Annotated in this window: 49 protein-coding genes and 1 other RNA gene (1 of these 50 running past the window's edge); 31 read left to right on the forward strand and 19 right to left on the reverse strand. The window is 39.9% G+C overall.

The window, feature by feature from the left end; genetic code table 11:
* Positions 1–101 precede the first annotated feature (101 nt).
* The 4 genes from rnr to HMPREF1321_RS09220 form a co-directional block, all read right to left on the reverse strand.
* Positions 102–2333, reverse strand: a complete 2232-nt coding sequence (gene rnr, locus HMPREF1321_RS09205; RefSeq protein ID WP_009422347.1) for a ribonuclease R — start codon at positions 2331–2333, stop codon at positions 102–104.
* A 531-nt stretch (positions 2334–2864) separates the two neighbouring features.
* Positions 2865–3059 (reverse strand): 30S ribosomal protein S21, encoded by a 195-nt coding sequence (rpsU, locus tag HMPREF1321_RS09210; protein WP_002674401.1) that lies wholly within the window; start codon positions 3057–3059, stop codon positions 2865–2867.
* A 101-nt stretch (positions 3060–3160) separates the two neighbouring features.
* Positions 3161–3733, reverse strand: a complete 573-nt coding sequence (locus HMPREF1321_RS09215; RefSeq protein ID WP_009422393.1) for a TatD family hydrolase — start codon at positions 3731–3733, stop codon at positions 3161–3163.
* Between the two features lie 29 nt (positions 3734–3762).
* The gene (locus HMPREF1321_RS09220) at positions 3763–4242 is read right to left on the reverse strand and encodes a CAP domain-containing protein (protein WP_009422346.1); all 480 of its coding nucleotides are present in this window, start codon (positions 4240–4242) and stop codon (positions 3763–3765) included.
* Positions 4243–4402: 160 nt separating this feature from the next.
* Between HMPREF1321_RS09220 and ffs the strand changes: the two genes are divergently transcribed.
* An RNA gene (gene ffs, locus HMPREF1321_RS11260) (signal recognition particle sRNA small type) lies at positions 4403–4501 on the forward strand.
* Positions 4502–4528: 27 nt separating this feature from the next.
* Here the strand turns inward: ffs and HMPREF1321_RS09225 are convergent.
* Together HMPREF1321_RS09225 and HMPREF1321_RS09230 are read right to left on the reverse strand one after the other, a co-directional pair.
* Entirely contained in the window at positions 4529–5254 is a 726-nt protein-coding gene (locus HMPREF1321_RS09225; protein WP_009422451.1) for a molecular chaperone DjiA, read from the reverse strand.
* A gap of 95 nt (positions 5255–5349) precedes the next feature.
* Positions 5350–6210: a hypothetical protein gene (locus tag HMPREF1321_RS09230; protein WP_009422429.1), complete on the reverse strand. Its 861-nt coding sequence runs from the start codon at positions 6208–6210 to the stop codon at positions 5350–5352.
* A gap of 562 nt (positions 6211–6772) precedes the next feature.
* On the opposite strand from HMPREF1321_RS09230, the gene HMPREF1321_RS09235 reads away from it, so the two are divergent.
* From HMPREF1321_RS09235 to recA, 17 genes are all read left to right on the forward strand, one after another.
* On the forward strand, positions 6773–8062 hold the full coding sequence (locus tag HMPREF1321_RS09235; protein WP_034575984.1) for a M23 family metallopeptidase: 1290 nt from the start codon (positions 6773–6775) through the stop codon (positions 8060–8062).
* 47 nt (positions 8063–8109) lie between these two features.
* On the forward strand, positions 8110–8559 hold the full coding sequence (locus tag HMPREF1321_RS09240; RefSeq protein WP_009422349.1) for a hypothetical protein: 450 nt from the start codon (positions 8110–8112) through the stop codon (positions 8557–8559).
* A gap of 258 nt (positions 8560–8817) precedes the next feature.
* Complete coding sequence (gene pgi, locus HMPREF1321_RS09245; RefSeq protein ID WP_009422384.1) at positions 8818–10437, forward strand: glucose-6-phosphate isomerase; 1620 nt, start codon at positions 8818–8820, stop codon at positions 10435–10437.
* Positions 10438–10508: 71 nt separating this feature from the next.
* On the forward strand, positions 10509–11315 hold the full coding sequence (gene map, locus HMPREF1321_RS09250) for a type I methionyl aminopeptidase (RefSeq protein WP_009422450.1): 807 nt from the start codon (positions 10509–10511) through the stop codon (positions 11313–11315).
* Between the two features lie 245 nt (positions 11316–11560).
* A complete protein-coding gene (locus HMPREF1321_RS09255; RefSeq protein WP_009422423.1) occupies positions 11561–11833 on the forward strand; it encodes a hypothetical protein in 273 nt (90 codons plus the stop codon).
* Positions 11796–12113 carry a type II toxin-antitoxin system RelE/ParE family toxin gene (locus HMPREF1321_RS09260; RefSeq protein ID WP_034575985.1) on the forward strand — a complete coding sequence of 106 codons (318 nt, stop codon included), beginning with the start codon at positions 11796–11798 and terminating at the stop codon, positions 12111–12113. Before HMPREF1321_RS09255 ends, HMPREF1321_RS09260 begins: the two co-directional genes overlap by 38 nt.
* A gap of 29 nt (positions 12114–12142) precedes the next feature.
* Entirely contained in the window at positions 12143–13897 is a 1755-nt protein-coding gene (gene aspS, locus HMPREF1321_RS09265) for an aspartate--tRNA ligase (protein ID WP_009422446.1), read from the forward strand.
* A 105-nt stretch (positions 13898–14002) separates the two neighbouring features.
* The gene (locus HMPREF1321_RS09270) at positions 14003–15376 is read left to right on the forward strand and encodes a WD40/YVTN/BNR-like repeat-containing protein (protein WP_232205454.1); all 1374 of its coding nucleotides are present in this window, start codon (positions 14003–14005) and stop codon (positions 15374–15376) included.
* Positions 15377–15537: 161 nt separating this feature from the next.
* Positions 15538–16134 (forward strand): outer membrane beta-barrel protein, encoded by a 597-nt coding sequence (locus HMPREF1321_RS09275; protein ID WP_009422400.1) that lies wholly within the window; start codon positions 15538–15540, stop codon positions 16132–16134.
* A gap of 1040 nt (positions 16135–17174) precedes the next feature.
* Positions 17175–17768 (forward strand): outer membrane beta-barrel protein, encoded by a 594-nt coding sequence (locus HMPREF1321_RS09280; protein WP_009422379.1) that lies wholly within the window; start codon positions 17175–17177, stop codon positions 17766–17768.
* 126 nt (positions 17769–17894) lie between these two features.
* Positions 17895–20021, forward strand: coding sequence for a prolyl oligopeptidase family serine peptidase (locus HMPREF1321_RS09285; RefSeq protein ID WP_009422401.1), 2127 nt, complete (start codon positions 17895–17897; stop codon positions 20019–20021).
* Between the two features lie 276 nt (positions 20022–20297).
* Positions 20298–21674 carry a gliding motility lipoprotein GldK gene (gldK, locus tag HMPREF1321_RS09290; RefSeq protein WP_002674370.1) on the forward strand — a complete coding sequence of 459 codons (1377 nt, stop codon included), beginning with the start codon at positions 20298–20300 and terminating at the stop codon, positions 21672–21674.
* Between the two features lie 58 nt (positions 21675–21732).
* Positions 21733–22398: a gliding motility protein GldL gene (gene gldL / locus HMPREF1321_RS09295; protein ID WP_002674368.1), complete on the forward strand. Its 666-nt coding sequence runs from the start codon at positions 21733–21735 to the stop codon at positions 22396–22398.
* A gap of 36 nt (positions 22399–22434) precedes the next feature.
* Entirely contained in the window at positions 22435–24015 is a 1581-nt protein-coding gene (gene gldM / locus HMPREF1321_RS09300; RefSeq protein WP_009422366.1) for a gliding motility protein GldM, read from the forward strand.
* A gap of 14 nt (positions 24016–24029) precedes the next feature.
* Positions 24030–24929, forward strand: a complete 900-nt coding sequence (gene gldN / locus HMPREF1321_RS09305) for a gliding motility protein GldN (RefSeq protein WP_009422380.1) — start codon at positions 24030–24032, stop codon at positions 24927–24929.
* Between the two features lie 105 nt (positions 24930–25034).
* The gene (locus tag HMPREF1321_RS09310; protein WP_009422344.1) at positions 25035–25361 is read left to right on the forward strand and encodes a nucleotide pyrophosphohydrolase; all 327 of its coding nucleotides are present in this window, start codon (positions 25035–25037) and stop codon (positions 25359–25361) included.
* Positions 25362–25429: 68 nt separating this feature from the next.
* Positions 25430–26599 carry a recombinase RecA gene (recA, locus tag HMPREF1321_RS09315; protein ID WP_009410503.1) on the forward strand — a complete coding sequence of 390 codons (1170 nt, stop codon included), beginning with the start codon at positions 25430–25432 and terminating at the stop codon, positions 26597–26599.
* 62 nt (positions 26600–26661) lie between these two features.
* On the opposite strand, the gene HMPREF1321_RS09320 is transcribed toward recA, so the two are convergent.
* The 5 genes from HMPREF1321_RS09320 to HMPREF1321_RS09340 form a co-directional block, all read right to left on the reverse strand.
* Positions 26662–27327 carry an META domain-containing protein gene (locus HMPREF1321_RS09320; protein ID WP_034575987.1) on the reverse strand — a complete coding sequence of 222 codons (666 nt, stop codon included), beginning with the start codon at positions 27325–27327 and terminating at the stop codon, positions 26662–26664.
* 66 nt (positions 27328–27393) lie between these two features.
* Positions 27394–27888: a TlpA family protein disulfide reductase gene (locus tag HMPREF1321_RS09325; protein WP_009418499.1), complete on the reverse strand. Its 495-nt coding sequence runs from the start codon at positions 27886–27888 to the stop codon at positions 27394–27396.
* Positions 27889–27996: 108 nt separating this feature from the next.
* The gene (gene cysD, locus HMPREF1321_RS09330) at positions 27997–28896 is read right to left on the reverse strand and encodes a sulfate adenylyltransferase subunit CysD (RefSeq protein WP_002674358.1); all 900 of its coding nucleotides are present in this window, start codon (positions 28894–28896) and stop codon (positions 27997–27999) included.
* Between the two features lie 742 nt (positions 28897–29638).
* Positions 29639–31957, reverse strand: coding sequence for an outer membrane beta-barrel protein (locus HMPREF1321_RS09335; RefSeq protein WP_009422437.1), 2319 nt, complete (start codon positions 31955–31957; stop codon positions 29639–29641).
* A gap of 322 nt (positions 31958–32279) precedes the next feature.
* Entirely contained in the window at positions 32280–33230 is a 951-nt protein-coding gene (locus HMPREF1321_RS09340) for a PhoH family protein (protein WP_009422388.1), read from the reverse strand.
* A gap of 702 nt (positions 33231–33932) precedes the next feature.
* On the opposite strand from HMPREF1321_RS09340, the gene HMPREF1321_RS09345 reads away from it, so the two are divergent.
* The 10 genes from HMPREF1321_RS09345 (at position 33933) to HMPREF1321_RS09390 (ending at position 41693) form a co-directional block, all read left to right on the forward strand.
* Entirely contained in the window at positions 33933–35063 is a 1131-nt protein-coding gene (locus tag HMPREF1321_RS09345) for a DUF4434 domain-containing protein (protein ID WP_009422403.1), read from the forward strand.
* 21 nt (positions 35064–35084) lie between these two features.
* On the forward strand, positions 35085–35507 hold the full coding sequence (gene rpiB / locus HMPREF1321_RS09350; protein WP_009422432.1) for a ribose 5-phosphate isomerase B: 423 nt from the start codon (positions 35085–35087) through the stop codon (positions 35505–35507).
* A gap of 210 nt (positions 35508–35717) precedes the next feature.
* Positions 35718–35972: a hypothetical protein gene (locus HMPREF1321_RS09355; RefSeq protein ID WP_034576002.1), complete on the forward strand. Its 255-nt coding sequence runs from the start codon at positions 35718–35720 to the stop codon at positions 35970–35972.
* Positions 35959–36267, forward strand: a complete 309-nt coding sequence (locus HMPREF1321_RS09360; protein ID WP_034542772.1) for a type II toxin-antitoxin system YafQ family toxin — start codon at positions 35959–35961, stop codon at positions 36265–36267. The genes HMPREF1321_RS09355 and HMPREF1321_RS09360 overlap by 14 nt, the downstream gene beginning before the upstream one ends.
* An 85-nt stretch (positions 36268–36352) precedes the next feature.
* Complete coding sequence (locus tag HMPREF1321_RS09365; RefSeq protein WP_009422362.1) at positions 36353–37093, forward strand: ThiF family adenylyltransferase; 741 nt, start codon at positions 36353–36355, stop codon at positions 37091–37093.
* 264 nt (positions 37094–37357) lie between these two features.
* Positions 37358–37651 carry a hypothetical protein gene (locus HMPREF1321_RS09370; protein WP_002674144.1) on the forward strand — a complete coding sequence of 98 codons (294 nt, stop codon included), beginning with the start codon at positions 37358–37360 and terminating at the stop codon, positions 37649–37651.
* Positions 37652–37653: 2 nt separating this feature from the next.
* On the forward strand, positions 37654–37944 hold the full coding sequence (locus HMPREF1321_RS09375) for a cell division protein ZapA (RefSeq protein ID WP_009410520.1): 291 nt from the start codon (positions 37654–37656) through the stop codon (positions 37942–37944).
* Positions 37945–38177: 233 nt separating this feature from the next.
* Complete coding sequence (rny, locus tag HMPREF1321_RS09380) at positions 38178–39746, forward strand: ribonuclease Y (protein WP_009422343.1); 1569 nt, start codon at positions 38178–38180, stop codon at positions 39744–39746.
* Between the two features lie 6 nt (positions 39747–39752).
* On the forward strand, positions 39753–40283 hold the full coding sequence (locus tag HMPREF1321_RS09385) for a mechanosensitive ion channel domain-containing protein (RefSeq protein ID WP_009422354.1): 531 nt from the start codon (positions 39753–39755) through the stop codon (positions 40281–40283).
* Positions 40284–40322: 39 nt separating this feature from the next.
* On the forward strand, positions 40323–41693 hold the full coding sequence (locus HMPREF1321_RS09390; protein ID WP_009422373.1) for an SLC13 family permease: 1371 nt from the start codon (positions 40323–40325) through the stop codon (positions 41691–41693).
* Between the two features lie 98 nt (positions 41694–41791).
* On the opposite strand, the gene HMPREF1321_RS09395 is transcribed toward HMPREF1321_RS09390, so the two are convergent.
* Together HMPREF1321_RS09395 and HMPREF1321_RS09400 are read right to left on the reverse strand one after the other, a co-directional pair.
* Positions 41792–43327 (reverse strand): RagB/SusD family nutrient uptake outer membrane protein, encoded by a 1536-nt coding sequence (locus tag HMPREF1321_RS09395; RefSeq protein WP_009422391.1) that lies wholly within the window; start codon positions 43325–43327, stop codon positions 41792–41794.
* Between the two features lie 12 nt (positions 43328–43339).
* Positions 43340–46396 carry a SusC/RagA family TonB-linked outer membrane protein gene (locus tag HMPREF1321_RS09400; protein WP_009422352.1) on the reverse strand — a complete coding sequence of 1019 codons (3057 nt, stop codon included), beginning with the start codon at positions 46394–46396 and terminating at the stop codon, positions 43340–43342.
* Positions 46397–46591: 195 nt separating this feature from the next.
* On the opposite strand from HMPREF1321_RS09400, the gene HMPREF1321_RS09405 reads away from it, so the two are divergent.
* Together HMPREF1321_RS09405 and HMPREF1321_RS09410 are read left to right on the forward strand one after the other, a co-directional pair.
* Positions 46592–48547: a multiheme c-type cytochrome gene (locus HMPREF1321_RS09405; protein ID WP_009422411.1), complete on the forward strand. Its 1956-nt coding sequence runs from the start codon at positions 46592–46594 to the stop codon at positions 48545–48547.
* Between the two features lie 136 nt (positions 48548–48683).
* On the forward strand, positions 48684–49043 hold the full coding sequence (locus HMPREF1321_RS09410) for a DUF488 domain-containing protein (RefSeq protein WP_009422358.1): 360 nt from the start codon (positions 48684–48686) through the stop codon (positions 49041–49043).
* Positions 49044–49729: 686 nt separating this feature from the next.
* Here HMPREF1321_RS09410 and HMPREF1321_RS09415 read toward each other — a convergent pair.
* The 6 genes from HMPREF1321_RS09415 to HMPREF1321_RS09440 all read right to left on the reverse strand — a co-directional run bounded on the left by HMPREF1321_RS09415 (position 49730) and on the right by HMPREF1321_RS09440 (position 57144).
* Positions 49730–50347, reverse strand: coding sequence for a 4'-phosphopantetheinyl transferase family protein (locus tag HMPREF1321_RS09415; RefSeq protein WP_009422383.1), 618 nt, complete (start codon positions 50345–50347; stop codon positions 49730–49732).
* 341 nt (positions 50348–50688) lie between these two features.
* Positions 50689–51666, reverse strand: coding sequence for a pyruvate dehydrogenase complex E1 component subunit beta (locus HMPREF1321_RS09420; protein ID WP_009422447.1), 978 nt, complete (start codon positions 51664–51666; stop codon positions 50689–50691).
* A 148-nt stretch (positions 51667–51814) separates the two neighbouring features.
* Entirely contained in the window at positions 51815–52618 is an 804-nt protein-coding gene (locus HMPREF1321_RS09425; RefSeq protein WP_009422375.1) for a class I SAM-dependent methyltransferase, read from the reverse strand.
* A gap of 59 nt (positions 52619–52677) precedes the next feature.
* Positions 52678–53925, reverse strand: coding sequence for a hypothetical protein (locus HMPREF1321_RS09430; protein ID WP_009422436.1), 1248 nt, complete (start codon positions 53923–53925; stop codon positions 52678–52680).
* Positions 53926–53936: 11 nt separating this feature from the next.
* Positions 53937–54608 (reverse strand): DUF6796 family protein, encoded by a 672-nt coding sequence (locus tag HMPREF1321_RS09435; protein ID WP_009422367.1) that lies wholly within the window; start codon positions 54606–54608, stop codon positions 53937–53939.
* Between the two features lie 211 nt (positions 54609–54819).
* On the reverse strand, positions 54820–57144 hold the full coding sequence (locus HMPREF1321_RS09440) for a TonB-dependent receptor (protein ID WP_009422361.1): 2325 nt from the start codon (positions 57142–57144) through the stop codon (positions 54820–54822).
* Positions 57145–57447: 303 nt separating this feature from the next.
* Between HMPREF1321_RS09440 and HMPREF1321_RS09445 the strand changes: the two genes are divergently transcribed.
* Positions 57448–57671: the start of a helix-turn-helix domain-containing protein gene (locus HMPREF1321_RS09445; RefSeq protein ID WP_009422418.1), read on the forward strand. The gene runs 742 nt beyond the window's last position; 224 of the gene's 966 nt are visible here — the first part of the coding sequence; its start codon is at positions 57448–57450; its stop codon lies off the right edge, out of view.

Consider the following 57671-nt stretch of genomic DNA (forward strand, 5'->3'; position numbering starts at 1 on the left):
ATTTACTCATATAATCTTTTATGTAGAAAAAAAAACTTTACCAAAGTGTGAAACTTTGGCAAAGTATGAGATGCAAAAACTGCTTGTCGTGCTACGACTCATTATTCACTTATCAGTTCAAAATCTAATTGCTTTTTCATCAGGTCGGTGTTTTTCACACGTATCATTACTTCATCGCCAAGCTGGTAGGTTTTACCAGTGGCTTGTCCTACCAAAGCGTATTGTTGTTCGTCGAAAGTGTAATAATCGTCTTTGATGTCGCGAGCGCGTACCAATCCTTCGCATTTGTTCACGGTAATTTCTACATAAATACCCCATTCGGTTACACCCGAAATCACTCCTGCAAACTGCTGGTTTTTATGCGCTTCCATATATTTCACCTGCATATATTTGATAGAATCACGCTCGGCTGAAGCTGCTAAACTTTCCATTTGTGAGGAGTGTTTGCATTTGGTTTCATATTCGGCTTCGGGTTGTGAAGGGGCGTTATCTAAATAGAGTTGCAAAAGGCGGTGTACCATCACATCGGGATAACGGCGTATAGGAGAGGTAAAATGGGTATAATAATCAAACGCTAAACCGTAGTGTCCTATGTTTTTGGTAGTATAAGTAGCCTTTGCCATCGAACGTATTGCCAAGGTATCAACTAAGTTTTGTTCTTTCTTGCCCTTTACTTCTTCTAAGAGATTATTAAGCGAATCGGTAGTGGTTTGGCGGTTTTTCAAATCTAAACTATAGCCAAATCGGTTAATAACCGTGTTGAACTGTTGTAGTTTCTCGGCATCGGGTTCATCGTGTACGCGGTATACGAAGGTCTTTTTCATTTTGGCTACATACTCAGCTACCTTTCTGTTAGCCAAGAGCATAAACTCTTCAATCAGTTTGTTGGCTTCCTTGCTTTCTTTGAAATATACGCCTGTAGGGTTGCCGTTCTCATCGAGGTCGAATTTCACTTCTACCTTATCAAAAGTAATGGCTCCTAAACGCATACGCTTACCGCGCAATTTTTCGGCTAAAGTATTAAGTGTGAGAATAGCCTCTACTACCTCAGCAGGTACGGCACGCTCTTTATCGGTAATGGAAGTTTCGGCAGGAATGGTGTACCCCTCACCTACTTTGGCTTGTTCTATTACTGATTGTGCTTCTTCGTAAGCAAACCTAAATGACGAATGTGTTACAGTACGTCCTATCCAAATATCTACCACTTCAGCTTTCTTATTCATCTCAAACACTGCTGAAAAGGTGTATTTATCTTCATCGGGGCGGAGTGAACAAGCGAAGTTACAGAGGATTTCGGGCAACATTGGCACTACCCTATCTACCAAATACACAGAAGTAGCACGGTTGTAAGCCTCTTCATCTAATATAGTACCTTCTTTCACGTAGTGTGATACATCGGCAATGTGTACGCCAATTTCGTAATTACCATTTTCTAATACTTTGAATGACAGTGCATCATCGAAGTCTTTTGCATCACGAGGGTCGATAGTGAAAGTGAGGGTTTCACGCATATCACGACGGCGGGCAATCTCCTCATCAGTAATAGAAAGGTCTAAGTTTTTAGCAAAGGCTTCTACTTCTTCTGGATAAGTATAAGGCAAACCGTATTCGGCTAAGATAGAGTGCATTTCAGTAGTTTGCTCTCCTGGTTTACCGAGTATCTGTTCCACTACCCCCATAGGCGAATCGCTTTTGTCTTTCCAATCTTCTATGCGTACAATCACACGGTCGCCGTCCTGAGCGCCATTGAGTTTGTCTTTCAACACAAAGAAATCAGTATACATACGAGCATCGGTAGGGACGACAAAGGCAAAGTTCTTATGCATTTGCACAGTACCTACAAAGCGCACTTTGTTGCGTTCTAATACCTTACTAATTTCTCCTTCCATCTTATTGCGATTTCTAAAACGAGGAAATACATACACTTCCACCAAATCGCCGTGGAGGGCTTTGTTTAGAAAATTCTGTGCTACAAAAATGTCGTTGTCTAAACCATCAACTATTACATAACCATTGCCACGCGCACTCACATCGAGCGTACCTACATAGTAGTGTTGCATAGGGATAGCTTGATACTTCCCACGGTCGATTTCTACAATGCGTTTTTTCTCTTTCAGTTGTACGAGTTGTTTCACCAGCATATCACGACGTGGTGCATCGGTAATGTGGAGTTTAGCAGCAATTTGCTTGTAGTTAAAGCTCTCTTCGGGGTGTTCTTGTAACACCGAAAAAATCGCTTTGATAAGCTCTTGCTTGTTGCGTTTAGCTAAGCTCTTATTCTTTTTAGGTTTTCCTGATTTTCCTTGCTTTTGAGTTTTATTTGTTTTTTTCATATTGCAAAAGTAAATATTTTTGAGTTATTAACAATCACCAAATTATAAATTGAAAAAGATTTCTTTCTAAAAAAAGAAGGGTTATTATTATGATGACGTTCATAAGAGGGATAAAATTAGGCTGAAAAACTTGCTTTTTTCAGTTTAAGAATATTATGATTAGTTATCAACAATAAAAAGTGATTTACGGTTTTTTAAATGAATATTTTAAGCAAAATTGTTGATAACTCTTTTTGATATTATGCACAACTTTTTGTTGAGAACTTTTCATTGGGCAGATTGTTCATAACTGATAAAAAGTAGTGGATATTTTATAAGAAATAAATTTGCTTTTTTCATCTTCATTTTTGTATACACAGAAAACATAAAAGAGCAAATATTTTAGTGTTTTTTCTTCCTCAAGTTATGCACAATTTAAGAATGGACAATGAACAATACCGATAAGGATAATGAACAACACTTAAATAAAAAAAATAGGAACGAATATTATCCGTTCCTACTTTAAAAAAAATTGAATATCTCCACAATGAACTATACTTCTTCTTGATCTTTCAAGTGCTGAATGTATTGTGCTTTTTGGATTTCGGCTCTTCTGCGTACAGAAGGTTTAGTGAAATGTTGTCTTTCACGTAGTTCACGTACTACACCTGTACGGTCGAATTTGCGTTTATAACGTTTTAAAGCTTTATCGATGCTTTCTCCGTCTTTTAAAGGAATTATTAACATAAAGATACACCCCCTTTCAATTTTCAGGGCGCAAAGATATGAAGTAATTAGCAAACGAGCAAATTTTTTAAGTAGAAAATTTTAGATTTAAGTTTTAGACCTTAGATAAGTCTGGCTTGTTTAACTTGTTTGATAACTAATGGTTGAATACTGTCATCACTTTCAAAAAACCGGTATTCAGGGGAGATTTTCTTAAAGACTTCTTGCAATTGATGAGAATAGAGTAGGGGAGTGCCAAAAGAAATAGCAATGCCGTGAGCGATGAGCTCTTGTGCTACTTTTAGGTTTTTTCTGAAGCCGTGCAATATCCATAACTGTTGTGAATGGGTGCGCTTGCGAAGTTGTATTACTTCGGCATAAGCTTTCACACAGTGAATGATAAGTGGGAGCTGTAAACTTTCGGCTAATTCTATGTGTCTTAAAAAGATTTCTTGTTGTAAGGATAGGGGAGAGGTAACGTTCTTATCGAGTCCACATTCACCTATAGCCCAACAATTGAAGTGCTGGGCTAAGGGTATGAGTGCATTCCACTGCGCCTCAAAATCGTTTAAAAACCAAGGGTGAATACCTACTGAGAAAGGTTCGCTAGTATCGGCGGTAAGTGGATACTGATTGCGAATTACCAAAGTATCGGAAGTTGAGTGCTGGGTATGCGAATGAACATCGAGATACATTGTTTTAAGAGTTAGGAAGCAGTTAGAAATTAAGGATAAGGAGCAGCGAAGAGTTGCGTCCAATACTTACCGCTACGAGCAACACCTACTTCAGTAACTTGGGCATTCATAATATTAGCGCAGTGTAAAGGACTTTCGAGCCAACTTTTCATCGCTTCTTCTTCATTTTGTTGTCCCATAGCTACATTTTCAGCCCACGTAGCCCATTTATAACCAGCGTTAGTAAGTCTTCTACCAGGATCTTGTCCGTTTTTACTATAGTGAGTTAATTCGTTGCGTTTAAGCATATCGTCACTATGGGCTTTGGCTACTTTTTCTATTGTTTTATTCCACTTTACAGGAGGTACGGGTTTAAAATAATTACTACCACAATTGCAGCCTTTTTGTCGTTGCTGATTGATAAGGGTGAGCATCTTGTTAGAGCTCGAACCTGTGGCCTCACTATCTTGTGATTTACTACATTGTAGCGATAGGAGCGCTAAGAATAAAAAGAATAGTTTTTTCATCATTGATATTTAATATTTTTCTTTGTTTTTTAACTGTTTTAACCAGATTTTGAAAGGTTGTTATACAACACTTTTGGTGCAAAAGTAATAAAAATATAGCTACTAAGCAAGAAAAAAAATAGAAAAAATTTGCTATGTAATAAAAAAGTTGTACTTTTGTCGCCGGCAAGTCCTACACGACCAGCTCCTGAAAAATCCTCCAGGGTGGGAACACAGCAAAGGTATTCGGTTGTAGCGGTGCGATGTAGGTAGCTTGCCACTTTTTTGTTTATAGGGGTAAGCTATTTGGTTAGTTCATTCCTCTTTGGCGTGCGATTTGTTCATAGGCTTGTTGTACTTGTTTGAACTTTTCTTCGGCGCCTTTTTTTATGGCTTCATCTTCAGTAATCACTCTATCGGGGTGATATTTTTTTGCCATATTTCTGTAAGCTTGTTTTACTTCGGCATCGGTAGCTTGGGGGCTTATACCTAAAATAGCATAAGCATTTTCATTGGGAGTTTGGGTATAGCTATTACTGCTATAAGTGTTAGCAAACATTGCTTTGATGCTTATAAAATCACTTTTTTCTATCTGGAAGTAATAGGCTATTTGCTCTATTTGTTGTACTTCGTCTTGGCTTACTACTCCGTCGGCTTGAGCAATACCAAAGAGAAAATAGAGGATTTGCAGGCGTGTTTCGTAGGTAGTACGCGCTCGTACGTACATTGCTACTCGGGGAGCTTCTATCTGGCGTCCTTTTATTAGTTCATTAAAACTGCGAAACACGGCATTGGCGCGTTCTTTACCATAAAGGCGTACGAACTGCAAGCGCACGAAATCTAATTCGGCTTGGGTAACACGTCCGTTGGCTTTAATAACTAGGCTACAAAGTGAGAGGAGATTCAGCTCGAATGTAGCGGGTGATATGTTTTGCTGAAATGGGTTGCGAAAGGGCTGCTCGGTGGGTAGCTGTTGGGTGAGTTGTCTAAAAAGCCAAAAGAAAAAAAGAAATATAAGAATAGAGAATAAGCTCATACGATATAAATTTTAATAATGCTGATAATGCCAATAATACCAGAAATGCCAATAATGCCAATAATGCCAATAATTAGATATGAAGTTAATTTACACTAATAATATGTGATTTCTCTTTCTATGATATATACTAATTTGCCTTCGGAAAAGCATTTCTTCTCTATCCAATTACCTTTTTCATCGTATTGATAAGAAAAGGTATAGTTTATTTTCTTTGCTTTATTATGGGTCTTCTTTTCGAAGATTAAGAGCATTTCAGTAGGAAAAGGCTCTTTTTTATAGGTATACACTGTTTCGAGGCTTTTATTCTTTTCGTTGGATTTGGTTATTTGGTGGGTAACGAATCCGTTTTTATTATACTTTGTCTTCTTGGTGTATTTTACTGATTTATCGGGATTGTAGACTTTGGTTTCGAGTTGGTTATCCCTCTTGTCGTACTTATATGAAGAGTAGTTTTTGATACTTTCATCGGTGTTGTAATAAGTAGCATAGGTAGGGTAACTACGTTTGTTTGTATCACTTGAAAGTACTAAGTATTCCTTACCTGTTTTAGGGAAGTAGACAGTTTTCTGCATTTTTTTCTCTTTATCGTCATAAGTAAGGGTGTACTCACGCAATAGAGTATCGGTTTCGTCGTATACTTTTAAGTTTGTTTCTCGGTTATTATCGTCGTAAGTTACTTCTGTTTTAAGGTTGAACACATTTCGGTCGGCAAACATAATTTGTTGGACAACATATCCTTGCTCATTGGCTAAGAGAAACAGATTTTCATCGTAATAGAATTTCTTTACAGCTGTTTTTTGAATGCGGTGTTTTTTGTTTTCTTTTACTTGATAAGGGATAACGCGCACGGATTTTACGTTGCCTTTTAAAAAGAGTTCTTTGAGCAAAAATATGTTCTGCCCAAAGGTATTAGTAGCTGTTAGTAGGGCAATGAGAGTATAAATATATTTCATAATAATTTGTTTTATGGGGGCAAAGATAGGAGGTAATTAGCAAATGAGCAAATTTGGAAAATGAGAAAATGAGAAAATGAGGTAATTAGCAAATGAGAAAATGAAAAAGAAAAATTTACTATTGTATAGGTAGCTTGGACGAACCTTAAACGAACCTTGAACGAATGTTGGACGATAGATGGCACTTTTTTGGGAGGAGGCATTTTGTGAAATGGAGTATTGATGGAAAAATGTACTACTTATATGGCTTGTAGGGCAGAAAAATGTACTGAGTAGGGGAGAGGGCGTTTGGGTATGGCTGGAATTTAAGAAAAAGATAAGGCGAAAGGTAGCGGTAAAGGTGTTGAAAAAGAGGACATAGAAGCAGTTTGGGAGAGTTGAGGTATACAGCTTAATACATTAATTATGAATAAATTAAAGGAGGTATATGCAGTTTTTTTAGTTTTTTTATTTGCGTAGTTCATTTTTTATTTGCACCTTTGTAAGATTTTTTGATACACTTGCGCCTTAAATGGCTTGGTGTTTGTGAACTAAAAAATGTAAAAACAGAAACAGAAAACTTATGATGAAGAAAGTCCTTTATTTTTCATTTTTTGCACTTCAGCTTTCGGTATTCACGTCTTGTAATGATACCCCTAATGCTGAGAAGGCAACAGCTTCGGCTACTGTTGAGGCACCTAAACCTCCGGTGTATGAATTTGGTTTCAACTTGAACGATTACACGATAGTGAAAGATACGATTAAGCAGGGTGATACCTTTGGTAAACTATTAGAAGAGAACAATATAGGAGCGGTGGATATTCATAATATCACCCAAAAAACCAAAGGAGAGTTTAACCCTAAGAATATACGTACGGGTAAGGTTTACGCTTTTTTGTACGATAAAAAAGACCCCTCGAAACCCCATAGCTTTATCTATCAGCCGAACGTTACGGATTACGTAGTGGTGCGTCTTGGAGACTCGGTTCACGCTTACAAAGCGCAACGCAAAGTAACGATTGTGGAAAAGGCATTGGCAGGAAATATCAACAGCAATCTTACAGTTGATGCGCTTGCGGCGGGTATCAGTGCGAATGCTACTTACCAAATGGGACAGATTTTTGATTACACCATCGACTTTTTCCGCTTGCAAAAGGGTGATAATTTTAAGATTATTTATGAGGAACGTTATGTGGACGACACTATTTTTGCGGGAGTTGAGAAAGTGAAAGCGGCTTATTTTGAGTGGCAAGGGAAACCTTATTACGCTTTTAACTTCACTACCGATTCGGCAAAAGGTACAAATGGTTATTACGACGAAAAAGGGAATATGATGAAGCGAATGTTTTTGAAATCGCCTTTGGATATCTTCCGCATTACGTCTAAATTTGGAATGCGTTTTCACCCTGTGCTTCACCGTATGAAGGGACATTTTGGTACCGACTATGCAGCACCTACGGGTACGCCTATACGGGTGACAGCATCAGGAACGGTGATTGAGGCGGGCTATAGTTCGGGTAATGGTAACTACGTGAAGGTGCGCCACAACAATATGTATACAACACAGTACTTGCATATGTCGAGAATACTAGCACGCAGAGGACAACACGTATCGCAAGGACAGGTGATTGGACTTGTGGGAAGTACCGGCTTGGCAACAGGTCCTCACGTGTGCTATCGATTCTGGAAGAATGGAAGACAAGTAGACCCACTCAGAGAGAAGTTACCAGAATCGGTGCCTATTGATGCGCGACTTAAAGCTAAATATTTGAAGGAGATAGCGCCACTAAAAGAACAGCTTGATGCGCTAAAAGCGACTCCTATTGAAATGGAAGAGGAGGTAACGAATGTACAAAAGCAAACGGTGTCGTAACAATGGTTAATGATTAGTGATTAATGGTTAATTAAACAGAAATACAAATGAAAAAGTTTATTTTTTATCTATTGGCTCTTGTGGGCTTTACTGCCTCAGCACAAGTGTATGAATTTAAGGTAGTAACCGCTATTGAATCGGTGGTACCTTCGGGAGCAGGACGTTCGCGACTTATCTCAGCTAATGAAACACGCAATTATAAAGAATTTACTACTACGCGCTCAGAAGAAGGAGACGAACGCAACAAAAGCGACCGTGATGAGATTCGCGTAAAGGGCTTTGATGAGACCAAACTCCTCAACTTCTTTAATCTCGGGGGAATTCGTTTTCAGAACATCGCTGCCAACGATGCTCTTATCACTTCTAAGTTGAACACAATGAGTGAAGAAGGCTGGGAACTTGCTTTTGTTACTAGTGGAGTAGAGAGCAATGCAGGAAGCAATGATTCTACAGGTATTTTTATCACCCGTTTTGTGTTTAAAAGACAGAAAAAGTAAGTTTCATTAAGTAATTTGTCAATTAGCAAATTAGCTAAAGGTGAAGCGTCATTATTTTGTAGTTTTGCACTCTGAAAAGACAGATGTTAGTTGCTATTACATAGATTATAATTAAACAAATAGAGAATTCAACTGATTATTAAGATAATTAACTTTGCCAAAGTTTCAAACTTTGGCAAAGTGAAAGGTGCAAAATTTACAGACTAATTTGTGATTGACTATAAAAAGAATAACAACATTAAACATATATAAATAAAAATGTTAAAAAATAGTAATCCAACACAAACCAATGCTTGGAAAGCATTGCAAAAACATTTTACTGAAGTAAAAGACCGCCATACGCTTTCTCTATTCGAGAAAGACCCTGCTCGCGGTGAAAAATTCACTATCAAATGGCACGACTTTTACGTAGATTATTCTAAAAACCGCATAGACGAAGAAACCCTTAAACTCCTCGTGCAACTCGCTAACGAATGTCACCTTAAAGATGCTATCGAAAAGTACTTCGGTGGCGACCTTATCAACAACACCGAAAAACGCGCGGTTTTGCACACTGCCCTTCGCGCGCCCGAAAACAGCGTGATAAACGTAGATGGCAAAAACGTAATGCCCGAAGTAGTAGCTGTAAAACACAAAATCAAACAGTTCAGCGAAGAGGTCATCAGTGGCAAACGCAAAGGTTATACTGGTAAAGCCTTTACCGATGTGGTGAACATTGGTATTGGTGGCTCTGACCTAGGTCCGGCAATGGTAACAGAGGCGCTTAAATTCTATAAGAATCACCTCAACGTACATTTCATCAGCAATGTAGATGGCGACCACGTGCTCGAAACTATCAAACACCTCAACCCCGAAACTACCTTGATAGTGATTGTATCTAAAACATTCACAACACTCGAAACCCTTTCGAATGCGCTTACTGTAAAAGAATGGTTCCTAAAATCGGGTAGCGAAAAAGATATTGCTAAACACTTTGTAGCAGTGTCTACTAACTTGCAAGAAATCGATAAATTCGGTATAGACCCTGATAATGTATTCCCTATGTGGGACTGGGTAGGCGGACGCTTCTCGTTGTGGAGTGCCGTAGGCTTGAGCATTGCCCTATCAGTAGGTTATGATAATTTTGATAAGTTGCTCAAAGGAGCGCACGCTATGGACGAGCATTTCCGCACAGCTCCTTTTGAGAAGAACATTCCGGTAGTCTTGGCATTGCTCAGCGTGTGGTACAACAACTTCTACGGAGCCGAAAGTCAAGCGATCATCCCTTATACTCAGTATTTGCACCGCTTGGCGGCTTACCTACAACAAGGTATAATGGAAAGTAACGGTAAACAAACCGATCGTGATGGCAACCCTATCCCTTATCAAACTGGGGTAATCATCTGGGGTGAACCGGGAACCAACTCTCAACACGCGTTCTTCCAGCTCATCCACCAAGGTACTAAATTGATACCTACTGATTTCATTGGCTTTAAACACTCATTGCACGGCAATACCGACCACCACAACAAGTTAATGGCTAACTTCTTTGCACAAACCGAAGCCCTTTTAAAAGGTAAAACCGAAGCCGAAGTGCGCAAAGAAATGGGTGACAAGGTAAACGAAGCCTTAGTGCCTTTCAAAGTGTTTACAGGAAACCGCCCTACAACCTCTATCCTCATTGATAAACTTACCCCTGAAAGTTTGGGTAGCCTTATCGCTATGTATGAGCATAAGATATTTGTAGAAGGTGTGATCTGGAACATCTACAGTTACGACCAATGGGGCGTAGAACTCGGCAAACAGTTGGCAAGCAAAATCCTTAAAGACATCGCCGCTACCGAACTCTCTGCACACGACAGTTCCACTACCAATTTATTAAAACAATTCAAAAAATAGGTTTCAGGTATCAGGTTTCAGGTGTTAAGTATGACCCCTGAAACCTGACCCCTAACACCTAACACCTGAAAATGATTCACATTAGAACAGCCGAAGAAATAGAACTACTACACCAAGCTGCCCAAGTGGTATCACGCACTTTGGGCATACTAGCTAAAGAAGTAAAACCAGGGGTAACCACCCTATATCTCGATAAACTCGCCGAAGAGTACATCCGCAGTCAAGGGGCTATCCCAGGATTTTTGGGTTTGTATGGCTTCCCTAATACCCTCTGTATGAGTCCTAATGCACAAGTAGTGCACGGCATCCCTAACGACCGTCCGTTACAAGAAGGCGACATCATCTCGATAGATTGCGGAGCATTGAAAAACGGTTACTACGGCGATCACGCTTATACTTTTGAGGTAGGCGAAGTAGCCCCCGAAGTAAAAGAACTCTTGCGTGTAACCAAAGAATCACTGTACATAGGTATCCATCAGTTTCGTGCGGGTAACCGAGTAGGCGATGTAGGACACGCTATACAACAACACTGTGAGGCACACGGCTATGGCGTAGTGCGCGAACTCGTCGGTCACGGCGTAGGGCGCAAAATGCACGAAGACCCTGAGATGCCTAACTACGGCAAACGCGGTAGTGGTAAAAAGTTTAAAGACGGAATGGTAGTCGCCATAGAGCCTATGATCAATATGGGTACCAAGAGCATACGCCAACTCAAAGACGGCTGGACAATCCTCACCGCCGACGGCAAGCCTTCAGCCCACTTTGAACACGATGTAGCCCTCATCGATGGCAAACCTAAATTGCTCTCCACTTTCAAGTACATATACGAAGCCTTAGGTATTAAAAGCAATGAGGAGGACGAGTTTTTGCTCAATTAGATGAATGAACACCTTTATTTACAATATCTCTGACAATTCTGAATCTTACGTAAAGGTTTCAGAAGCTGAACTATGAAGGTTTAGGAGAGGCAAAAAAGGTATCTTTATTTCTCATAATGAGGTAATGAAAAGGATTACGAGAACTCATAGAGAAAGAAGCCTAAGAGAAAAAACCTTTGTCTATAAATTCTTACTAGAGAACTTGAAGCATATCAAAAATAATTGAATTTAAAAATACTAAAATTATGAGTACACTTATTATTAAACCACCTAAACATCTCTCATTGGAAAAGGCTAAAGCTGTTCTTGAAAATTTAGATTTTGAGATTGTTACTAATGAATACACTGAACCTTATGCAAAGGTTTCAGAAGCTGAACTACATTCTATAGAAGAAGGTTTAGAAGAGGCAAAAAAAGGTGTCTTTATTCCTCATAATGAAGTAATGAAAGGATTACGAGAACTCATAGAGAATTGGAAAAATGGAAGATCTAACGATTATTTGGTTGCCAAAAGCTAAAATTCAATTGTATGATATTTCGCTGTATTGGTTAGAAAAAACTCAATCAGAAAGTTATATTCTAAAATTAGAAGCTGAAATAGCTAAAATTTGTGAAATGCTTGAGTATAATCCAAAAATAGGAACGATAGTAGATAATAGAAAGGATGTAAGAAGAGTAATTGTACTTCGTAATTTTTCAATTTTTTACCAAATTATAGAACAAAAACAAGTGATTGAAATTATATCTTTTTGGGATAACAGAAATAACCCCGAGAAGTTAAATCTCAATAGAATATAACTCAAAAACTTATAACTAACGACAAATAAATGTACAGAACGCATACTTGTGGAGAGCTACGACTCTCGCACGAAAAACAACAAGTAACCCTCAGCGGATGGGTACAACGCGTCCGCAACAAGGGATTTATGATTTGGGTAGACCTACGCGACCGCTATGGCATCACTCAACTTATTTTTGACGAAGAACGCACTGATAAAACTGTCTTCGATCAGGCGAAAACCCTCTCACGCGAGGACGTGATTCAAATTCAAGGTACTGTTATCAAACGTGAGGCTACCAACGCAAATATCCCTACCGGAGAGGTGGAAATCCTCGTTACAGCACTTACCCTGCTCAACCATTCTGAACTTCCTCCTTTTACCATTGAAGATAATACCGATGGCGGTGAAGACCTCCGTATGAAGTACCGCTATCTCGATATACGCCGTACCCCCGTGCGCGATAACCTTATTTTTCGCCACAAAGTGGGGATAATGGTGCGCAACTACCTATCCGAACAAGGCTTTATAGAGGTAGAAACCCCTGTACTTATCAAATCAACACCCGAAGGCGCTCGCGACTTTGTAGTGCCTAGCCGTATGAATGCTGGTGAGTTCTACGCACTTCCACAATCACCGCAAACCTTTAAGCAATTGCTAATGGTAGGCGGATTAGACAAGTACTTCCAAATCGTAAAGTGCTTCCGCGATGAAGACCTCCGCGCCGACCGTCAGCCTGAGTTTACCCAAATAGACTGCGAAATGTCGTTTGTAGAACAAGAGGACGTTATCCAGACCTTTGAAGGATTGGCAAAACACCTCCTCAAAGAACTCAAAGGCTTAGAGTTCGGGGCTTTCCCTCGTATGACTTATGCCGAGGCGATGAAAACTTATGGCAACGACAAACCCGATATCCGTTTTGGTATGAAGTTCGGCGAACTCAACGATCTCGCGCAACACCGCGATTTCAAAGTGTTCAACGAAGCCGAATTGGTAGTAGGGATTGCCGTACCTGGTACCAACAGCTACACCCGCAAAGAGATTGATGCTTTGGTAGAATGGGTAAAACGCCCACAAGTAGGCGCTTCCGGAATGGTATATGTAAAATGCAATGAAGATGGCACCTTCAAATCATCAGTAGATAAATTCTATAACGAGGATGACCTCAAGGCGTGGGCAGAGCGCACTGGCGCCAAAGCAGGCGACCTTATCTGTATCCTTTCAGGCAAGGCAAATAAAGTACGCGGGCAACTTAGCGCCCTCCGTATGGAACTCGCTGAGCGCCTCGGCTTGCGCAAACCTGATGAATATGCCCCTCTATGGGTCGTAGATTTTCCACTTTTGGAGTGGAGCGAAGAGGAAGAACGCTTCTTTGCGATGCACCACCCTTTTACCTCGCCTAAACCTGAGGATATTCCGTTACTCGATAGCAACCCAGGTGCCGTACGTGCCAATGCTTATGACCTCGTGCTCAACGGCAATGAAGTAGGCGGTGGTTCTATACGTATCTTCAACCAAGAGTTACAAGCCAAGATGTTCCAGCTATTAGGCTTTACCCCTGAGCAGGCACAAGCACAATTTGGCTTCTTGATGAACGCCTTCCGATACGGAGCTCCTCCTCACGGTGGTTTGGCTTTTGGCTTTGACCGATTAGTAGCACTTCTCGGCGGACAAGAAACCATACGCGACTTTATCGCTTTCCCTAAAAACAATAGCGGTCGCGATGTGATGATTGATGCCCCTTCGCCTATTGATGAGGCACAACTGAAAGAACTCAATATTCAATTGACAATTAACAATTGATAATTGACAAAAAGGCTGTCGCAAAGTAAATTTGCGACAGCCTTTGTTGTTTTTGTGAAAAATAATATTACTTTTGCAATGTAAAACGCTAAAAATAAAATGTATATGAAACAAGTTTTAAAAGCAGTAGGCTTAGTGCTCTTACTACTCACCTCTTGTAGCAAAGACGATTCTAACCCTAACAATGGAAACGGAAATGGGAACGGTAACGGCAATGTTACCCCACCCGTTGAACAAAAAGCAATTGTGATCACTTCGTATAGCAAAAACTACGGCTATGCAGGTGATAGCGTGGATATTTTAGGCGAAAATTTCCCTAAAAAAGAACAATGTAAAGTAACTTTTGGAAATACTGAAGCTACTATCACCTCAGTTTCAGCCGATGGCAAGAAACTCACCCTTGTATTACCCCGCAGTAGTACCTATTTGCCAGAGTTGAAATTCTACTTTGGCGAAAAAACTGTGGTAGACAACAAAGTAACCAATGACTATGAACAAAAAATAGGTATCATTGATAAAGTCGTAGGACAATGGGTAAAAACTCAATGGGATGTAGCCAATGCTGAAGATTTATATAATGTAAAAACCCAAATCATAGGAGATTACATATATAGTACACAAGTACGGGATAAATCCTCTGGAAATATTGTGGTTTTTAGCAAAGATAATGGTATCACTTGGGAAAAATGGGCAAATACAGGTGTATGGAGTTATATTTCTGATTTTTATATTACCCCCTCTCACGAAGGTCTGAATGTGTATTTTAGTGTTGTATACAAAGTACCTATTGGAGGAACAAAAACTCCTAACCCTTTTATTAATAGTGGAAAAGAAATTTTTTACAAAGAAAATATTACTTTCAATAGAGTAATTTGTGATGATGAAATGAAAAATATCATTGTGGTCTCAATACATGGAGATGTCTATAAATCAACTAATGGGAAAGATTTTTATCCTATAAGAGAAGTTAATACAACCCGTCATCTTGTTGATTATCAATTTCTTGCTTTTAAAAGAGATGTAAACCATATATGGATTGGTGGATTGGATATCAAAAACGGAAATTACAAACCTAAAATACTATTCTGTAATGGTAATAATGAACAATGGACAGAATATGTATTTGAAAATGAATCCGATGGAAGTGGAAGGGCTGTCGATGTGAATTTCCCTACTAATCAAATAGGCTATTGTTTAATATCTGGATCAGTTAACAAAATATACAAGTCTACTGATGGGGGATATTCTTGGCAAAAATTACCTTTTGAAATTCCTATTGGTGTACGATCCTTAGCTTTTCAAGATGAAAATACAGGCTGGCAATCATTAGGCAAAGTTATCTATAAAACTACTGATGGAGGCAATACTTGGCAAAAAGAGTTTGAAGCCGAAAGCGATATCAAAAAACTTTACTATACTCAAAATGTGTTATACGCTTTTGCCGATGATGGTTTGCTATACCGCTACTATTTTAAATAGTAAATTTACAGACTTAAAAGAAAATATCGATTTTTGCCTTAAAAACAAATTGGATATGGTAGTTTTTGCCATTAGTGAAAAAATAAAAAACCAACTTTTTCGTAATTCATAGCCTGTAATTCGTAATTATTTTGTATCTTTGCCTTAATTAAAAACAAAAAATGAACAGTATGAAAAGAATTTTATTAGTGGTAGCTGTTGTTTTTGCAACTGTTACCTATGCACAAACCGGAAAAGGAAACTGGATGGTAGGCGCTGATTTGGGTCTTTCATTTCAATCTAAAAATGTAGTGGAGAAAGATGATCAGGTACAATATATGGATCAAACCATAACTACTTTTAAAATCACACCTAACTTTAACTACTTTGTGGTTAATAACTTAGCAGTAGGGTTAGGAGTGGGATATGAACACTCGAGAGACAAGAGAGCTAATAGTAGTTGGGATACGGAAACAAATACCCTTATAATTGCACCTAATGTGCATTACTATTTCCCTACAGGTGGAAGTTTAGCGCCTTTTGTAGGGGCAAGAGTAGGTTTTACAAGTAGAAAAAATCCTTCAGGGATTGGTGCTGGTGAATGGAGAGGATTGGTAGTAGGAGGTAAAGCAGGTCTTGCTTACTTTGTAAACCGAGGAGCTGCTATTACAGCTTATGCAGAGTATGACCATTTTTCTTTAAAGCATACAGAAAACACTAAACGCAAAACCAAAGAGGGTGTATTGGGTGTAGGTATAGGTGTTGCCTTGTTCTTCTAAGTAGAAAATCCTTCATAATTATAAGTATGGGGTGTTTTAAAAAGTAGTGATATTTTTTAAGACACCCTTTTTTAGTTGATGTAATAAAAGTGTAGTTTACACTACAGAAAGTCTTTCAATTGATAATTGACAATTGACAAATGTGATGGGCACGGATGGGCAACTTCGTTGCTGGATTTACACAGGTTGTAATACAAACGTGATTGTGAATCAGTGGTGTAGATTTTGAATAGGTGTTAATTAAGGTGGGTTGGATATAATAAAAGTGTAGCTTACGCTACAGAAATCTTACAAATCTCAAAAAAATCAAACAAATAAACAGCTTTGCTGTTTTAAATGTCTCGCACAGATTGCACGGATTTCACGGATAGTTTTCAATTGATAATTGACAATTGACAAATGTGATGGGCGCGGATGGGTAACTTCGTTGCTGGATTTACACGGATTGTGATGCAAACGTGATTGTGAATCGGTGTTGTAGATTTTGAACGGGTGTTAATTAAGGTGGGTTGGATATAATAAAAGTGTAGCTTACGCTACAGAAATCTTACAAATCTTTAGAAAATCAAACAAATAAATAGCTTTGCTGTTTTAAATGTCTCGCACAGATTGCACGGATATTTTTTCAATTGACAATTGATAATTGACAATTGACAAATGTGATGGGCACGGATGGGCAACTTCGTTGCTGGATTTACACAGGTTGTAATACAAACGTGATTGTAAATCAGTGGTGTATATTTTTAATAGACGTTAAATAAACTTTAAACGGAACTACAGTGGGTTTTCAGTGGCTCTACAGTGGCTCTACAGTGGCTCTACAATAAAGGTTAATTAAATTATAATTGAATATTAATAGAGTTTATAGTGCTACTATCTCCTAATGTCACACGTTTTGCAGGTTAGACTTCTTGGACAGGTGTGGACACACGGGTAGCTGTAGCACGACGACAAAGCGAAAAAATTCTTTAAAAAAATTTGCACATTCAAAAATAAGTAGTACCTTTGCCTTATTAATAACAATAAAAATATAGAACAGTATGAAAAAATTTTTATTAATCGTAGCAGTTGCTTTTGCGAGCGCTACATATGCACAAACTGAAAAAGGAAACTGGATGGTAGGCTCTGACTTGGCTCTTTCATTTAACTCTGTTAAAGAAACACCTCGTTATGACGGAACATCAGGTAATGTACAAACGCAAAATACATTTAAGTTTGTACCTAATTTAAATTATTTTGTAATTAATAATTTAGCAGTAGGTTTAGGTTTAGAGTACCAAAGTACTACTACCAAAGTAAAACCTGTAGCAGGTTCAGAAACAAAGGGAACAACTTCTGCGTTTGTTATAGCTCCTAATGCACATTATTATTTTCCTATCGGTGGCAACTTAGCACCTTTTGTAGGAGCAAAAGTAGGATATGCTTGGGCTTCAGCAGGAGATAATAATAGTGATAAAGAAAGAGGATTGGCATTAGGAGTAAAAGGAGGTATGGCTTACTTTGTAAACCAAGGAGCTGCTCTTACAGGTTATGTAGGTTATGACTATATGAACTTGAAGAACAAACAAGACAATAAAGCAGAAACGAGAATAGGCAACTTCGGTGTTGGTATCGGGGTAGCTTTGTTCTTCTAAGCTGAGAAATTTTATAACTGAATTAAGAATATGGGGTGTTTTAAAAATAGCAATATTTTTAGGCACCCTTTTTTATAGATAAAAGTGAACCTATATTTTTAATAAACATTACTAATAATTTATAATATGAAACATTCCTTATTCTCCGCAACGCTACTTCTTTTAGTAGCCTGCAATCAAAACCCTAACAACACTAACGACGAAAAGATGAACTATCCTCAAACACGTATGGATAATACCGTCGATACTTACTTCGGCACTCAGGTGTCTGACCCTTACCGTTGGCTCGAAGATGACCGTTCTGCTGAAACCGCTCAGTGGGTAAAAGCCCAAAACGATTTTACGTTTGGTTATCTCTCTAAAATACCCTATCGACAAGCAATAAAAGAGAAACTCGAGAAACTCTGGAACTATGAGAAACTGAGCGCTCCTTTTACCGAAGGAGATTACACTTATTATTACAAGAACGACGGCTTACAAAACCAATCGGTGCTCTATCGCAAAGATAAAGAAGGTAAAGAAGAAATTTTCTTAAATCCGAATACTTTTTCTAAGGACGGAACTACTTCATTAGGAGACGTTGCTTTCTCCGAAGATGGTTCTTTAGTAGCTTATCTCATTTCAGAAGGCGGTAGTGACTGGCGTAAAGGGATAGTGCTCGATGCGAAAACTAAAAAGGCAATAGGTGATACCTTAGTAGATATAAAGTTTAGTAGTGTAGCGTGGAAAGGCAATGAAGGCTTCTTCTATTCCAGCTACGACAAACCCAAAGGCAGTGAGCTATCAGCAAAAACTGATCAGCACAAGCTTTATTATCACAAACTCGGCACGTCTCAAAAGAGTGATAAGCTCATTTTTGGTGGCACACCAGCTGAGAAATATCGTTATGTGTCGGGCACAGTATCCAATGACGGGAAATATCTGTTCATTTCGGTTGCCAATGCGACCTCAGGTAATAAACTATTTGTAAAAGATTTATCTAATCCTAAATCTTCTTTGGTAACTATTACCAACAATTTCGATGGAGATACAGGATTTGTAAATAACCAAGGCACAACGCTCTTTTTAGAAACCAATATCAATGCACCTAACGGTCGCTTAGTGAAAGTAGACTTTAAAAATCCACAGCCAGAGCATTGGCAAGATGTTATTCCTGAAACCAAGAATGTGCTCAGTATTACTACCGCAGGCAAATATCTATTTGCTAAATATATGGTAGATGCTCTTTCTCAGGTAAAACAATACGACTACGAGGGGAAGCTCATTCGCGAAGTGAAGCTCCCCAGTATAGGTAGTGCGGGAGGTTTTTATGCTAAAAAAGATGAAACACACACCTATTTTAGTTTCACCAATTACGCATATCCTACCCAAATATACAAAATGGATTTGGCAACAGGAGCTACTGAACTCTATTGGAAACCCGCTATTGCTTTTGATGCCACTCACTACGAATCTAAGCAAGTGTTTTATACCTCTAAAGATGGTACTAAAATACCAATGATGATTACCTATAAAAAAGGAATCAAACTCAACGGTAAAAATCCTACCTTATTATATGGATATGGAGGGTTCAACATCAGTTTGATGCCTACATTCGGTGTTGCCAATGCGGTGTGGTTAGAACTTGGGGGTGTATATGCTGTTCCTAACTTACGTGGAGGAGGTGAATATGGTAAACAATGGCACGATGCAGGCACTAAGATGCAAAAGCAAAACGTGTTCGACGATTTTATAGCAGCTGCTGAATATCTTATAAAAGAGAAATACACCTCTCCCCAATACCTTGCTATCAGAGGAGGCTCTAACGGAGGGCTCTTGGTAGGTGCTACAATGTTACAACGCCCCGACCTGTTTAAGGTAGCTTTACCCGCAGTAGGTGTACTCGATATGTTGCGTTATCACACTTTTACCGCAGGAGCAGGGTGGGCTTATGATTATGGCACATCTGATGATAGCAAAGAAATGTTTGAATACTTAAAAGCCTATTCACCCTTACACAACGTAAAACAAGGAGTAGTTTATCCTGCTACTCTTATAACAACAGGTGACCACGACGATAGAGTAGTACCTGCTCACAGTTTTAAGTTTGCTGCGGAATTGCAAGCTAAACAAACGGGCAACAACCCTATTCTTATACGAATAGAGACCAATGCAGGACACGGAGCAGGGACACCAGTGAGCAAAACTATAGAGCAAAACGCCGATTTGCAAGCATTCACTCTTTGGAATATGGGGATTAAAACACTCCGATAAAGAGTAGGGGAGAGGAAAAAGAAAAATAGCTTCGTAACAATATTACACAGCTTTTTATACTATTTAGTAGCCAAAAGTGTTTACAAAAGAAGTATTAAATAGGGTAAAAAGTAAACTCATTCTTTTACTTTTTTTTTACATTTCAAGGGGTAAAAGGGGTTAAAATGTAAAAATAGTGTTAAAGTTTGTAGGTTATTGAAAAATATTGTTGAATAAATTTTGTGTGTATAAAATAAATGCGTACGTTTGCGCCCTAATTAAATGTGAATTTAAACAATGTTTATGGCAAGAAGAATATTTGTAATGCTACTTGTACTATTAGTACTAGCTGCGTGTAAGCGTGGCGGTGGCGACAGCAAAGGAGAGCTTGTAGGTGTTAAGGGGAAGAGCTGGAAACAGCCTGCTCCTTACGGTATGACGCTTATTCCGAGTGGTTCTTTCATTATGGGTAGTTCCGATGATGATAAAACTGCGAGTTTTAACGCACCAGTGAAAACTGTGAGCGTGGGGTCGTTCTATATGGACGAAACCGAAATCACAAATAGTGAGTATCGCCAGTTCGTGAATTGGGTTCGCGATTCAATTATCCGTACTCAGTTAGCTGAAATGGCGGAACAAACCGGTCAGACCCAAGGCAGTGGAGGTATCGGTGAATATGCATACTTAGATGCGAACACCGAGAAGATGAATGCTTATCAGCAGTATCTTCAAAACACATATGGCGACCAAAAAGCACGAAAATTGAACAAGAAAGTAGCACTTATTTGGGACACTAATAAATTCCCAGATGAATACTACTCGGAAGTAATGGACAAAATGTATTTGCCCGAAGAAGAAGCTTACAATGGCAAACGCATTATGGACGTTCAGAAGTTCGAGTTTAAATATCAATGGCTTGATATGGATAAAGCCGCTCGTACTCGCGGTAACCGTAAAGACTTCATTAAAGAGGAAATCGTGAAAGTATATCCTGATACTACTGTATGGATTCGCGACTTCAACTATTCTTATAACGAGCCAATGCACAATGACTATTTTTGGCACGAAGCCTATGGCGACTATCCTGTGGTAGGCGTTAGCTGGATTCAAGCCAAAGCCTTCTGTGAATGGCGTACTCTTAACAAAAACTCTTATCAAAAATCAAAAGGTGATTACACAGTAAACTCTTTTCGTTTGCCAATTGAATCGGAATGGGAATACGCAGCACGTGGTGGTCTGCCAGGAGGTACTTATCCTTGGGGAGGTCCTTATACCTATGATGATAGAGCTTGTTTCCTTGCAAACTTTAAACCAATGCGTGGTGACTATGCTGTTGATAATGCACTCTATACCGTAGAAGCTAAGTCGTACGAACCTAATGGTTACAACCTCTACAATATGGCAGGTAACGTATCAGAATGGACAAACACCTCATATGACCCCAATTCATATGAATATATGTCTACAATGAATCCTAACGTACTTGATGACAAAAATCACCGTAAAGTAATACGTGGAGGTTCTTGGAAAGACGTTGCCTTTATGTTGCAAGTAAATACTCGTGATTATGAGTACCAAGACTCAGCCCGTAGTTATATAGGGTTCCGTACCGTACAAGATTTTATGGGTATCAGCGACAAACAACAGGCTAAATCAGCAAGAGGATACAGATAGAATTAAAAGAAAAATCAAACAAATTAACTAATAAATTTAACAAATAAAAAAAAGTCTTATGGCAGGAAGTAGATCAACAAAGAAATTGTTTAATATGGTTTATGGTATAGGTGCCTCAGTTGTAATTATCGGTGCCTTAGCCAAAATTTTGCACGTGGATATCTTAGGTATCAGCGGTGGCGTATTGTTAGCAGTAGGGATGGGAACAGAAGCATTCGTCTTCTTCTTCTCAGCTTTTGAACCAATAGATGAAGAGTTCGATTGGTCATTGGTTTATCCTGAGCTAAAAGGAGGTGCTCCATCAGGACGCCAAGGAGCTTTGGCTTTACAGTCAGGAGAAGATAAGATTCTTAGAGAATCATTATCACAAAAATTAGATGGTATTTTAGCAGAGGCTCGTATCGATGCGAATATGATGCGTTCATTGGGAAGATCTATTGAAAACTTTGCAGAAGCAAGTAAAGAAATCGCTCCAGTGGCTAATACGATGGTGGCTACTCACAAATATGGTGAAGAGCTTTCAGCAGCAGCATCAAATTTAGAGTCATTAAACAGCCTTTACAAATTACAATTAGAAAGAACAGAAAGACAAGTATCTGCACAAGCAGGTGTTGTTGATAACTTAGATTCATTAAATCAGCAAATGCTTACGTTTAAAGACAACTTAAGATCTTTGAACACTATCTATGGAGGAATGTTATCTGCAATGGGCGGCGCACGATAAGAGTAATTATTTATTAACTTATTAAAAAAATAGCTTATGGCAGGTGGAAAATTAAGTCCAAGACAGAAGATGATTAACCTGATGTACTTAGTATTCCTTGCGATGATCGCATTGAATATGGGCAAGCAAGTACTAGATGCATTCGGGTTAGTGAATCAAAAGTTTGAATCATCAAACAAAAGAGCTAATGAAGGCACATCTAATGCTTTAGCCGAATTAGCAAATAAAGCAAATGAGAATCAAGCTCAATATGGTGAGATATATGAACAATCCAAACAAATAAAGGAACTATCAGATGGATTGTACAGCTATATCCAAGATATTAAAACCAAAGTAGAAGATGTAATTGGTCAAAAAGACATTCCTGTAAATCAAAGAAACTATCAGGCAATGGATCAGTCAGATTTTACTGACAATTATTTCTTTGCTGAGGGAGCACAAGCTAAAGCTCACGCAAGTGAATTCATTGAAAAAATGAAAACCTATCGCGAAGGAGTATTAAAAGTATTGGGAGATAATCCAGCTTATAAAGCTTTAGCCGATAAAGTAAGCGTAAACTTTAATACTGACGACGTAAAAGATAGAGAAGGTAGAACTGTAAAATGGTTACACTTTAACTTTGAAGGGTTCCCTTATATTGCAACTTTAGCAAAACTCTCAATGATGCAGTCAGACATCTTAACTACTCAACAAGAATTTTTCGATACTGCTTTGGCAGGTAGCTTGAAATCACAAGTTTCAATGACTAACTATACAACTTTACTTGAACAAGGTAAAGGGGCGTATTACCAAGGTGAGAAATTCGATGGTTCTATCGTATTGGGTAGAAAAGATGCTACTACACGTCCTAATGAAGTAGACATCGCTATCGACGGTAGAAAGTTAGGAACAAGTGAATACACTATTGAAGATGGTCGTGTGAAATTAAACATTTCAGCAGGTAATACAGGTGACCACAAAATCACAGGTAACTTGTACTTCGACCAAGACGGAAAACGTATTGCTGTACCTGTAGCACAATCTTTCTCTGTAATTCCTAAACCAAACTCAGCAGTTATTTCAGCTGATAAGATGAACGTAGTGTATCGTGGTGTTGCTAACCCTATCACTATCTCTATGCCTGGTGTTCCTGATAACAAAATTTCAGCATCAGCACCTGGTTTATCTAAAGCGAGTGGTAGTGGTGCTTGGGTAATGCGTCCAGGACAAGGTAGAGAAGTTACTATTCACGTAACAGGTGAGCTTGCAGGACAAAAATTCAGCTCTTCTAAAATGTTCCGTATTAAAAATATCCCACGTGCTGTAACCAGCTTGGGCGGACAAATAGGAAACGCTAAATTACCAAAAGCAAACGTATCTGTAATGCCAGTGATGGCTGTTTTGGAAGACTTCGACTTCGACTTGAAACTACAAGTAAACGAATTTAAAGTGTTCATTCCAGGACAACCAAGTGTATACGTGAAAGGTAGCAGAATGAACGAACAAGCAAGAGCAGCTGTTCTAAGAGCTAAACGTGGTGATAAAATCCAGATATTTGACGTAAAAGCAAGTATCATCGGTAACTCTGAGCTCAGATTGCCTCCTGTATCACCAATCGTAGTTGAAATAACAAACTAAGACAAACCATTATTATGCACGTAAAAAATATAATATTATTATTGCTTTCAGTATTTGCATTTCAGCTCTCTAAAGCTCAGGTAAACATCTTAAACGCAAAAGTAGCAAGCGAAATAGGTGTTAAATCTGAAGCTCGAATAGAAGCTGATAATGACAAACCACTACCTTATGGCTATGTGGACGACCGCGATATCCTTTGGTCAGTAGAGGTATGGGAAGTAATCGACCTCAACGAGAGAGCTAACTTTCCCCTCCTTTTCCCTACTGATACCTTGGAAATAGATGCTTATCGTCGCTCATTGTATGATGTACTTTTGAAGAACATCAAAAATGGTAAAATTCAAGACATCTATGTAGATTCTTATTTTACTCAAACAAAAACAGCTGAGTCAATAGAAGCATCACTATCAAAGGTAGATACTTTAGATGTAGGCTATGAGCAACTTAACGCAGGTGAAGCTCTTTCTCCTGAATATGTAACTCATAGAAACTTAGAGTCTGCAGATATCGCTCAGTACCACATTAGAGGTATTTGGTATTTTGACAAACGCCAAGGTGAATTAAAATATCGTTTGCTCGCGTTAGCTCCTGTAGCTCCCGACGTAAACTTTATAGATTCTGATGACTCTACTATGTCGGCATTAGTACCTCTATTCTGGGTATTCTATCCGCAAGTACGCGATATTTTGCACGAAGCGAAAACCTTTAATAGGAAGAATGATGCTCGCCCTGTGTCTTTCGACCACGTTTTAAATGCACGAATGTTCAGTTCCGTGATATTTAAAGAAGCGAATGTATACGGCGACAGAAAAATCAAGGAATACCTCCCTGATAATGCACTCTTTCAATTGTTAGAAGCTGACAAAATTAAAGAGAAAATTCGCGACAGAGAGCAAGATATGTGGACAAACTAATTTTAAATTCACAGAAATATTCTTTAAACTGCTTTGAAAGAGCGTTGCTATCAAAGGCAATGCTCTTTTAAAGCAGTTTTTTAATAGAAAATAAATTTGTAAACTATGGATATCAAGAATGCACAATTAGCAGTTGATAATTGGATTAGAGAACACGGTGTTCGCTATTTTAATGAACTTACCAATATGGCACAACTTACTGAAGAAGTAGGAGAGGTTGCCCGTATTATTGCTCGCCGTTATGGAGAACAGTCCGAGAAAGAAAGTGATAAAAACAAAGATTTAGGCGAGGAACTTGCCGATGTAGTATTTGTAGTACTTTGCTTAGCCAATCAAACAGGGATTGACTTGCAAGAGGCTTTTGATAAGAAGATGCTAAAAAAAACACAACGAGACCACGACCGTCATCACAATAATGAAAAACTAAAATAATTACGCTATATTATTGTATTTATCATTAGATTTTGTATCTTTGCCCTATTAAAACAATCTAGTATAAAATGGCTAAAACAACAAAAGATAACAAGGAAATGAGTGTAGAAGAGGCTAAAAAACAAGCTCTAAAACTCACCTTAGAAAAATTAGACAAAACCTATGGCAAAGGAACTGTACGTGCCTTAGGCGATAATCCTGTCGAAGACGTAGAAGTTTACTCTACGGGTTCTATTGGGCTCGATGCCGCTTTAGGCGTTGGAGGATATCCTAAAGGGCGCGTAATCGAAATTTATGGACCTGAATCTTCTGGTAAAACAACTCTTACACTGCACGCTATCGCCGAAGTACAAAAAGCTAAAGGGACAGCTGCTTTTATCGATGCTGAACACGCTTTCGACCCTGTTTACGCACAACGCTTAGGTGTAGATGTTAAAAATCTACTAATTACTCAGCCTGACAGTGGCGAACAAGCTCTTGAAATTGCCGATGCTCTTATTCGTTCCAATGCAGTAGACCTCGTAGTAATCGACTCGGTGGCAGCACTTACTCCCAAAGGTGAGATTGATGGCGAAATGGGAGACTCTAAAATGGGACTTCACGCCCGACTAATGTCTCAGGCTTTACGCAAAATCACCGGTAGTATTAGCAAAGCAAAATGTATTGTTATTTTCATCAATCAGTTGCGTGATAAAATAGGTATTACTTTTGGAAACCCCGAAACAACAACAGGAGGTAATGCACTTAAATTTTATGCTTCTGTGCGTATAGATATCCGTAAAGATGGAGGACCTCAAGGAAGCGCTGCTATTAAGGACAGCAATGGCGAAATCATCGGTAATAAAACCAAGGTGAAAATAGTTAAAAACAAAGTAGCATCGCCTTTTAAAACCGCTACTTTCGATATTATGTTTGGCTTAGGCATCTCTAAGTCTGCTGAACTTCTTGAGTTAGGTGTTGAGGCTGATATCGTAGATAAAAGCGGTGCTTTTTATAGCTATAAAGGCACCCGATTAGGTCAAGGACGTGATGCCTCTATTGCAATGCTTAACGACAATCCAGAAATAGCTGAACAAATAGAAGTAGAACTACGCGAATGGCTTAAACATAATGAACTCTCTTCTAATCCTAAAAAAGGTAAAAAGAGTACTAAGGCTAAAGATAAAAAGGCAGTAGAACCTGAGTATTCTGAAGAGGAATACGATGAAGCCGACAACTATGACGAAGAAGATGATTAGTTAAACACCAATATAATTGAGAAAGGCTGTGCAGAACGCTCTGCACAGCCTTTCTTAAACAACTATTTCTTTGCAAAAGTAAGGAGTACGCCTCCTTGTTTATCGGTAAGCAACAGTTGGTCTCCTTTTAGTTGGTATTGTCTTACCTTTTGCATAGCCATACCAAAAGCATCAGCTACCTCCATTTTTTCTGCACAAAGCATTAGTGTAGAAGCTAAATCACCAAATACAAGTTCTTTATCGGTGAAGGTTTTAATACTTCCCATAAAGGTATTACAGCTGTCAGAGCCATTCACCTTCATTTCACTGATATTGAGTTTTAATGTAGGCTGTGCCTCAGGGGTGATAACCATTTCTCCCATACTCACCAGTTCCCATTCGCCTTGCAAATCAAATCGAGAGTCTTTCACCTTTTCTATTTCGCGCACCAAAGTATAAGCAACATTTGGTGCACCGGCGGAGGCGTCCTTCAGCGGTTTTTCGCTTACTTCTATCTTCTTAAAGTAGCCTTCTTCAAAGGTAAAACCTTCAATAGGAGCACAAAAAGTCTCCCATTGTGCTTTATTCAGATTATCGCCTTTGTACACTTGCAAGCACTGCTTTTTGCTACCTCCTGCACTGCTTTCTGCTTGGGAGCTATTTACCCAATATACTGCTTGGGTACTGGTAGAGCAACTCCCCAATCCTATGGCTACGCTCAGTAGCATCATAAACTTGATTTTCTTCATTGTAAAAATCTTTATATATTTTTTTAATGTCAGTTCAATATAACAAAAACGCCCGTCGCGCTGCAACTATTTGATGTATTTCTTCAGCGTTTTCATTAAATCATTAGCTCTTAGGTTATCTCCTTGCGACAATAAGTTTCCTTCCGGGTCTATGAGAAAAGGCGCAGGGATGCTCGTTACCCCATATTTCTCAGCGGTTTTGCCATCGTTGTCCCACACATTATGCCACACCATTCCTTCTATTTTGATAGCGTCCTGCCAAGCGTCTTTATCCTTAGGTCTATCTATCGATACTGATAGAATTACAAAATTCTTCCCTTTGAACTCTTTATACGCTTGTTTGAGGTATTTGTTTTCCTTCTTGCAAGGCATACACCACGAAGCCCAAAAGTCTACCAGCACATATTTACCACGTAACGAAGATAACGCTAACTTTTCACCATTAGGCTGTGGTAAGTTAATTTCAGGTACAAGGTTATGGCGTTGCAACGCTTGTGCAAAGGATTCCGCAGTTGCCAAAAAGAAAAGTGCTAAGGCTGTAAATAAAAATCTTTTTCTCATTCGTAATCTTGTTTTTTAGTTATTGTCTTTGGTCATACAAAAACCTGACCAAAGTCGTAGCACGACAAGCAATTCTTCATATCAGAATTAACTACTAACCACTAATCATTAAAAATATCCTCCTTTTTTACGGTCTTCCATTGCGGCTTCCGTTACTTTGTCGTCTATGCGGGTCTCACCGCGTTCCGAAATACGCGAAGCAGTAATCTCATTCACCACCTCTTCAAGAGTCGCTGCATTGCTCTCTACGGCAGCAGTACAGGTCATATCACCTACCGTGCGATAGCGCACACGCTTGTTTAGGATAGTATCGTTTTCATCTATCTGGATAAAAGGCGACACCGCAATAAGTCTACCTTCGTACTCAATCACCTCGCGATTGTGCGCAAAATAGATAGAAGGAAGCGCTATTTTCTCTTGCTGAATATAATTCCATACGTCTAATTCCGTCCAGTTCGAGATAGGAAACACCCGCACGTTTTCGCCTTTCTGTATCCGACCGTTGTAGATGTTCCACAGCTCCGGACGTTGTAATTTAGGGTCCCACTGACCAAATTCGTCTCTTACTGAAAAGAAGCGCTCTTTGGCACGTGCTTTCTCTTCATCTCTACGCGCTCCTCCTATGCAGGCGTCGAAGTGAAACTCCTCAATAGTATCCAATAAAGTGTGCGTTTGCAACCAGTTACGAGAAGCAAACTTACCTTTGGGCTCGGTAAGTCCTTTCGCTTTAATAGTGTCTTCTACTTGTCGCACAATTAGCTCCGCACCTATGCGTTTAGCAAGGGCATCGCGATATTCAAGAGCTTCGGGGAAGTTATGACCCGTGTCGATATGTACCAAAGGGAAAGGAATCTTCATAGGAGCAAAGGCTTTCATTGCCAAGTGCACCAAGGTAATAGAGTCCTTACCACCACTAAAAAGCAAGGCAGGACGCTCAAACTGCGCCGCTACTTCGCGCATTATGTAAATACTTTCAGCTTCTAATTGTTTTAAATGTTCTTTATTCACGATTGTTGATTAGTTAGAACCCCAAATTAAGGGTTAATATATGTTTTATAAATATTCTTGTTCGTGTACGATAGCCATCTTTATTTCCCTTATCAGCAAAAATAGTATTATGATAACTAACGTAACTTAGAAAGTACAAAGGTAGTACATTTTTTTTGATTTCAAAAATATACTACCTTTTAACAATTGTTTTCTGCTCTTTTCTCCTTTTCCCGTCGCTACATTCCCCCTTTGAAGGAAATCCACATCACCACTTGCCACTCTTCATTCTTCATTCGTCATTTCTTCCCCTTTCCGTCACTACATTCCCCCTCATTGAGGAAGTCCGCAAAAGCGGAGTATGTGTAAAGGGGGAGGTTCCCTCCTATTGCCTATGGCCTAAGGCCTATCACCTATTCCTCTTTCTTTCGCCTCGAAACCCTGTTTTTAACATTTTTTGCTCTGTTGTATTATATTATGAGTCAATCACTTATATACCCTTTCTATACCAATCGTCCAAGATTCGTATAAGCTTCCTATAAGCTCTCTATAAGCTAACCTCACCCTCCTTACAGCCTTTTTTCATCAAAAATCCTACCTCCCCTCTTCCGAACTTTTCCGTTTCCTTCCGAACACTCCTAACAGTCCCAACTATCGTTTTTTCATCTCAAACATTGCCCAAGTTTCAAACTTGGGCAATGTTGAATAAACTAACAATCCTCATTTTCCCATTTCCTCATTCTCTAATTTCCTAATTTGCTAATTACAAGCGGTTCTTCTCTTCTTCTCCCGCTCCTTGTCCTTTATACTTGCTTTGGGTGGTGTTGAAATTGTAGTTCAGTCCTACTTTAAAACTTATATTGCCGTAATTCTCAGCAGTACTATTGCTAATATACGGATTTTGTACGCGTGTGTGTTCATTAAGACCGTTAAAAGGGTCAGAAGCTACGGCATACACCGTAAGCGATTGGTGAAAGAACATACGGGCAACCCCCACGAACATTCCGCTCATATCCTTGTAGGCGTAGGCTTCTCGGTTTGAACCTTTGTTCATATAAATAAACATCGCTAAGATTAACCAATTCTCAGTAGGAGTAATTTGGTTCATCATTTCTACCATAAACCTACCTTCATTAGTGTAAAACACATTGTTAGCAAAAGGTTTTTTATAAGTGAGCGTGAGTTTAGGCATCCATTTGCCTATTTGGGTTTGAGCATTGAGTACGCATTTCAGTTCGCTAAAATCATCGTAATTGCGAATGGTTTTCTCAACGGCATCGGGATTGATGCTTGAGAGTTGGTAATCGGAATAGATACCCTTGTGAATATTCGAATAACTTACCGAAGCCGAAATAGGACCATAAGTAGCCAAGGCATTCCATTCATCAGTAAGCTGAGGCACAATATATGGGTTTCCGCGATTGTACAAGAAAGGAGAACTATAAGTGTTGTAATCGCTGAGCTCATAAAAAGCCGGACGTTTAATTTTGCGTGCATAACTAAAAGTCAGTTGGGTTTTGTCCCAAGGAAATGCGACAGAAATATTGGGTAACCAATCGCGGTAGGTCTTGCTTTTTACGGGGCTTTTTTGTCCGTTTTCGTAATAACCAAAGTCGGCGTACTCATAGCGCGTACCGAGTTTCAAATTCACCTTTTTGATAGGGTAAGAGAAACTCACAAAACCAGCCGAACGCGTTTCGGTATTCTTAATATCCGAAGCCGAAAGCACATTATCGGTATAGTCCTCAGTGCGATGCAGGTCGCTTGCCTCTATACCATAGTTTATAGCGCCCTTGCCAAGGGTTTGCAAGAAAGTAGTTTTGAGTCCCCACCAATCGGAAGCAGCATCGGAATGGGTGTGCACGTTACGAGAGGCAGTGCTGAGGAGGTTGCGCTCCACAATATCGGAAGTGTTATCGGAACGCTGACCGATATAATCTACATCGGTTTGCAGTTTCAGTTTGTCAGTAATTTTGCCTTCGTAATAGGCATTAATGCCTAACTTTTTATCTTGGCTAAAGCGGTCGTATTCATTGAGCCCTTTGGCAGTAAGGAGGTTATTTTTGAAGGTAGCGGTTTCTTGGGTGCTAAACCTATGTCCTACCCAAGGTTCTACACTCCCTCTCACACTTGCGCCTATGGAATGTTTATCGGAAATCTCGTGAGCTACCCCTATTTTAGCATTTATTCCTTTGGCATTACTTTCGTTAGTTTCGTCGCTCGTTACGCGCCAATCATTACTTTGGGTATGTACTTGCAAATCCTGATAAAGGTCGGCATTTTTCTTGTTGAAGTTGTTGAAGTTGCCTATAGTAGTAAACCAGTCGGTTTTGCCTTTGCGATAGTTGAGACTAAGCCAAGTAGTTATTAAGGCTCCTTTTTTTAACACATAATTTTCATTTTCAACCGACCCACTCAGTCCATCACCTTGTTTCTTTTTCAGTTTGATATAGATTACCGCACCCACCGTATTGTCGTGTTCCGCACCAGGTTGGGTTTCCAGCTCTATGCTCTCAATATCTTTGGGCGATAACTGATTCACCTCATCTAAATTGCGCACCCTGCGGTTATCGATGTAGAAGATAGGATTGCCTTTGCCAAACACCTCATAACCTCCACCGGTATAGGAAGTGCTCACCCCAGGCAAGAAGTTGATAAGCATTTCGGCTTTGGGGAGGTTCTGCAAGGTCGATTGCGCCACATTGGTACTGATGCGCGTACCCTTCTGTTCTAATATCGGGCGATGTGCACTCACCACTACTTCCCCTAACTGATTGGTAGCAGGGGTCAAAACAATGGTACCCAAGTTGCTCCCTGAGGGCGTAAATACCACCGTTTGGTATTCCAAATGCGTAATTTTGATAACCACCTTTTTACCCTCAGCGGCATTGGGTAGTTCAAAAACACCTCGCTGATTGCTTATTGCCCCTTTTACGAGGGTAGAATCGGGAAGAGTCATTAGGAGTACATTGGCAGCACTCACAGGCTTTTTTTCAGTATTCAATAAGGTTCCTTTAAAAGAAGATTGTGCAAAGCCATTGGCGGTTACTGCTAAAAGCAGTGATAGAATAATCTTTTTCATTGTTTGTATGGTTTTTGGTTACTAAATATAAACTAATTAATTTCACGGCGCAAAGATATAACAAATAAAAGTATTATGCAATACAAAGTACCATAAAAATAGCGTTATGATATCATTATTTTTTCATTACGCTGATTATCAATTATCTTTTCTTGATTATTTTTTAAAGAAGAAAGCTAATATTTTTCACTTTCTGCTCTATAAACGAAGAATTTTCAGAAAGGTTGGAATAAGAAGTAAAAAACTTTGCCAAAGGTCGTAGCACGACAAGCTACTTCAAACTTCAAAGTTTATACTGCAAAAAATGCTTGTCGTGCTACGTCTATTCGTTGTTCTCAATCGTCTTATAAGCCTCTATAATACTGCGAACCAGTGGGTGGCGCACAACATCTTTATCGTCTAAGTGAAGGAAGGCGATACCCCGTACTTTTTGAAGGATAAGCATCGCTTCTTTAAGTCCGGAGGAAACTTTGCGAGGTAGGTCTATTTGTCCAGGGTCGCCGGTAATCATAAACTTGGCATTGCGCCCCATACGGGTGAGGAACATCTTCATTTGGGCGTGGGTGGTGTTTTGTGCCTCGTCGAGGATTACAAAAGCGTTGTCGAGGGTGCGTCCGCGCATAAAGGCAAGAGGCGCAATCTCTATGATTCCTGCCTCAATAAAGGCGTTGAGTTTTTCGTGCGGAATCATATCGCGCAAGGCATCATAGAGGGGTTGCATATAGGGGTCGAGCTTCTCTTTGAGGTCTCCAGGAAGAAAGCCGAGATTCTCGCCTGCTTCCACTGCCGGACGAGTGAGGATAATCCTACGCACTTGTTTTTCTTTGAGGGCTTTTACGGCTAAGGCAACGCCCACATAGGTCTTACCCGTACCGGCAGGTCCTACGGCAAATACCATATCGTTTTGGTGCATCAGCTCTACTAATTTTACTTGATTGGGGGTTTGCGGACGTATGATTTTGCCATTCACGCCGTGCACAATGATGTCCTCTTCGCGCACTTTTTCGCTCTTCTCAGTATTAGTAGCCGAAAGAATACTATCGATAGTGCGCTCGTCTAAGCGATTGTATTTCGCGCAATAGGCGATGAGCTTTTCCATTTGTTTCTGAAAATCTTTTAGCAAATGTTCTTCGCCAAAGGCAATAAGTTTAGACCCCCGTGCTACGATTTTCAGCTTCGGGAAAAGCGTTTTGATGTATTTGATATTATTTTCGTCTTCGCCACAAAACACTTGGGCGCTCACGTCAGTAAGTTCTAAGGTTAATTCGTTCACTTTATTTAGTTATCAGTTAAGAGGTATGAGTTAAAAGTTTTGGCAAAGATATGAAAAAATTGTCAATTAGCCAATTTGTTAATAAGCAAATCACTCGTTAGATAAGTCCGCACCCTCAGCCCTGTCCGACAGCTCTCTCTAAGTCTCTCTAATTTACTAATTCTCTCATTTCCTAATTTCCCCCTTTTCCGTCATACTTCCCCCTATTGCCTATGGCCTAAGGCCTATCACCTCTTCCCTTTTCTTTCGCCTCGAAATCCTGTTTTTACCATTTTTAGCGCTGTTGTATTATACTATTTATCAACCACTTATATACTCTTTCTATACCAATCGTCCAAGATTCGTATAAGCTTCCTATAAGCTCTCTATAAGCTAACCCCACCCTCCTTACAGCCTTTTTTCACCAAAAGACCCCTTAGTCTCCTTCTGAAAATTCCGTTTCCTTCCGAATACTCCAACCCTCCATATTTTTTCATTCTCTAATCTGCTAATTTGCTAATTTTTCCCCGCCTGTCGTGCTACGACTGCCCGTGCGGCTCGCACCTTTGGCAAAGTTAATCCCCTCCGTTGGCACTTTTCTTGTAGCTCGTACCTCATTTGCTCATTTGCTCATTTCCTAATTCTCTAATTTTCCAATTTTCTCATTTTCCAATTTGCTCATTTCCTAATTACTTCTTACCTTTGCAAAAAATATTAAATAAGATGAAAAAATTAGTTTTATTTCTTACCATTTTGTCCGCTTTGCTATCAGCCTCTTGTAGCAAAAGCAACTCCGATGAACCAACCCCCAACCCCAACAACCCTATTGTCCCCACTCCACAACCCAACCCTAACCCGCAGCCTAACCCGCAGCCCAATCCACAACCTAATCCGCCTACCCCTTCCCCTTCCGATAAAAAGATACTTACAGGTACCTTCATACAGCTCTTTAACAAAGGCGATTGGAGCGAGGCTCAATGGGACAATTTTTTAGCCGAAATTAAAGACTTGGGTATGAACACCCTCATCGTGCAATACATAGGATATATAAATCCTTCTAATAACCTCACTTGGTTCGATTCAAACAATAACTTTACTACCACCAAAATTAAACCTACCCTACAACGAATCCTCGCCTCAGCTCAGCGTAAAGGCATAGAAGTGCACATAGGCTTGCTCTTTGATGAAAGTTATTGGCAACACCAAACCGATGCGTCGTGGCTACAAACTCAAGCCAATTATTGTATTGCTATTGCCGAAGATATCCAACGCCAGTTTGGTACTCACCCAGCCTTCAAAGGGTGGTATATCCCACACGAACCCGAGCCTTATGCTTATAATACCGATGATAAGATAGCTCTTTTCAGAGAGAAATTTATAGACCGCATCTCTAATCGTTTGCACCAGCTGAATAACAAACCCGTTTCAATTGCTGCCTTTTGGAATAGTGCACTTTCGTCTCCCGAACAGTTGCAACACTTTATGGCTGAACTCGCTAAGAGTAATTTAGAAATCATTATGTTACAAGATGGGGTAGGGGCACAACACGTAACCCTCAATCGCCTTGCTGAGTACTACCAAGCGGCTGAGCGCGGACTATTTCAGGAAAACAAAAACTATAAAGGCGTATTTTGGTCAGACCTCGAAACTTTTGCCTCACCTAATGGTCAGGTACCTTTTCATCCCGCCACTTTCGATAGAGTCAAACAACAACTCACTACCGCCTTCTCCATTCCCAAAGTAACCAAAGTAGTATCTTTTGCATATTTTGACGATATGTACACCCAAAGTCCCAAAAAAGCCCAAGCCGATGCTCTACGTGAAGCTTACAAACAATATATAAAAAACAAATAACAATAAAATTAACTGTTAAAAATGAAAATAGCCATAGGAAACGACCACGCAGGAGTCGATTATAAGAAAGCCATTGTAGCTTTTTTGGAAAGTAAAGGAATAGAAGTACTCAACTACGGTACCGATACTTCTGAAAGTGTAGACTACCCCGATTTTGGTCACGCCGTAGCCAAAGCCTTAGAAGAAAACAAAGCCGACCTTGGTATTGTGATTTGCGGTAGTGGTAACGGCATTGCAATGACCGCCAATAAGCACCCTCACATCCGCTGTGCAGTCTGCTGGACAAAAGAGCTCTCTGCTCTTGCTCGTGCCCATAACAATGCCAATGTACTGAGCATTCCCGCCCGCTTTACCGCCATTGAGCAAGCTGTAGATATAGCCAATACCTTTCTCAACACCCCTTTTGAAGGCGGTCGCCACGAAAGAAGAATAAAGAAGATTTAAATCGCATTTGCGTCGCTACACTTTGCCAAAGGTACGACTCGCACCTTTGGCAAAGTTAATTATAATCAATTGCTTTTAGTTATATTGTAGGGGCGATTGGCAAATCGCCTTCACAAAACAAAGCTTCTCGGACAGGCTTTTTTTGAAGAAGTAAATAATACTTTGTTAAATGAAAAAGATTTTATACTTTTGCCAAAAAATAGTAGTATTATGAATACAATCACATTACAAGCAACTATCAATGAAGCTGATTTTCCTACTTTCTTAAGTTTGTTCGAAAAGTTCAAAGTAAAAACCGTTCTTTTGAGTAAAAGAGAAGGGAAAAAAACATATCCTATTGAAACAGCTATTCCTAACGAGGAAACACAGAAAGCTTTTCAGGAAGTGAAAGAAAAAGGTCACCTTATGAAAAGATATAAAGACGTTAGACAGCTTTTTAAAGATATAGATGATGAACAGCTTTGAAGAAGAAGAAATAATTTTTGATGTTGTAGCAACTGTAGCTTTCAAAAAAGACAAAAAAAGATATAGCAAAAGCTCTAAGAAGATTGAAAAAGTTCTTAGTGTAATTGATATTTTACAGAGAAAAGGAGTAGAAGGCATTCCTAATGAAATGAAACCTCATTATTTAAAAGGGCAATATAAAGACTGTTTAGAATGCCATATAGAAGGAGATTTTCTTATTATATGGATACAAGATAATGAAGAAAAAGTAATCTATTTGATGAGGCTTGGAAGTCATTCTGAATTATTTAAGTAGAAAGTGTCCTTGCAGACAAGCACTGTTATCGACACTATAAAAGCGAATTATAAGCCCCTTCCTTTGCGATGGGGCTTTTTTAAATATGAATAATCATTGGTTAGAACGTACAGAGCTTTTAATTAAACAACAAGGTATTACCACTCTGCAAAATGCCCATATCCTCATTACAGGCTTAGGGGGTGTGGGCTCTTATGCTGCCGAATTTATAACTCGTGCAGGCGTAGGAGCTCTCACTATTGTCGATGCTGATACCATTTCTCTCTCTAATATCAACCGCCAGTTGCCCGCCCTTCATTCTACGATAGGGCAAGCCAAAACCGAAGTGATGAGAGCACGTCTTTTGGATATCAACCCCGAGCTGAAACTCACCGTCATTCACGAATTCCTCACCCCTGAGCGTGCTTGGGAAATCGTAACACCCGACTTCGATTATGTTATCGACTGTATCGATAGTATTACCCCTAAGCTGAACCTTATTCTTGCAGCTAAACGCAAACACGTAAAGCTCGTGAGTTGTATGGGCGCAGGAGGTGCTACCGATGTTTCCCAAATAAAAGTAACCGACCTGATGAAAACGTATAACTGTCCGTTGGCAAAGTTTATTCGCAAACGACTCAAAAACGAGCGTATTCACTCAGGTATAAAAGCCGTATTCTCTTCCGAAATAGTTTCCAAGGACTCTATGCAACGCACCGAAGGTCTCGACTATAAAAAGTCTTTCTATGGTACCATTAGCTTTATGCCAGCCGCTTTTGGGTTACACGCTGCTGCTACTGCGGTAAATTACCTATTAGCAAAACAACAAAATAAAGAAGAGCTTTAATTTAATATCAGTTCGTTATAACATAACACTGATTATTACTCTCTTTTGTTAAAACTAAGCAAAGAAAATCATCAACTTGTAATACAATCAAGTGATTTTTATTTATAACAACGCTGAGGTATGACTTTCTTTAAAACTTAAAAGTCCTTTTTTATGTTGATTATGAAAATCTTACATTTCTCAGTTTCATTTATTTTCTAAAAAAATTGCTTTTTTTAAAAAGAAAGCGTATTTTTGCCCCAAATATACAAAGTTCGCTGTTTGATGAGTGATTTAAAAAAGTTGGTAGCGTTATTAGAAGAGAAAGCCATTGTCTTACAGAGCAAATTCAATAGTCTTAGGGAAGAAAATGGCAAGCTAAAACAAACCATTGAAGAACTTCGCAGTGAGAAACAGTCGCTGGAAAGCACTATCACTACACTGAAAGAGAAGAACGAAACACTCGCCATAGCCAACCGTATATTAGGCAGTAAAGATAATAAAAGAGAAACCAAATTGAAGCTCAATACGCTCATTCGCGAAATCGATGCGTGTATTACTCAGCTTACTAAACAATAGCAATGGAACAGGACGGATTGAGAATTAAACTTTCGGTAGCCGATAGGTTATACCCTTTAACCATTGCTCCACAACAGGAAGAGGGTTTTAGAAAAGCCGCTAAAAAGATAAACGATATGATTCAAGATTTTGAAACCGTTTATGAACTGCGCGATAAACAAGATGGCTTAGCAATGTGCGCTATCGCTTTGGCAAGAGAAATAGAACAAGCCAAACTCAACGAAACGCACGAAGATGAATCCCTCAAAGAAACCTTAGCACAGGTGTACAACGCCTTAAACCAAATAGGTTAAAACACGTTCCTTTACATAGAAAACTTACTGCCTATATTGATTGTCCTTTCGGTAAACTCAACATTAACATTTCACAAAAGGGAGAGTTACAGCGGCTAAAGCGCGCCGGTCTTCAGTTGCCGGATACTTGCCCCACTGAGTATCCCTAAACCTGTTTTTCAGAGTTTTACGTGAAACATATTAATCAATATAGGCATTTTTTATATCAATATTTTATTTTTTAAACAACAAAGATGGATAGTACAGTTATTATAAGTATTGCAGTTTTTATCATTGCCCTTTTCATAGGGTTCGCTATCGCCAAATCGCTGGAAAAGAAGAACGCCTCTAAAATCATTCTCAACGCTAAGAATGAAGCCGACGTTCTTCTGAAAAATGCTAAAGCTGAAGCTGAAAATATCAAAAAAGACAAGATATTCCAAGCAAAAGAGAAGTTCCTTGAACTAAAAGCTGAACACGAAAAAACAATCACTGCCAAAGATAAAAAAATGGCAGAGGCTGAGAAGCGTATACGCGATAAAGAGTCACAAGTGTCTAATGAATTGGCACAAAATAAGCGCCTAAAAGATGAGTTGGAAAAGAAAACAGAAGAAGCCGACTTTCGCTTGCAAACTCTCGACAAAAAACAAGAAGAAATAGACCGCCTACACAAAAGTCAGGTACAACAATTAGAGGTTATTTCAGGCTTGTCTGCCGAAGAAGCTAAGAAACTACTCACCGATTCATTGCGCAGTGAAGCTCAAGCCGACGCGATGGCTTATATCCAAAACACCATTGAAGAAGCCAAGCTCACCGCTCACCAAGAAGCGCGCAAAATCATCATCAACACCATTCAGCGTATAGGCACTGAGGAAGCAGTAGACAATTGCGTATCGGTATTCAATCTCGAGTCTGATGAAGTGAAAGGTCGTATCATCGGTCGTGAAGGTCGCAATATCCGTGCCCTCGAAGCAGCTACTGGGGTCGAAATCATTGTAGACGATACCCCCGAAGCGATTATCCTCTCTTGCTTCGACTCGGTACGTCGCGAAATCGCACGTCTTTCTTTGCACAAGCTCGTAACCGACGGGCGTATTCACCCTGCACGCATTGAGGAAGTGGTTGAAAAAACAACCAAACAAATAGAAGAAGAAATTGTAGAAATAGGTAAACGCACCGTAATTGACCTCGGTATTCACGGACTGCACCCCGAGTTAGTAAAATGTGTAGGACGTATGAAATACCGTTCGTCATATGGGCAGAACCTCTTGCAACACTCACGCGAGGTAGCCAAACTCTGTGGCGTAATGGCAGCCGAATTAGGCTTAAATCCTAAACTCGCCAAACGTGCCGGACTTTTACACGACATCGGTAAAGTACCGCAGATAGAAAGTGAGACTCCTCACGCTCTCCTCGGTATGGAATGGGCAGAGAAATACGGCGAAAAACCCGAAGTGTGCAATGCTATCGGGGCACACCACGACGAGATTGAGATGACCTCCTTGCTTTCGCCTATTGTACAAGTATGCGATGCTATTAGTGGAGCTCGTCCAGGAGCACGTCGTCAAGTACTCGATTCGTATATACAACGTCTCAAAGACCTCGAAGATGCTGCTTTCACTTTCCAAGGTGTGAAGAAAGCCTATGCAATCCAAGCAGGACGTGAGTTGCGTGTAATCGTAGAAAGCGAAAGAGTAACCGACGATAAAGCCGCAGAACTATCATTCAACTTATCGCAAAAAATCCAAACCGATATGACCTACCCAGGTCAAGTGAAAGTAACGGTAATACGTGAAACTCGTGCTGTGAATATCGCGAAGTAAAGTTATATGAACTATATACAAGACTACCTATATCAAATCATTGCTACTGCCATTACATTGGTGGTCTTTATTGCTTTGCGTTACTTGGTGAACTCCATCATCAATAAGTTTGGAAAAAAAGCGGACTTCGGTGAGAGTCGTACCCATTTGGTAAAGAAGTATATAGACTATTTTATTTATGCGCTGGCTGCTCTTACCATTGTCTCTATTTGGGGAATAAAAACCGAACAGCTCTTTCTTTTTGTTACTTCGATACTTACCGTAATAGGGGTAGCGTTTTTTGCTCAATGGTCGATTTTGAGCAATATTACAGCGGGGATTATCGTGTTTTTCTCTTCTCCGTTTAGAATAGGAGATACGATTAAGATTTTAGATAAAGATTATCCTATCGAGGCTAAAATAATCGATATAAAATCTTTCTATACTCTTTTGAAAACAACAGAAGGCGAACAGATAAGTTTGCCGAATAATCTTTTGCTCCAAAAAGGGATTGTAATTGTTTCGGAAAAGAAATATGCGGTGAAGATAAAACCGTAAATTGCTTACGTGCTTTGCTAATAACAAAAACCCTAATATATGCTGACCAATTACATCAAACGTTCCGTGATTATAGCCATCGCATTGGCGGTAGGCTTTTTGCTCTATGGGTTGCTTCCTTATGAAGAGCCTACTAATAAAGGCTTGGCACTCCTTGCCTTTGTCGCTATCTTGTGGCTTACCGAAGCCATACACATTACCGTTACAGCACTCTTAGTTCCTGTATTGGCAATACTCTTGGGCTTAGAGAGTACCAAAAGTGCCCTACAAGCTTTTGCAAACCCTACAATCTTCCTATTCTTTGGAGGTTTCGCTATTGCTACTGCCCTGAGCGTACAAAAGCTTGACAAGTACATCGCTCATAAGGTGATTGCTATAGCCAGAGGCAATTTCCTGTTAGCGGTATTCTTCCTCTTTTTGGCTACTGCTTTGCTCTCTATGGGTATCAGCAATACAGCTACTGCCGCAATGATTATTCCTTTGGCAATGGGTTTGCTCAAAAACATCGACTACGAAAGTAATAAAGGTACGTATGCCTTTGTAATACTCGGAATTGCTTATAGTGCGAGTATAGGAGGTATGGGTACCTTGGTGGGTAGCCCACCGAATGCCATTGTCGCCTCTCAACTGAATATCACATTCTCAGAATGGTTGCGCTATGGTATGCCTACAGTCTTAGGTTTAATGCCTTTGATGATTGGTACGTTGTATGTAGTGTTCCGTCCGAAACTAAACATTAAAATCACCTCTACTGAAGGTGTAGTAGATAAGCTCAACGGCAAGCAGTATCTTACCATTCTCATCTTCCTTATCACAGCCCTTTGCTGGATATTTAGCGACCTAATTAACGAAACATTCACTTCTTTTATAGGCATCGAGAAAATCAAAGACTTTGATGCAGTGGTTGCAATGATTGCTGCCGTGTTCGTATGTTTCTTTGGTGTGGCCGAATGGAAACAAATACAAGAAAACACCGATTGGGGTGTGCTAATGCTCTTCGGTGGCGGACTCTCACTAAGTGTTATCCTTACACAATCGGGAGCGAGTAAGGCATTGGTAGACTCTGTGCAGTTTCTCATCGCTGATAGCAACTATTTTGTAATAGGACTTATGGTAGCTACCTTTATCATTTTCCTAACTGAATTTACCAGTAATACCGCCAGTGCAGCTCTCTTAGTGCCTATCTTCATATCGGTAGCCGAAAACTTAGGAGTTAATCCTTTGGGTCTTTCACTTATCATAGGTATAGGAGCCTCTTGTGCCTTTATGTTACCTGTAGCTACGCCTCCTAATGCCATAGCTTACGGTACGGGCAAGGTAAGTCAGCGCGATATGATAAAAGCAGGTTTTGTATTGAATATTCTTAGTATTATCTTTATATCAGTAGTAGCCTACTATTTTTGGAGATAATAGTTAAAATGATAATAAAAAAAGCGGTCTATTAAGACCGCTTTTTTATTTTAAATATGTTTGAAATCTCTTTATTGTATTAGCAATTAATCATTGTTTTACCAACCTGGGTTTTGTTGCCAATTGGCTCTACCTTGTTCATAGAGAATGTCACTTGGAGAAAGTGGCCAAACCATTTTATAATTCCCCGCAGGGATATTAAGCTGATAATACTGGTCAGCAGGGTCTGAAACAATAGCACTGAGGTTCTGAGGGGTACCACGTACTACGCCCAAATTCCAACGCTTGATATCTGCCATACGGAAGCCCTCGAAAGCAAGTTCGCGGTTGCGTTCGTTTTGAATCTCTGTCCAAAGATCGGTATAGGTTACACTACCGATACCACGTGCAGTACGCAATCTATCTAAATAGATTTTAGCATTGGTTTGATCGCCGTTTTTATAAGCGGCTTCGGCTGCTATTAAGTATATCTCAGCAATACGAAATACCTTAGGACGATGCATATAAGTAGGGGAGATACCTGATGTTTGTTTTAGCAAAGGGTTATCGGGGTATTTATTTACCAAATACAAATCGGTGAAAGTAGCACTGCCATAGTTAGCAAAAAGTTTTTTGATATAAACAGACTTACGGTAGTCGCTATCATTATACAAATCTACGAAATCTTGAGTAGGTATTGCTTTTGGCAAATACCTTATTTCAAACCTACGCAATCTATTGTTCCACTCTCTTTGGTAGCCCAAATAAATATCATTGGCTGATGGTAACTCTGCTGTATTACCTACATCGTATTTAGCATAAAGCTGTACAATACTTTCTGCAGTATCATCATCTTTCCATACCTTTTCTAAATCACTACTACTACTCACTAAGCTATAACGACTACCAATAATTGAAGTAGCTGCGGCATAAGCCTCTGCCCACTTGCCTCTATAAAGCAATACTCGCGCCTTGAGTGCTGCAACTGCATCTTTGGTAAACTTCTCTGACCCTAAAGCACCTGTTACATCACTAAGGCGAGTTTCGGCTTGTGCTATATCGGCCAAAATAAAGTCGTAAGTCTGTCCTACTGTACTTCTGTTAGGAAAATTGTTGATAGTAGGTGCGTTTAACAAAGGTAGCCCATAAGCTGAAGCCTCATCAGTAGGGCAATAATGTGTCAGCAGATAGGTGTAGTAATAAGCACGTGCCAAATACAATTCGCCCATATTGTGCTTTATCTGTGCCGCATCGGTGCGGTAATTTTCTTGGGGAATAGTAATAGTAGGAATCCCCTCTAAACCTATATTTATATTTTGTATTGCCCCCCAATAGCGTTGCCAAATAGTTGCTGTAGCTGCATTATTGACAGTAAACAATGTCCAGTTTTGAAAATTGGTAATCGTTTCGTTAGTACCGTCTCTTAGAGCCATATTCAGGAAATCAGCTTGCAAGTCGGTAGCATACATAGCACTTCCGTATATGTTTGTACGCAACTTACCATACATACCATTCACCCAAGATTGAGCATCTTGTACGGTTTTAAAAGAGTTAGCTTGGCTCAAATCTTCATAAGGTTGTTGGTCGAGGTTGAAACAGCCGGTAAAGAACAGAGGAGCTACTACTAAAGTTATTATTTTATAAATCTTTTTCATTGTTTTACGTTTTTAAAAATTAACATCTACCCCTAAGGTAAACTGACGAGAAGGAGGATAGCCACCTGATGAAATAGCATTATTGTACTCAGGGTCTGCTCCTTCGTATTTGGTAAGCGTAAAGATATTGCGGGCGGTAGCATATAAGCGTACTCCTTCAAAGAAATTCAATTGTTTGATAACTTCTTTTGGGAGGCTATAGCTAAGGGTAATATTTTTCAAACGCATAAATGAGGCGTCTTGTATCATACGCGCATCCGATGAATTTACGAAAGTGGTAGTGTTTATCTTAGGGTGGCGGGTGTTATCACCTGGATTTTTCCAATAGTCTAATATTTTTCTACTTAGGTTGTGATCACCAAACTGGTCAGGATTTTCGGTGTACTTCATATCGTAGTTCCACTTATATTTTTCCAACGAAAAAGAGAATGCCATATCGAGCGAGAATGTTTTATAGCTGATATTCCAACCGAATCCACCATTGATAGGGGCTTGCATTTTCTTGCCTGTGGTTTGTCCTAACTTACTTGAATCGTAAGTAGTTGTTACTCTATTATCATCAGTTACTTGCTCCATACGGTCATCACCTGGTATGTAATACTCCATTTGTCCGGTAGTAGGGTTTACGCCTTTGGGGATAACGGCTGCCCATTCAAGGGCACGACCTAATTTATACCCTATTTCAGAAGAAGGAACCACATTAGAGGTTTTATTGCCAAAAAGAGCGGTTATTTCTTGCTTGTTATAGTTTACGTTGAAGTAAGGACGAATGGCTAGATCTTCATTTTTACTTCTATACACTACTGATGAGAAAGTGAAGTCTATCCCACGGTTGCGCATACCCCCTGCATTGTCAAAGAATTGATTTTGCCCTGAAGTACTATTGAGCTCACGACTTGAAATCATATCGTAAGTCTCGCGGTCGTAGTATTCTATATTGAAAGAAGTACCTCTATCAATCACAATATTAAGCCCTACAGTAGTTTTGCGTTGCTCTTCCCAACGTAGATCAGGATTACCCAAGCTACCTACTGTATAAGCTGTTTTACCTTGATAGAAATTGTCTGGTTTTATGGTAGTGATATGTTTGTAGCCTCCTAAGGCATTTCCTGAAAGCCCTGTGCTGAAGCGCAAATTGAGGTCTGAAAGCCATTTTACATCTTTCAAAAAGTTCTCTTGTTTGAGTTTCCACATCGCTCCTATTGCCCAGAAGTTACCGTAGTGGTTGTTCTTACCAAAGGCTGATGAACCATCACGGCGCATTGATAGGTCTACGAAATAACGAGTGTTATAAGAGTATTCCACTCTTCCGAAATAAGAATTGAAAGTACTTACAGTCTTTTGGTCTTCTATTCTTTTATCTTTACTACCGTGTCGGAGCATTGTTAGCCCTTCTGAAGGTTGTCCGAAAGTAGTAACATCTAATTGTTTGCTGCTATTTTCAACCGACTCTTGTCCTAATAACACATTGAAGCTATGTTTTTTGTTTTCTCCTAACAGGAAGCGATATTCTAACGTGTTAGTAATTGTTTTTCTGAGTGTACGACTGTTAGACACTGAAGTGTAAGGATTAGGGTCATCGAAAAACTTATAATCTATAAACGAAGGTAACTCTTTTAGTTCTGATTCGCCATACCCGTATTGTATCCCTCCTTGTGTTTTGAATATGAGGTTTTTAATAGGCTCTATAGAGACGAATCCCGAAGGCAAGAAGTCATCGGAGAAAGAGTTGCTAGGGTGTGTTTCGGCATAGTAGTCGGGGTGGTAGAAACCAGCTGAACGACTGGTGATGCCAGGGATATAGTTTTTACGTCTACCATCTTCGTAAGTAGGACTGTAAAGTGGCAAAGCTATCACCTTAGGGGTGTTGAGGGTTGAGCCTCCTTCGCGCTCGGTATGTCCTGCTGCAAATGAGAAGCCTGTTTTTAACCATTTAGTGATTTGGGTATTGATACTACCATTGACAGTATAACGACGGTAATCGCTACGAGGTGCTGTAGAACCCTCTTGGCTGAAGTGCCCAAACGACAAATAATAAGTACTATTATTAGTACCTCCTGAAATAGAGACATCAGTACGTATCAACGGTACAAAATCTCTAAAGAAAACCTTATCCCAACGGGTATTGTAAGGATTATCGGCTAAGATTTTATCTGCTGATTGTCTCGCTACGTCCTTGCTTTTACTGAACTTACCTACAGCCAAGTTTACTGCTTCAGGATTTTTTTCTATCCAAAAGTCCATATACTCGCGTGGGGTCATCATATCGTCAAAAAACTTACGGCTGGCATTGGTAAGCGCTGTAAAACCGAGTTGGTGACTGATGGTTACGCTTGTACGCTCGTTATTACGTCCTTTTTTGGTAGTGATGAGTATCACCCCATTAGCAGCACGTGCTCCGTAGATAGAGGTAGAAGCCGCGTCTTTAAGTACCGTAATACTCTCGATGTCATTAGGGTTGAACCTGCTCATCACACTACTGCTTACGGCTATTCCGTCCATTATATAGAGAGGTTCTTGAGTTCTCTCACCTCGTAGTGCGCCTTGGAAGTTGTTATACCCGTGGATAAGGATATCGCTATTGCTACCTGGGCGACCAGAATCACTGGTTACCACTACCCCTGCTAATCGTCCTTGTAAGGCATCGGATACGCTGGCTACCGGAGCTGCACTCACATCTTTACCTTGTACTTGTGCGACTTGTGCGACGGTGCGGCTGGCGAGCTTAGGAGCTCCATAGCCGGTAACCACCATTTCTTCAAGTTCTTGCACATCGTCTTTAAGCACTATGTCTAATCGTTTGGTGGAGGCGGTTATTTTTCTCTCTACTGTCTTCATTCCTAAGATCGAAAAACTCAACGTTTCTCCCACTTTGGTTTGGATAGTATAATTCCCGTCCATATCGGTAGCGGCACCACGCTGGGTACCTTTGATTAATACCAATACACCTAATAAAGGCTCTCCTTTTTCATCTTTTACAGTACCTGAAACCTCTATGTTCTGTGCTGTAACAGTAAAAGTTACCAGCAAGAAAAGAGCCCAAGAGTACAACATTCTCAGTTTTGTCATCTATATTTAATTTTGCGCAAAAGTAGTAAAAAGGTTTCAATATTGCAAGAGTTTTTAATACAAGTAAATACATTTGTTAATTTTTAATGTTTTAGCACTCTTTTATTGGTATTTTTAACCGTCTTATCCGTTGTATATTAAATATTGTTTTTGTACCTTTGCCCCGCTGTAAGAAAACCGCCTAAATGTTTCTTTATGTCGAAAAAACTATTGATAGCTCTTGCTGTTCTATTATGCCTTGCGGGCATTGTCTTTCTATTCTTCAAAACTACTAATCAGGAGATGTATACCTCCGTACAGGATATTAATAAAGAAACTCCTCAGGGCTACATAGGTTCAGCTTCCTGCAAGCAGTGTCACCTAAAAGAGTATAATGAATGGACGCTCTCCGACCATTACAAGGCAATGCAAATCGCTAGCGATAGCACCGTACTCGGCAATTTCAATAACGTTACCTACACCGCCGATGGCATTACTTCTCGTTTCTTCAAGCGCGATGGCAAATTCTTTATCCATACACAAAGCGAAGACGGGGCTTACAAAGATTACGAGGTATTGTATACCTTTGGTTATTACCCCCTACAACAGTATATTACCGATTTTCCTAACGGCAAAAAGCAAGTTTTCCGTCAGTCGTGGGATAGCCGCCAAAACAAGTGGTTTCACCAATACGCAGGCGAGGTAATTCCCCCCGATGATTACCTGCATTGGACGCAAGCAGGACAGAATTGGAACCTAATGTGCGCCTCTTGCCATAGCACCAACCTGCAAAAAAACCTCAACCCTTATACCGACTCCTATCACACTACTTATAGCGAACTCACCGTAAGTTGTGAGTCCTGCCACGGAGGGGCTAAAACGCACGCCGAGAGTAAGGGCAAAACTCGCACCTTTGTCCTTGCCTCGCAAACCCAAGAACTCAATGCCTGTATGCCTTGCCATACGCGTAGGGGAGAGGTAACTCAGCACCACGCTATGGTAACAGAGGTAATGGACGAATATCTGCCCGAAGTGCCCGTAACCGACCTTTATTTTCCCGACGGACAAGTGTTAGGTGAAAACTATAAATATTCGTCTTTCTTGCAAAGCAAAATGTATCACCAAAACGTACGCTGTACCTCTTGCCATTCGCCTCACACAGGCAAGCTGAAAGCCGAAGGTAGCAAAGTGTGTTTGCAGTGTCACGCACCTAAGTACGCTTCTCAGGCACACACGTTCCATAAGGGCAACCCAGCCGAAACCGATTGCCGTGTGTGCCATATGCCTACCCGCACTTATATGGGCAACGATGTGCGCCACGACCACAATTTCTATGTTCCTCGCCCCGATTTGTCTGCTCAGTACGGCACACCCAACACTTGCAATGCTTGTCATACCGATAAAACCGCTCGGTGGGCAGCCGAAGCTGTTGTCAAGTGGTACGGCAAACAGCGCAAACCGCATTTCGCCGAAAATCTTATTAAAGGAAGTAAAGGAAATATCACCGCACTCAGTAGTCTGTTAGAAGACAAAACAACCCCCGCCATTGTGCGTGCAGGAGCCATTCACTATCTGGGCAATCACCCTTCTGAAAAAAGCTTTGCGCTTATTAAAAAAGAACTCCACAATCCCGACCCACAAACGCGTTATCGTGCCGTGGTGGCTATTAGCGAATATCCTCTGAATCTCTATGAAAATGATTTGTTGCCCTTACTTACCGATAAGGTGAAGGCGGTACGTATGCTCGCAGCTAATGCATTGCTCACCCAAAAAGGATTAGAGGCTTGCAGGGTCTATAACCGATTTGAACAAGCACACCAAGAGTACAAGGAGTTTGTGCTCTCACAGTCCGATTTTCCATTAGGAAGTGCTACGGCAGGCGACTATTTTGTGAAGATAAACGATACCGATAACGCCATTCGTTTCTACGAGCGCGCTCTGCTGAAAGACAAACAGCTGAACTACATTCGCCTAAACCTCGCCGTTCTTTACAGTGGCAAAGCCCAAAACGACAAGGCAGAAAGCTTCTTAAACGAAGCCTTGAAGTACGAACCCAAAAACGCCCAAATCTATTACGATTTGTATTTGCTCTACAACGAACTTGGGCGCGAGGCAGAAGCCAAAGTTGCGCTTAGTAAAGCCAAAGCCTTAGGGATTAAGGGCAGGTTTTAATCCTTAAAGCATACCGCTTACAACACTCCTATCACTCACAACCACCCCTTCTCCGCTTCTTAATCATTAACTATTAAACATTAATCACTAATCATTAAATCCTAATTGGTATATTTTTTGCAATGGTCTTGTTACTATGAAAATACAATTAAAACGCGTATACGAAACAGAAAGCCCCGATGATGGCTTTCGTATTTTAGCCGATAGGCTTTGGCCTCGTGGCATCAAAAAAGAAGCACTTCATTTAGATTTTTGGGCGAAAGAGGTAGCTCCTTCCACAGCTTTGCGCAAACGCTATCATCAAGACGGCAATTTCGAAGATTTCAAAGCAGATTATACCCAAGAACTCTTGGCAAACCCCGCTTTTGCATCTTTCTTAGAGATGCTTAAACCTCATAAAGTAATCACTCTCCTCACCGCTTCTAAGCTGATTGAAAAAAGTGCCCTCCCCATACTCGAAGAGGCAATCTCCAAAAACTCCCTAAAAACCTCCTAAAAAAGCATTAGCCGAGTATGTAACTATCAATAGCCGAGTGTGTGTATAGAAGAATATTTTCCCCACATTACCTCCATTTTTTCCGTCCCTACATTCCCCCTTTGAAGATAGCCAGCAAGAGATTTTCATCACATTTCCTTCGTCATTCGTCATTCGTCATTCGTCATTTCTTCCCTTTTCCGTCATACTTCCCCCTAGTGCCTATGGCCTAAGGCCTAATGCCTTTTCTCTTTCTTTCGTCTCGAAACCCCGATTTTACCATTTTTTGCATTGCTGTATTATATTATGAGTCAATTGTTTATACACCCTTTCTATACCAATCGTCCAAGATTCGTATAAGCTTCCTATAAGCTCTCTATAAGCTAACCCCACCCTTCTTACACCCTTTTTTTACCAAAAATCCTCCCAACCTACTTTTGGAAACCTCCGTTTCCTTCCGAATCCTCCAACCCCTCCTCTGACCTGTCCGACCCGTCCATTTCCCTTGGTGGCATTATTGGCATTTCTGGTATTATTGGCATTTACTCCATTTTCTCATTTTCTAATTTCCTAATTTACTCCATTTTCTAATTTTTCTATTTTCTGAGATTTACGCTCAACTCACGTTCATTGGCATAAAAAAAACAAATGGCAAACTTTGTACAACTACAAAATCTACCATTTGTTCTTGTATATAACCAAAACGTTTATTTATTGGCTTTGCAATATCCTAAAACAAAATCTTCTATCAAAATAAAAAAGACCTTATACATAGTATTTCCTATCTTAATATCCGTCTCCTTGTCATTAGGAAAAAAGTCTTTTACCCTCACATCGTTTAGGGTAAGAGTAGGTTTGTTATGAATTTTAAAACCTACTTCTTTAGCACACCACGTCATTGTAAGTTTCTGAATGATGTTCTGAATCGAGTAATCCGCTGAACGGTAATTCCATTGAGTGAATTTATGTGCGATACGCAATATTTTCTCTCGTTTCTTCTCGATATCCACCCCCACAGGTTTATTACTTATCATCACCACAACCTTATCAAACGAATGACTAATCGAAATAAAATCTTTTCCCTTTAAAAAAGGCTTCCCGTAAGCATTGTAATGCAAAGAATTGGGGGCGTGTCCTAACTGAGTTAGCAATAAACGCGTAGCTAAAAAGTTCTTTTTAGCCCTCTCATTGCTAATAGCATTGTAACTCTCCTTTTGTTCAGGAGTAAGAGGAGTTTCTTCTTCCAACACAGCAAGCTCCTCCCTTACCTCCCAAATGTACAAGGTAGTTTTTTTATCTACTTTTATGGTGCTCTCTAATGGCATATATAATTCCCCTCCAAATTTCGCACAAAGATACTGAAAAATTCTTAATTCTTATAAGTTATATAAACCACCTTTGTATCTTTTTCTTTTCTTTCAGAAATCAATAATATGTTAAAACAACGCCCTTATAATGAGCTTATTTGGCATTATTTTAATAGTTCATAAACAATTAAGACGTTAATTTGTGTTACAAGCACAACTTTTATTCTTTTGCTTTCCTATCAAAAGTTTAACAAAAGATTAACGCTCTTAAACGAAAAAAAGTCTTCACGATGAGGAAAAATCGTGAAGACTAAAAAATAAAATATAACTTTTAAAAAAATAAAAATGATAGCAAATTCTTATTTATAAAGTACTTTTTTTACCGCTTTTACTACGTCGTCAGCATTTGGCAAAAACTCTTTCAAAAGCTCTGAAGAGAATGGTGCTGGCGTATCAGTGGTAGTAATGCGTTGTACAGGCGCATCGAGATAATCGAAGATGTGCTCTTGTACTTGATAAGTAATTTCAGAAGACACACTGGCAAAAGGCCACGCTTCTTCCAAAATCACTAAGCGATTAGTTTTCTTAACCGAAGCGAATACAGTGTCAAAGTCAAGCGGACGTACAGTACGCAAGTCGATGATTTCACACTCAATACCTTCTTTGGCTAAAATATCAGCAGCTTTATGCGCTTCTTTAATAATTTTACCGAAAGAAACGATAGTTACATCAGTACCCGAACGCTTAATATCGGCAACGCCTAATGGAATAGTGTATTCTTCTTCTGGCACTTCACCTTTATCGCCGTACATTTGCTCAGATTCCATAAAGATAACAGGGTCGTTATCACGGATAGCCGACTTCAAAAGTCCTTTCGCATCGTAAGGCGTAGAAGGAACTACTACTTTCAATCCAGGGCAGTTAGCATACCAGTTCTCAAAGGCTTGAGAGTGGGTAGCCGCCAACTGACCAGCAGAAGCGGTAGGACCACGAAATACGATAGGAATATTAAACTGACCTCCTGACATCTGGCGCATTTTAGCCGCGTTGTTAATGATTTGGTCAATCGCTACTAATGAAAAGTTGAAAGTCATAAACTCTACAATAGGACGGTTACCATTCATCGCAGCCCCTACTGAGATACCTGCAAAACCACCTTCAGCGATAGGAGTATCAATAATACGTTTAGGCCCAAATTCATCGAGCATTCCTTTAGAGGCTTTGTAAGCGCCATTATATTCGGCTACCTCTTCACCCATCAAATAAATAGACTCGTCGCGACGCATTTCTTCACTCATCGCTTCGCAAACGGCTTCTCTAAATTGTATTGTTCTCATTTATATTTATTAAAATAAGGTATATAACTAAAATTTCTGTTTTGAAAGCACAAAAGTAATAATAATTATTTAATCTCCTAATTTTTTTACTACTTTTATTTTCTATATATTATCTAAAACGTTATATATCAAATGTTTGTTATGTTATTTACCTTATCACTAATCTCACCACTCTCTGGTTAAATCGTCTATAAAAATACGGAATCTTATATAGCATACGGAAGATAAATGGGTAGCGACCTTGGTCGTACTTACTCATAAAATACTCTTTTGCGACGTGCAATTTAGGGTGCCACTGCTCCATCGCCTCGCTATACTTTTCGCTCCATTGAAATTCAGGGCGCCTATCTTTATCCATTGCTTTTAGTGTATCGTGGTTCTTAGCGTGCCCTACCAAAGCGTAAGCGAGCATATCGAAGAGAAGAGTAGCCTCAGTAAATGCTTCACAGAGATGTATCATAAAATCTTTTACCTCAAACGGAGGGAAATACATCAGTACCCCCTCAACAATAATGAGTATCGGTTTGTGGTGAGCTTTTACTTTCTCTATCCATTCAGTATTAAAGAGAGACATTTCTAAAAAACTACGTCTTTCACTCTCCTCAAAAAACTGACGCCGGATAGCAATTACCTCAGGCAAATCGAGGTCATACCAATGGGTAAGTTCCGGACAGCCCAAACGCTCATAACGAGCATCGAGACCCGTACCCAATTGTATTATTACTGCATCGGGGTGTTGCTCTATAAAAGCGCGTGTTTCTTCGTCTATCAAGTGAGCGCGCACACACACGCCTGCTTGGGAGAATTTACCTTTCTTGAACCGGCTAAAATCATAGTCTATTTTGTTTATAATCTCAGCAGCCTTCTCATCGCGTAACAGCGGTTGAGTTTCTTTATTTTCAGTAGCTTTTGCCCATAAAGTAATGAGCATTGTTTCGGGTATTTTGTTCATAGATGTTAGAGGTTAGAATCAGACCTGTTCGACTCGTTCGACAGGTCTGATTCTAAAAATTAGAACTCGTGAAAGAAAGCGGGGTTTCCAGTAGTGCTAAGCACTTGTTCTACGGTTTCAGTAGCGGGGTTGAAATCGAATAAGCCTCTTTTATCAGTACCGAAAGCGCCAAAGAGTACTCTATCTTTCAGTTTGGTAATGAGAATACTATGTCCGTCGGTAAGCGGAACGCCTCTTATCTGGCTGATAGATTTGTTGTTGAAATTTATGAGTACTGCCATTGCGTTTTTAGCAGTATAGGGGTTTGCGCCACCGAGTTCCACGATACCCACATAAGCTACAGCTTTACCATTGCCTATATACTGGCAGTTATACACGCTAGCAGGCTTGTAAGGCTTGTATTTAGTGCCTGCAATAGGAGTAGTAGAGATATCCCACGATTTGCTACTGTCGAATTCAGTCTTGCCTTTGGGAATACAGAGGAAACCGCATTTAGTATTGTCTTTGGAATATCCAAAATAACCTGCGGTAGCTATATAAAGGTCACCTGCTTCATTGGTAAAGAGCATTCCTTTACATTGTGCCATAGGGCGAGTGGGGAAAGTGAGTTTGGTAGTGGTTTCCGATACTACTTTTTCTACCACATCAGTTTGAGGGTCGATGATAGCCACATCACACTGTTGGTAGTCGGCGTAAGGTTGCCAACCTGCTCCAGGGTTGATTTGGTTGAGACATAGGTAATACTTGCCATCGCGAATAATACCCATAGCAGGCTCAGGACTACTGTCGCCGTGAGCATACTTGGCGAGGTCGATTTCTCCTGTTTTTTGCATTGTCTGTGGGTTGATAATCCACACCACGCCTTGTGTGTACATAGGTACATAGGCTTTCGTAGCACTTACTTTTTCGAGATGACCTACCATCGAATTAGAAAGCCCTGCGAGATTTGCTCCTTTGGTGAGCTTTTTGGTAGTAGGGTCGTAAGTATATTGGGTGATACCGCCGATACCTTTCATAGTGTCGAAGAGGTAGACACTTTTCCCTTCTACTTGTATCGAAGAGCCAAACTCTACTTGCTCAGCTTTGGAGTTATCAATAGCGATACCTCCTGCCATTTTATGAAAGATTTGAAGGTAAGAACTACCACTCATACCATCGGGGTTTTTGACAGAAGTTTCTAATAAGAAATCACCTGTATAAACCACATTACTTGGTGGTATGGGAGCGGGGGTAGGTTTGTCGTCTTTCTTGCAACCCACCGTAAGAAGTGCTAAAGAGCACACAGTTAAAAATACTTTTGAATACATAAAATTAGTTTTTAGTTATTATTATTAGTTGTTAGACTTGTCTGACCTTTAAAAAGTAGCAACCCTATAAACATCAGGGTATTTCCCAAGCTGATAGCCGATACATTCAATCCGTTTTTAATAGCCGAATCTGGCAACAAATAGGCTATAAGATGAATGATGCCAATACCTATAAACATATTGAAAAGGGCTGCTACGCGAGGATAAACGGTCTTTTTCCTTACAAAAGCTATGAACTGTGAGATGTTCATCAGTAGGAAAAAGACGATAAAAATGTAATAGCAAGGCACTAATACATTATTAGAAAAGGTAGTAGCTATATTGTGAGCTAAGGTTGCATCGGTGGGGTAAAGCTGTTTGTAGATAAGCATCACCACAGCACAATTAAGGTGCACCCCACAAGCTGCCATTACTAGCCACCCCCAGATACCTACTTTGTAAAGCTTTGAGAGCGTTTCACTACCTTCTTTCATCAACTTGTAAATTTGCCAATACCCTATGCACTGCAGAGGGATACCTATCACACCTAAGAATCCTCCCCACATAATGCGCGATAGGGGTAAGGTAAGTGAGAAGTTCATTAGTGATTTTTCAGGGTTTTCTACCTGAATGTACCCCAATAGCATATCACCGGAAAAAGTAATAAGTGAGGCTATTAAGCCTAAAATAAATCTTTTTTTCATATATAATTGTTTTTCATCTTTTGCTTCACTTTTTATAGCCAGCCAATCAAAATTGGTTTGTAAAATTTTCGTCCTACGCTTTAAATTCGCTTTAGATTCGCTTTTAATTTATTGTAGAGCCACTGTAGACCCACTGTAGAGCCACTGTAGACCCACTGTAGACCCACTGAAAGTATAGTTAAAGTATATTTTTAGTTCGGACGAGAGGGTGTTAGAATATTACTCTTAGCTTCACCCCTCCATTGATTCCCATTAATGGGCGGTTGAATTCTGATAAGGTCTTTTCATTCGTTATATTCCGCACTTTCCCCGAGAGAAATATTTTATTATTCAAAAAACTGTGCTCAAAACCTATATCAATAGTTGTACTGCGCGGAATGCGGCGTTTCTGCAATTGCGTCATTTCAAAATCATAGTAATATTCTTCTACGAAAGCGACATCGGCAAAAAGGCGTGTGTTTTGCCCTGTGCCACCAAAGAGGTTCTCGCAGTGGAACTCCAAGCCTGCATTCGCCATTAAGTATGGTATATTAGGCATACGTTTGTTTTTAGTAGGGTTAGGCACGGTGCTTTCTGGCTCGTAAGCACGTGTATCGCGCAGGTCTTGATAAGTAGTGTTGCCGTATAGATAAAGCGAAGGCAATACATCGGCTTTGGCTTCAAACTCTACCCCAAGAGTACGCATCTCACCAAAATTCTGGTATTGTGCCCCTATGAGTCCGGCAGTATAACGTATCATATCTTGCAAATACATATAGAAGAAGTTCATTTCTATCTGAGCATTGGTAGGGTGCTTGCCTGTAAGGTCGAACAGGAAACCGAGGTTAGCGCTGAGGTTACGCTCTGGCAATAAATCAGGGCTGGGGATTACGGCTATACCATCGCCTAAGAGTTCCGTTTCCGAAGGAATACGCACCTCATAACCAGCAGAGAGTTTCCCCATTAGCGAAGGCAGGAAGCGGTAGCGCATCGCATTATTCACCCCAAAATCGCTCTTGCTTACGTCTACATCGTACTTACCGGGGACAAAGAGTGGCGCCATTTGAGTGTGCATAGTATACATATAATGGCGTACTGTGAGCGAGTTTAAAAACACGTCGTTAAGCGTACGGAAGTCGTATGTAAGTCCGCTTATCCAACTGCGCATTTGCGAATCGAAATTCACTTGCTTGCCCAGACTCAGGGTCTTTAAGTCGTCTTTGGGCGTACCGTTTGCCATAGAAAACACACTGTTGATATTCAGCGAATGGCGTTCAGTAAGAATGTACTCCAAATTGGTTTTATTAATAAAAGTGAGCTTTTTATCGTCAGAGTCCGATGGGTAGTTATAACCTGCCTCACCGCCATAACGCGAAGGGGTAGGGTAGGAGCTACCGTCCCACTCATAGCGACGGGTGGCTTTGTCGATGAAGTTCATTTTGGTAAGTACCAATCCGTTGAACATATCGAGGTTTAAGCCTTCTGTGAGGAAATTGTCTTTCTCGAGTTTGTTAGAAAGCCCCGTCATTAGCGACTGACTATGGGCTTCTCGTATATCGTATTCGATACCTTGAATTTCCTTATAGGTTTTGACGAACACGGGTTCTAATTCTACTTCGTCGAACCACCATTTCTTTGCTTTGAAGCTCCCGCCAATGATGAGCTTGCGGTACTTATCGTGGTTGCGGGTGATGCGCAATCCTTCTTGAAAAGGAGAATCGAAAGTGTAGTTATTGTCCGATGAAGTATAGCCCCCACCGATACCGAATACCAATCCGCGCTGTTTGAGGTTGCGTTTGAATACCCCTTGTGCCTTATGGGTGTTGTAACTTTCATATCCATAACTGAGGTCGGCATATTTATCGGGGTATTCGCGAATAACGATATTGATAGCTCCTCCAAGCGATGAGCCCCCGAAGCGTGCTGGTACGACTCCTTTGTAAATCTCAATACGGTCAATCATATCTATGGGGATATCATTGATATCGATATAATCCGTTTGCTCACCTAAGGGCAATTCGTCTATAAAAAAGCCTATGCGCTTACCTTCTAACCCTCTTACTGAGATACGTGAACTACTACCTACCCCTCCCGAAGTGCGCAAAGTGATACCTACGGTTTTTAGAAGAATGTCCTGTACACTGCTTACCGTACCTCGCAGGTTACTCATATCAATTACCGTTACGGGCATACTCTGCTCTTTCTTTTGGTGAGCGATACTCTTGCCCGAAACAGTTACTCCGCTTATTTCTTCGGCTTGTTCTTTCAGCGATACATCTGAACGCATCTGTCCTTTCACACTGATTTTCTTTCCAAAGGTTTGATAACCGAGGAAACTAAACCACACGGTATAATTCCCTTCGGGTAAGTGTGCCAATCGATATTGACCGCGTGCATCGGTGCTCGCACCTTTGTTTAGTTCTTTGATGTAAACATCGGCACCTATTAAAGGTTGGTGAGTTACCTTATCGGTAACCGTACCAATGAGTTCGGCAGTGTTTTGAGCTGATATAGAAAGACTGAAGAGTAGTAGTAAAAGAAAAGTTTTGTTTAACATAGATATCGGTTTTTGCGTCTCAAACTTTGGCAAAGTTGAATTACCTAATAATCAGTATTTAATCGCTTGCTAACTGCTAACGACTAAAAAACTAATACTTAAAATATTTGGTGGTTTGAAATATGTTATTTACTTTTGTTCTAAACAACAGATTTCAGAGTGCAAAAATACAGCAAAAAGGAAGTACGATTGTTTAATTTCCTTAGCAAAGTTTTACATCTGAATAGCAAATAAAGTGATTGGTTGTTTGTAGCCGGCGGGTGGTGCTGACGACAAACGGCTTATGAACGTGATAAACGACTGATGAATATGATAAACGAAATAACATTACCTTTGGCAACTAACGAAGAAGAGGTGCAAAATTATTACGAAAGAGTGAATGAACAAATAGGGGTGTTTCAATTGGAACAACAAACCTTAGGCAATCATACTTACTACCGATGGCAAGTACAAATGAAGGAGGAAGTGACTTTTGTGGGACGTATGGATATTCCTTCAGTGCGTCTTTATTTTGTAACCCGAACTCA

This window comes from Capnocytophaga sp. oral taxon 412 str. F0487, from assembly GCF_000271925.1.
In the GTDB taxonomy this organism is placed as follows: domain Bacteria; phylum Bacteroidota; class Bacteroidia; order Flavobacteriales; family Flavobacteriaceae; genus Capnocytophaga; species Capnocytophaga ochracea.

Bases quoted from the DNA above. Each gene is read 5' to 3' on its own strand.
- rnr (WP_009422347.1), bottom strand. From the start codon at position 2,333: ATGAAAAAAACAAATAAAACTCAAAAGCAAGGAAAATCAGGAAAACCT.
- rpsU (WP_002674401.1), bottom strand. From the start codon at position 3,059: ATGTTAATAATTCCTTTAAAAGACGGAGAAAGCATCGATAAAGCTTTA.
- HMPREF1321_RS09215 (WP_009422393.1), bottom strand. From the start codon at position 3,733: ATGTATCTCGATGTTCATTCGCATACCCAGCACTCAACTTCCGATACT.
- HMPREF1321_RS09220 (WP_009422346.1), bottom strand. From the start codon at position 4,242: ATGATGAAAAAACTATTCTTTTTATTCTTAGCGCTCCTATCGCTACAA.
- HMPREF1321_RS09225 (WP_009422451.1), bottom strand. From the start codon at position 5,254: ATGAGCTTATTCTCTATTCTTATATTTCTTTTTTTCTTTTGGCTTTTT.
- HMPREF1321_RS09230 (WP_009422429.1), bottom strand. From the start codon at position 6,210: ATGAAATATATTTATACTCTCATTGCCCTACTAACAGCTACTAATACC.
- HMPREF1321_RS09235 (WP_034575984.1), top strand. From the start codon at position 6,773: ATGATGAAGAAAGTCCTTTATTTTTCATTTTTTGCACTTCAGCTTTCG.
- HMPREF1321_RS09240 (WP_009422349.1), top strand. From the start codon at position 8,110: ATGAAAAAGTTTATTTTTTATCTATTGGCTCTTGTGGGCTTTACTGCC.
- pgi (WP_009422384.1), top strand. From the start codon at position 8,818: ATGTTAAAAAATAGTAATCCAACACAAACCAATGCTTGGAAAGCATTG.
- map (WP_009422450.1), top strand. From the start codon at position 10,509: ATGATTCACATTAGAACAGCCGAAGAAATAGAACTACTACACCAAGCT.
- HMPREF1321_RS09255 (WP_009422423.1), top strand. From the start codon at position 11,561: ATGAGTACACTTATTATTAAACCACCTAAACATCTCTCATTGGAAAAG.
- HMPREF1321_RS09260 (WP_034575985.1), top strand. From the start codon at position 11,796: ATGGAAGATCTAACGATTATTTGGTTGCCAAAAGCTAAAATTCAATTG.
- aspS (WP_009422446.1), top strand. From the start codon at position 12,143: ATGTACAGAACGCATACTTGTGGAGAGCTACGACTCTCGCACGAAAAA.
- HMPREF1321_RS09270 (WP_232205454.1), top strand. From the start codon at position 14,003: ATGAAACAAGTTTTAAAAGCAGTAGGCTTAGTGCTCTTACTACTCACC.
- HMPREF1321_RS09275 (WP_009422400.1), top strand. From the start codon at position 15,538: ATGAACAGTATGAAAAGAATTTTATTAGTGGTAGCTGTTGTTTTTGCA.
- HMPREF1321_RS09280 (WP_009422379.1), top strand. From the start codon at position 17,175: ATGAAAAAATTTTTATTAATCGTAGCAGTTGCTTTTGCGAGCGCTACA.
- HMPREF1321_RS09285 (WP_009422401.1), top strand. From the start codon at position 17,895: ATGAAACATTCCTTATTCTCCGCAACGCTACTTCTTTTAGTAGCCTGC.
- gldK (WP_002674370.1), top strand. From the start codon at position 20,298: ATGTTTATGGCAAGAAGAATATTTGTAATGCTACTTGTACTATTAGTA.
- gldL (WP_002674368.1), top strand. From the start codon at position 21,733: ATGGCAGGAAGTAGATCAACAAAGAAATTGTTTAATATGGTTTATGGT.
- gldM (WP_009422366.1), top strand. From the start codon at position 22,435: ATGGCAGGTGGAAAATTAAGTCCAAGACAGAAGATGATTAACCTGATG.
- gldN (WP_009422380.1), top strand. From the start codon at position 24,030: ATGCACGTAAAAAATATAATATTATTATTGCTTTCAGTATTTGCATTT.
- HMPREF1321_RS09310 (WP_009422344.1), top strand. From the start codon at position 25,035: ATGGATATCAAGAATGCACAATTAGCAGTTGATAATTGGATTAGAGAA.
- recA (WP_009410503.1), top strand. From the start codon at position 25,430: ATGGCTAAAACAACAAAAGATAACAAGGAAATGAGTGTAGAAGAGGCT.
- HMPREF1321_RS09320 (WP_034575987.1), bottom strand. From the start codon at position 27,327: ATGAAGAAAATCAAGTTTATGATGCTACTGAGCGTAGCCATAGGATTG.
- HMPREF1321_RS09325 (WP_009418499.1), bottom strand. From the start codon at position 27,888: ATGAGAAAAAGATTTTTATTTACAGCCTTAGCACTTTTCTTTTTGGCA.
- HMPREF1321_RS09335 (WP_009422437.1), bottom strand. From the start codon at position 31,957: ATGAAAAAGATTATTCTATCACTGCTTTTAGCAGTAACCGCCAATGGC.
- HMPREF1321_RS09345 (WP_009422403.1), top strand. From the start codon at position 33,933: ATGAAAAAATTAGTTTTATTTCTTACCATTTTGTCCGCTTTGCTATCA.
- rpiB (WP_009422432.1), top strand. From the start codon at position 35,085: ATGAAAATAGCCATAGGAAACGACCACGCAGGAGTCGATTATAAGAAA.
- HMPREF1321_RS09355 (WP_034576002.1), top strand. From the start codon at position 35,718: ATGAATACAATCACATTACAAGCAACTATCAATGAAGCTGATTTTCCT.
- HMPREF1321_RS09360 (WP_034542772.1), top strand. From the start codon at position 35,959: ATGAACAGCTTTGAAGAAGAAGAAATAATTTTTGATGTTGTAGCAACT.
- HMPREF1321_RS09365 (WP_009422362.1), top strand. From the start codon at position 36,353: ATGAATAATCATTGGTTAGAACGTACAGAGCTTTTAATTAAACAACAA.
- HMPREF1321_RS09370 (WP_002674144.1), top strand. From the start codon at position 37,358: ATGAGTGATTTAAAAAAGTTGGTAGCGTTATTAGAAGAGAAAGCCATT.
- HMPREF1321_RS09375 (WP_009410520.1), top strand. From the start codon at position 37,654: ATGGAACAGGACGGATTGAGAATTAAACTTTCGGTAGCCGATAGGTTA.
- rny (WP_009422343.1), top strand. From the start codon at position 38,178: ATGGATAGTACAGTTATTATAAGTATTGCAGTTTTTATCATTGCCCTT.
- HMPREF1321_RS09385 (WP_009422354.1), top strand. From the start codon at position 39,753: ATGAACTATATACAAGACTACCTATATCAAATCATTGCTACTGCCATT.
- HMPREF1321_RS09390 (WP_009422373.1), top strand. From the start codon at position 40,323: ATGCTGACCAATTACATCAAACGTTCCGTGATTATAGCCATCGCATTG.
- HMPREF1321_RS09395 (WP_009422391.1), bottom strand. From the start codon at position 43,327: ATGAAAAAGATTTATAAAATAATAACTTTAGTAGTAGCTCCTCTGTTC.
- HMPREF1321_RS09400 (WP_009422352.1), bottom strand. From the start codon at position 46,396: ATGACAAAACTGAGAATGTTGTACTCTTGGGCTCTTTTCTTGCTGGTA.
- HMPREF1321_RS09405 (WP_009422411.1), top strand. From the start codon at position 46,592: ATGTCGAAAAAACTATTGATAGCTCTTGCTGTTCTATTATGCCTTGCG.
- HMPREF1321_RS09410 (WP_009422358.1), top strand. From the start codon at position 48,684: ATGAAAATACAATTAAAACGCGTATACGAAACAGAAAGCCCCGATGAT.
- HMPREF1321_RS09415 (WP_009422383.1), bottom strand. From the start codon at position 50,347: ATGCCATTAGAGAGCACCATAAAAGTAGATAAAAAAACTACCTTGTAC.
- HMPREF1321_RS09420 (WP_009422447.1), bottom strand. From the start codon at position 51,666: ATGAGAACAATACAATTTAGAGAAGCCGTTTGCGAAGCGATGAGTGAA.
- HMPREF1321_RS09425 (WP_009422375.1), bottom strand. From the start codon at position 52,618: ATGAACAAAATACCCGAAACAATGCTCATTACTTTATGGGCAAAAGCT.
- HMPREF1321_RS09430 (WP_009422436.1), bottom strand. From the start codon at position 53,925: ATGTATTCAAAAGTATTTTTAACTGTGTGCTCTTTAGCACTTCTTACG.
- HMPREF1321_RS09435 (WP_009422367.1), bottom strand. From the start codon at position 54,608: ATGAAAAAAAGATTTATTTTAGGCTTAATAGCCTCACTTATTACTTTT.
- HMPREF1321_RS09440 (WP_009422361.1), bottom strand. From the start codon at position 57,144: ATGTTAAACAAAACTTTTCTTTTACTACTACTCTTCAGTCTTTCTATA.